Origin of the sequence: Bacillus salipaludis (assembly GCF_030938565.1) — a bacterium.
Taxonomy (GTDB): Bacteria; Bacillota; Bacilli; order Bacillales; family Cytobacillaceae; genus Neobacillus; species Neobacillus salipaludis_A.
Genome location: NZ_JAVGVR010000001.1, coordinates 3,916,869 through 3,974,539, shown reverse-complemented (window position 1 = coordinate 3,974,539; position 57,671 = coordinate 3,916,869). Strand labels below are relative to the sequence as shown.

Annotated in this window: 59 protein-coding genes (2 of these 59 cut by a window edge); 49 read left to right on the top strand and 10 right to left on the bottom strand. The window is 39.9% G+C overall.

From position 1 onward, the window contains the following. From RCG21_RS19755 to RCG21_RS19685, 15 genes are all read left to right on the top strand, one after another. On the top strand, positions 1-300 hold the 3' portion of the coding sequence (locus RCG21_RS19755) for an MFS transporter (protein WP_133335163.1). 1,035 nt of this gene lie to the left of the window's left edge; 300 of the gene's 1,335 nt are visible here — the last part of the coding sequence; its start codon lies off the left edge, out of view; the stop codon is at positions 298-300. A 44-nt stretch (positions 301-344) separates the two neighbouring features. Next, positions 345-1,478, top strand: coding sequence for a 2-aminoethylphosphonate--pyruvate transaminase (gene phnW, locus RCG21_RS19750; protein ID WP_133335165.1), 1,134 nt, complete (start codon positions 345-347; stop codon positions 1,476-1,478). A gap of 125 nt (positions 1,479-1,603) precedes the next feature. Further along, a complete protein-coding gene (locus RCG21_RS19745) occupies positions 1,604-2,395 on the top strand; it encodes a DeoR/GlpR family DNA-binding transcription regulator (RefSeq protein ID WP_133335167.1) in 792 nt (263 codons plus the stop codon). 58 nt (positions 2,396-2,453) lie between these two features. After that, complete coding sequence (locus RCG21_RS19740) at positions 2,454-2,972, top strand: MgtC/SapB family protein (protein WP_133335169.1); 519 nt, start codon at positions 2,454-2,456, stop codon at positions 2,970-2,972. 204 nt (positions 2,973-3,176) lie between these two features. Continuing rightward, positions 3,177-4,373, top strand: coding sequence for a saccharopine dehydrogenase family protein (locus RCG21_RS19735; protein ID WP_133335171.1), 1,197 nt, complete (start codon positions 3,177-3,179; stop codon positions 4,371-4,373). Between the two features lie 326 nt (positions 4,374-4,699). After that, complete coding sequence (phnX, locus tag RCG21_RS19730; RefSeq protein WP_308914286.1) at positions 4,700-5,491, top strand: phosphonoacetaldehyde hydrolase; 792 nt, start codon at positions 4,700-4,702, stop codon at positions 5,489-5,491. Positions 5,492-5,563: 72 nt separating this feature from the next. Then, a complete protein-coding gene (locus tag RCG21_RS19725) occupies positions 5,564-6,073 on the top strand; it encodes a BMC domain-containing protein (RefSeq protein ID WP_308913671.1) in 510 nt (169 codons plus the stop codon). After that, complete coding sequence (locus tag RCG21_RS19720; RefSeq protein WP_133335175.1) at positions 6,073-7,548, top strand: acetaldehyde dehydrogenase (acetylating); 1,476 nt, start codon at positions 6,073-6,075, stop codon at positions 7,546-7,548. The genes RCG21_RS19725 and RCG21_RS19720 overlap by 1 nt, the downstream gene beginning before the upstream one ends. A 13-nt stretch (positions 7,549-7,561) precedes the next feature. Continuing rightward, complete coding sequence (locus RCG21_RS19715; RefSeq protein WP_026576311.1) at positions 7,562-7,843, top strand: BMC domain-containing protein; 282 nt, start codon at positions 7,562-7,564, stop codon at positions 7,841-7,843. 3 nt (positions 7,844-7,846) lie between these two features. After that, positions 7,847-8,629 (top strand): phosphate propanoyltransferase, encoded by a 783-nt coding sequence (gene pduL, locus RCG21_RS19710; protein WP_308913670.1) that lies wholly within the window; start codon positions 7,847-7,849, stop codon positions 8,627-8,629. Between the two features lie 20 nt (positions 8,630-8,649). Then, the gene (locus RCG21_RS19705) at positions 8,650-9,453 is read left to right on the top strand and encodes a hypothetical protein (protein ID WP_308914285.1); all 804 of its coding nucleotides are present in this window, start codon (positions 8,650-8,652) and stop codon (positions 9,451-9,453) included. A 6-nt stretch (positions 9,454-9,459) separates the two neighbouring features. Beyond that, positions 9,460-9,735 carry a EutN/CcmL family microcompartment protein gene (locus RCG21_RS19700; protein WP_308913669.1) on the top strand — a complete coding sequence of 92 codons (276 nt, stop codon included), beginning with the start codon at positions 9,460-9,462 and terminating at the stop codon, positions 9,733-9,735. 459 nt (positions 9,736-10,194) lie between these two features. Continuing rightward, a complete protein-coding gene (gene pbfA, locus RCG21_RS19695; protein WP_133335181.1) occupies positions 10,195-11,541 on the top strand; it encodes a (R)-1-hydroxy-2-aminoethylphosphonate ammonia-lyase in 1,347 nt (448 codons plus the stop codon). A gap of 175 nt (positions 11,542-11,716) precedes the next feature. Further along, complete coding sequence (locus RCG21_RS19690; RefSeq protein WP_308913668.1) at positions 11,717-13,342, top strand: ATP-binding protein; 1,626 nt, start codon at positions 11,717-11,719, stop codon at positions 13,340-13,342. A gap of 133 nt (positions 13,343-13,475) precedes the next feature. Further along, complete coding sequence (locus tag RCG21_RS19685) at positions 13,476-13,958, top strand: PaaI family thioesterase (protein WP_308913667.1); 483 nt, start codon at positions 13,476-13,478, stop codon at positions 13,956-13,958. A 125-nt stretch (positions 13,959-14,083) separates the two neighbouring features. On the opposite strand, the gene RCG21_RS19680 is transcribed toward RCG21_RS19685, so the two are convergent. Continuing rightward, positions 14,084-14,974 (bottom strand): TetR/AcrR family transcriptional regulator, encoded by an 891-nt coding sequence (locus RCG21_RS19680; RefSeq protein ID WP_308913666.1) that lies wholly within the window; start codon positions 14,972-14,974, stop codon positions 14,084-14,086. 336 nt (positions 14,975-15,310) lie between these two features. On the opposite strand from RCG21_RS19680, the gene RCG21_RS19675 reads away from it, so the two are divergent. The 3 genes from RCG21_RS19675 (at position 15,311) to RCG21_RS19665 (ending at position 18,233) form a co-directional block, all read left to right on the top strand. Further along, positions 15,311-16,837, top strand: a complete 1,527-nt coding sequence (locus RCG21_RS19675) for a DHA2 family efflux MFS transporter permease subunit (protein ID WP_308913665.1) — start codon at positions 15,311-15,313, stop codon at positions 16,835-16,837. Positions 16,838-16,961: 124 nt separating this feature from the next. Further along, positions 16,962-17,417, top strand: coding sequence for a branched-chain amino acid aminotransferase (locus RCG21_RS19670; protein ID WP_308913664.1), 456 nt, complete (start codon positions 16,962-16,964; stop codon positions 17,415-17,417). 48 nt (positions 17,418-17,465) lie between these two features. After that, on the top strand, positions 17,466-18,233 hold the full coding sequence (locus RCG21_RS19665; RefSeq protein ID WP_133335193.1) for a cobalamin-binding protein: 768 nt from the start codon (positions 17,466-17,468) through the stop codon (positions 18,231-18,233). A 41-nt stretch (positions 18,234-18,274) separates the two neighbouring features. Here RCG21_RS19665 and RCG21_RS19660 read toward each other — a convergent pair whose 3' ends face one another. Then, positions 18,275-18,574, bottom strand: coding sequence for a hypothetical protein (locus RCG21_RS19660; RefSeq protein WP_133335195.1), 300 nt, complete (start codon positions 18,572-18,574; stop codon positions 18,275-18,277). A gap of 267 nt (positions 18,575-18,841) precedes the next feature. Between RCG21_RS19660 and RCG21_RS19655 the strand changes: the two genes are divergently transcribed. The 28 genes from RCG21_RS19655 to RCG21_RS19520 all read left to right on the top strand — a co-directional run bounded on the left by RCG21_RS19655 (position 18,842) and on the right by RCG21_RS19520 (position 47,679). Beyond that, the gene (locus RCG21_RS19655) at positions 18,842-19,354 is read left to right on the top strand and encodes a YbaK/EbsC family protein (protein WP_133335197.1); all 513 of its coding nucleotides are present in this window, start codon (positions 18,842-18,844) and stop codon (positions 19,352-19,354) included. Positions 19,355-19,498: 144 nt separating this feature from the next. Continuing rightward, complete coding sequence (locus RCG21_RS19650; protein WP_308913663.1) at positions 19,499-20,107, top strand: chromate transporter; 609 nt, start codon at positions 19,499-19,501, stop codon at positions 20,105-20,107. 11 nt (positions 20,108-20,118) lie between these two features. After that, on the top strand, positions 20,119-20,658 hold the full coding sequence (locus RCG21_RS19645) for a chromate transporter (protein WP_308913662.1): 540 nt from the start codon (positions 20,119-20,121) through the stop codon (positions 20,656-20,658). A gap of 21 nt (positions 20,659-20,679) precedes the next feature. Beyond that, the gene (locus RCG21_RS19640) at positions 20,680-22,923 is read left to right on the top strand and encodes an AAA domain-containing protein (RefSeq protein ID WP_308913661.1); all 2,244 of its coding nucleotides are present in this window, start codon (positions 20,680-20,682) and stop codon (positions 22,921-22,923) included. A gap of 758 nt (positions 22,924-23,681) precedes the next feature. Further along, on the top strand, positions 23,682-25,031 hold the full coding sequence (locus RCG21_RS19635) for an NAD(P)-dependent oxidoreductase (protein ID WP_133335581.1): 1,350 nt from the start codon (positions 23,682-23,684) through the stop codon (positions 25,029-25,031). Between the two features lie 39 nt (positions 25,032-25,070). After that, the gene (gene preA, locus RCG21_RS19630) at positions 25,071-26,354 is read left to right on the top strand and encodes an NAD-dependent dihydropyrimidine dehydrogenase subunit PreA (RefSeq protein ID WP_133335205.1); all 1,284 of its coding nucleotides are present in this window, start codon (positions 25,071-25,073) and stop codon (positions 26,352-26,354) included. 13 nt (positions 26,355-26,367) lie between these two features. Next, on the top strand, positions 26,368-27,783 hold the full coding sequence (gene hydA, locus RCG21_RS19625) for a dihydropyrimidinase (RefSeq protein WP_133335207.1): 1,416 nt from the start codon (positions 26,368-26,370) through the stop codon (positions 27,781-27,783). Between the two features lie 113 nt (positions 27,784-27,896). After that, positions 27,897-28,109 (top strand): hypothetical protein, encoded by a 213-nt coding sequence (locus RCG21_RS19620; RefSeq protein ID WP_133335209.1) that lies wholly within the window; start codon positions 27,897-27,899, stop codon positions 28,107-28,109. A 61-nt stretch (positions 28,110-28,170) separates the two neighbouring features. After that, the gene (locus RCG21_RS19615; RefSeq protein WP_308913660.1) at positions 28,171-29,784 is read left to right on the top strand and encodes a PucR family transcriptional regulator; all 1,614 of its coding nucleotides are present in this window, start codon (positions 28,171-28,173) and stop codon (positions 29,782-29,784) included. A 166-nt stretch (positions 29,785-29,950) separates the two neighbouring features. Then, complete coding sequence (locus RCG21_RS19610; RefSeq protein ID WP_308913659.1) at positions 29,951-31,411, top strand: CoA-acylating methylmalonate-semialdehyde dehydrogenase; 1,461 nt, start codon at positions 29,951-29,953, stop codon at positions 31,409-31,411. A gap of 104 nt (positions 31,412-31,515) precedes the next feature. Then, entirely contained in the window at positions 31,516-32,871 is a 1,356-nt protein-coding gene (locus tag RCG21_RS19605; protein ID WP_308913658.1) for an aspartate aminotransferase family protein, read from the top strand. A gap of 280 nt (positions 32,872-33,151) precedes the next feature. Then, positions 33,152-34,102 (top strand): DNA-binding transcriptional repressor DeoR, encoded by a 951-nt coding sequence (gene deoR, locus RCG21_RS19600; protein WP_133335217.1) that lies wholly within the window; start codon positions 33,152-33,154, stop codon positions 34,100-34,102. A 6-nt stretch (positions 34,103-34,108) separates the two neighbouring features. Beyond that, complete coding sequence (gene pduL / locus RCG21_RS19595) at positions 34,109-34,786, top strand: phosphate propanoyltransferase (RefSeq protein WP_133335219.1); 678 nt, start codon at positions 34,109-34,111, stop codon at positions 34,784-34,786. Then, positions 34,764-35,486 carry a hypothetical protein gene (locus tag RCG21_RS19590; RefSeq protein WP_308913657.1) on the top strand — a complete coding sequence of 241 codons (723 nt, stop codon included), beginning with the start codon at positions 34,764-34,766 and terminating at the stop codon, positions 35,484-35,486. Before pduL (RCG21_RS19595) ends, RCG21_RS19590 begins: the two co-directional genes overlap by 23 nt. A 5-nt stretch (positions 35,487-35,491) precedes the next feature. Further along, a complete protein-coding gene (locus tag RCG21_RS19585) occupies positions 35,492-35,791 on the top strand; it encodes a EutN/CcmL family microcompartment protein (protein WP_133335223.1) in 300 nt (99 codons plus the stop codon). A 2-nt stretch (positions 35,792-35,793) separates the two neighbouring features. Continuing rightward, positions 35,794-37,212, top strand: coding sequence for an aldehyde dehydrogenase family protein (locus tag RCG21_RS19580; RefSeq protein WP_372512718.1), 1,419 nt, complete (start codon positions 35,794-35,796; stop codon positions 37,210-37,212). Positions 37,213-37,310: 98 nt separating this feature from the next. Beyond that, complete coding sequence (locus RCG21_RS19575; protein WP_026576337.1) at positions 37,311-37,589, top strand: BMC domain-containing protein; 279 nt, start codon at positions 37,311-37,313, stop codon at positions 37,587-37,589. 11 nt (positions 37,590-37,600) lie between these two features. After that, positions 37,601-38,428, top strand: a complete 828-nt coding sequence (tpiA, locus tag RCG21_RS19570; RefSeq protein WP_308913656.1) for a triose-phosphate isomerase — start codon at positions 37,601-37,603, stop codon at positions 38,426-38,428. Beyond that, on the top strand, positions 38,425-38,880 hold the full coding sequence (rpiB, locus tag RCG21_RS19565) for a ribose 5-phosphate isomerase B (protein WP_133335229.1): 456 nt from the start codon (positions 38,425-38,427) through the stop codon (positions 38,878-38,880). The genes tpiA and rpiB overlap by 4 nt, the downstream gene beginning before the upstream one ends. A gap of 15 nt (positions 38,881-38,895) precedes the next feature. Further along, on the top strand, positions 38,896-39,180 hold the full coding sequence (locus RCG21_RS19560) for a EutN/CcmL family microcompartment protein (RefSeq protein WP_133335231.1): 285 nt from the start codon (positions 38,896-38,898) through the stop codon (positions 39,178-39,180). A gap of 3 nt (positions 39,181-39,183) precedes the next feature. Continuing rightward, positions 39,184-39,459: a BMC domain-containing protein gene (locus tag RCG21_RS19555; RefSeq protein WP_026576341.1), complete on the top strand. Its 276-nt coding sequence runs from the start codon at positions 39,184-39,186 to the stop codon at positions 39,457-39,459. Continuing rightward, positions 39,459-39,722 (top strand): EutN/CcmL family microcompartment protein, encoded by a 264-nt coding sequence (locus RCG21_RS19550; protein WP_308913655.1) that lies wholly within the window; start codon positions 39,459-39,461, stop codon positions 39,720-39,722. Before RCG21_RS19555 ends, RCG21_RS19550 begins: the two co-directional genes overlap by 1 nt. Positions 39,723-39,896: 174 nt before the next feature. After that, positions 39,897-40,544, top strand: coding sequence for a deoxyribose-phosphate aldolase (deoC, locus tag RCG21_RS19545; RefSeq protein ID WP_133335583.1), 648 nt, complete (start codon positions 39,897-39,899; stop codon positions 40,542-40,544). A gap of 96 nt (positions 40,545-40,640) precedes the next feature. Next, on the top strand, positions 40,641-40,841 hold the full coding sequence (locus tag RCG21_RS19540) for a helix-turn-helix domain-containing protein (protein WP_133335237.1): 201 nt from the start codon (positions 40,641-40,643) through the stop codon (positions 40,839-40,841). Between the two features lie 150 nt (positions 40,842-40,991). Continuing rightward, positions 40,992-42,302 (top strand): FAD-dependent oxidoreductase, encoded by a 1,311-nt coding sequence (locus tag RCG21_RS19535; RefSeq protein WP_133335239.1) that lies wholly within the window; start codon positions 40,992-40,994, stop codon positions 42,300-42,302. A 516-nt stretch (positions 42,303-42,818) separates the two neighbouring features. Then, positions 42,819-43,943, top strand: a complete 1,125-nt coding sequence (proB, locus tag RCG21_RS19530) for a glutamate 5-kinase (RefSeq protein WP_133335241.1) — start codon at positions 42,819-42,821, stop codon at positions 43,941-43,943. Beyond that, on the top strand, positions 43,940-45,181 hold the full coding sequence (locus tag RCG21_RS19525; protein WP_308913654.1) for a glutamate-5-semialdehyde dehydrogenase: 1,242 nt from the start codon (positions 43,940-43,942) through the stop codon (positions 45,179-45,181). Before proB ends, RCG21_RS19525 begins: the two co-directional genes overlap by 4 nt. A 218-nt stretch (positions 45,182-45,399) precedes the next feature. After that, the gene (locus RCG21_RS19520) at positions 45,400-47,679 is read left to right on the top strand and encodes a helicase C-terminal domain-containing protein (protein WP_308913653.1); all 2,280 of its coding nucleotides are present in this window, start codon (positions 45,400-45,402) and stop codon (positions 47,677-47,679) included. A 36-nt stretch (positions 47,680-47,715) separates the two neighbouring features. Here the strand turns inward: RCG21_RS19520 and RCG21_RS19515 are convergent, their stop codons facing one another. The 3 genes from RCG21_RS19515 to RCG21_RS19505 form a co-directional block, all read right to left on the bottom strand. After that, positions 47,716-48,942 (bottom strand): MFS transporter, encoded by a 1,227-nt coding sequence (locus RCG21_RS19515; RefSeq protein ID WP_133335247.1) that lies wholly within the window; start codon positions 48,940-48,942, stop codon positions 47,716-47,718. Between the two features lie 17 nt (positions 48,943-48,959). Beyond that, positions 48,960-49,841, bottom strand: coding sequence for a LysR family transcriptional regulator (locus tag RCG21_RS19510; RefSeq protein WP_133335249.1), 882 nt, complete (start codon positions 49,839-49,841; stop codon positions 48,960-48,962). Between the two features lie 226 nt (positions 49,842-50,067). Continuing rightward, positions 50,068-50,913 carry a class I SAM-dependent methyltransferase gene (locus RCG21_RS19505; protein WP_308913652.1) on the bottom strand — a complete coding sequence of 282 codons (846 nt, stop codon included), beginning with the start codon at positions 50,911-50,913 and terminating at the stop codon, positions 50,068-50,070. A gap of 200 nt (positions 50,914-51,113) precedes the next feature. On the opposite strand from RCG21_RS19505, the gene RCG21_RS19500 reads away from it, so the two are divergent. Further along, positions 51,114-51,383 (top strand): DUF1292 domain-containing protein, encoded by a 270-nt coding sequence (locus RCG21_RS19500; RefSeq protein WP_133335253.1) that lies wholly within the window; start codon positions 51,114-51,116, stop codon positions 51,381-51,383. 51 nt (positions 51,384-51,434) lie between these two features. Here RCG21_RS19500 and RCG21_RS19495 read toward each other — a convergent pair whose 3' ends face one another. The 4 genes from RCG21_RS19495 to RCG21_RS19480 all read right to left on the bottom strand — a co-directional run bounded on the left by RCG21_RS19495 (position 51,435) and on the right by RCG21_RS19480 (position 56,545). Next, positions 51,435-52,514: a Ger(x)C family spore germination protein gene (locus RCG21_RS19495; protein ID WP_308913651.1), complete on the bottom strand. Its 1,080-nt coding sequence runs from the start codon at positions 52,512-52,514 to the stop codon at positions 51,435-51,437. After that, positions 52,507-53,586 carry a GerAB/ArcD/ProY family transporter gene (locus tag RCG21_RS19490; RefSeq protein ID WP_308914283.1) on the bottom strand — a complete coding sequence of 360 codons (1,080 nt, stop codon included), beginning with the start codon at positions 53,584-53,586 and terminating at the stop codon, positions 52,507-52,509. The genes RCG21_RS19495 and RCG21_RS19490 overlap by 8 nt, the downstream gene beginning before the upstream one ends. 26 nt (positions 53,587-53,612) lie before the next feature. Then, positions 53,613-55,088 carry a spore germination protein gene (locus tag RCG21_RS19485; protein ID WP_308913650.1) on the bottom strand — a complete coding sequence of 492 codons (1,476 nt, stop codon included), beginning with the start codon at positions 55,086-55,088 and terminating at the stop codon, positions 53,613-53,615. A 167-nt stretch (positions 55,089-55,255) separates the two neighbouring features. After that, positions 55,256-56,545, bottom strand: a complete 1,290-nt coding sequence (locus RCG21_RS19480; RefSeq protein ID WP_133335261.1) for an NCS2 family permease — start codon at positions 56,543-56,545, stop codon at positions 55,256-55,258. Between the two features lie 252 nt (positions 56,546-56,797). Between RCG21_RS19480 and RCG21_RS19475 the strand changes: the two genes are divergently transcribed. Together RCG21_RS19475 and RCG21_RS19470 are read left to right on the top strand one after the other, a co-directional pair. Next, positions 56,798-57,046 carry a hypothetical protein gene (locus RCG21_RS19475; RefSeq protein ID WP_133335264.1) on the top strand — a complete coding sequence of 83 codons (249 nt, stop codon included), beginning with the start codon at positions 56,798-56,800 and terminating at the stop codon, positions 57,044-57,046. Between the two features lie 63 nt (positions 57,047-57,109). Next, positions 57,110-57,406 (top strand): 4a-hydroxytetrahydrobiopterin dehydratase, encoded by a 297-nt coding sequence (locus tag RCG21_RS19470; RefSeq protein WP_308913649.1) that lies wholly within the window; start codon positions 57,110-57,112, stop codon positions 57,404-57,406. Between the two features lie 20 nt (positions 57,407-57,426). On the opposite strand, the gene RCG21_RS19465 is transcribed toward RCG21_RS19470, so the two are convergent. After that, positions 57,427-57,671, bottom strand: partial view of an aldehyde dehydrogenase gene (locus RCG21_RS19465; RefSeq protein WP_308913648.1) — the 3' end only. It continues 1,126 nt past the right edge of the window; 245 of the gene's 1,371 nt are visible here — the last part of the coding sequence; its start codon lies beyond the right edge, outside the window — the gene reads right to left on this strand; its stop codon occupies positions 57,427-57,429.

The window sequence follows — 57,671 nt, the reverse complement described above, 5'->3', positions numbered from 1 at the left end:
ATCATCACCTCAGTTTTAGGTACCATGTTTTCAGAAATGTTTCGTGCAGAAGTTCGCTATACCGGTATTTCAATGGGCTATCAGCTTGGAGCTGCCATCTTTGGCGGTACCGCCCCATTGATTGCTACATCATTGGTCACCGCTTTCCATGGTTCCTGGATTCCGGCTTCCATTTATTTGATGCTTCTCGGAGTCATGTCCCTTATTTGTGTGAGTCTTATGAAAACCATGAGTGATAAAGAAAAAAATAAGCCAAGAAAACAATCGAAACCATTGCTCACAAAGGCGGCTAATAAATAAAGAAACCTTGACCCTAAATAATATTTTTAAAGGAGAATATACGAATGAATAAAAATGATTTCACAAACAACCCATACTTATTGCTGACCCCGGGTCCCTTAACTACGACGGATACAGTAAAACTTGCGATGATGAAGGACTGGTGTACATGGGATGACGACTACAATAATATTGTCCAAGACATCCGAAAAAGGCTTGTTGGGCTTGCAACCGAATCAATTGATCAGTATTCAGCAGTATTAATGCAGGGAAGCGGGACCTTTAGTGTAGAATCCGTTATTGGTACGGTTTTACCTCGGGACGGAAAATTATTGGTCATTGCAAACGGAGTCTATGGAAGCCGAATCGTTAAAATCGCTAAAACGCTTGGGATAAATACTGTTGTTTTAGAAAGCGGTGAGGTGGAGGCTCTTGATTTAAATCGTTTAACAAATGAGCTGGAAAATGATTCGAAGATTTCCCATGTGGCGATCGTTCATTGCGAAACCACAACAGGCATGCTGAATCCAATTGAAAAAGTAAGTGAAATTGTTAAACGATACAACCGCGTGTTTATTGTCGATGCGATGAGCAGCTTCGGCGGTGTTGAAATGGATATCGCCTCGCTTAATATTGATTACCTCATCAGCAGTGCCAATAAATGTATTGAAGGTGTCCCTGGATTCGGGTTTGCGATTGTCAAAAAGGATGAATTTGAGAAGTGTAAAAATAATGCCAGGTCTGTTTCTTTAGATTTATATGATCAATGGAAAACGATGGAGGAACAAAATGGGAAGTGGCGCTTTACTTCGCCGACGCATGTTGTTCGTGCCTTTGCTCAAGCCTTAAAAGAGTTAGAGGTTGAAGGCGGAATCAAAATTAGAGCAAGCAGGTATAAGAATAATCAAATGGTTCTCTCCGAAGGAATGAAAAAGCTTCAATTTGAGCCAATCCTTCCTGGAGAATTGCAATCTCCAATCATTACTTCCTTTTATTATCCGGAGTCTGAAAAGTTCAACTTTAAAGTGTTCTATCAAAGGTTAAAAGAAAAAGGATTCGTGATTTATCCTGGAAAGGTTTCAGCCTTAGATACCTTCCGGATTGGGAATATCGGAAACGTTCATCAGAAGGATATTGAGGGTTTATTACAAGCAATCGAACAAAGCAGCTTTTGGCTCGACGCTGTTTCTAAGAATTAATCACCCAAAATCGATCTGTTTTTCACTATAATTTTGTTTTAGCAAATAAATAATCAAAATCATTCAATCTTTTTCCAATGTTATAGTAAAATTATAGTGGATATTTATATCGTGGGGTGAATGAGTTGTCATTAGCTGGGGAAGAAAGAAAAAGGAAAATACTTGAACTCCTTGAAATCAGCGGCAAAGTTAAAGTTAATGAATTGGCAGAAATATTGGAAGTTTCAACTGAAACCATTCGTAAATATTTAGATGAGTTACAGCAGGAAGAAAAATTAAAAAAGGTTTATGGCGGGGCAATCAATATATCCTTTTTTAATGAGGAGCCTCCAACTGTAGAAAGAGAGGTGACCCACTCTGAAGCCAAACAACGAATCGGAGAGTACGCAGCAAGCTTAATTACTGATAATGACGTCATTGCGATTGATGACGGAAGCACACCGCTGCAGCTCGTTAAAAACTTGCGTAAAAAGAGGAATTTAACGATTTTTACTACCTCAATTTCGGCTCTATCGGTGTTAATCGACTTGCACCAGCAAAATATTTTCACAGGTAAGATTATCATGCTTGGCGGGGAGATAAACACCACTCATCATCGTGTAACGGGGAGCTTTACGATCGAAATGCTGGAAAATCTATATGTAGATAAATATTTTATCTCAGCCGACGGTTTAACAAAAGAAACCGGAATTACCAGCTTTGATTCTTCTAAAGGAATGGTAACGAGAAAGTTAATTGATCATTCCAGCAAATCAATTGTCCTGATTGACCATTCCAAAGTGGGCAAACGGACTCATTATAAGATGGCTGATTTGCAGGATATTGATATCATCATTTCTGATAAAGAACACCCACAGGAATGGGAATATCTATTAAAAGAAAATCATGTAAAATGGCTAGTTGCCGACAAGAAATAAATGATCAATAGACTCTCTAAACCATTGGCAAACGAGCTCCCTGAAAAGGAGGATTAGAATGGAGCATTTGGGAGTCTTTTACGAAGAGCATCTTTTTAAAAATATTGAGATTTATCTTCGTTTAGTGATTAGCGCCCTCCTTGGGATGTTTATTGGCTGGGACCGCAGTGCCAAAAATAAGCCAGCGGGTTTAAAAACTTTTACCTATGTTTCCGTTTCATGTACACTCATTACACTCGTTTCCATTTATAGTGTGGAGGTTTTTGGCAGCTCTAACCCCAATAATCGTATGGATCCGATGAGGCTGACAGCGCAAATTGTTTCCGGGCTTGGCTTTTTGGGGGCTGGCTTGATTTTAAAGGATGGATTGCAGGTTAAAGGTTTAACATCTGCGGCGATGATTTTTTTTGCAGGTGGTGTTGGGATTGGTATAGGGGCTGGTTTTTATGGCTTGGTTTTTGCTTCGGTCCTAATTACTTTTATCCTAGCAAAAATAAGCCAGGTAATTGAACATCGTCATCTAATGACTATGGAAAAAGAAGAGGAAAAACACGGCTACCATCGAAGTTCAGGATAAAAGAAACGGCAGATTCTAGAATACTAGAATCTGCCGTTTTTCAATTTAAAAAACTCAACTGAAACAACAAATCAAAACCAAGTAAAATCGAATGAAAAAAAATTAAAAATAACAATTAAAACCAAGACAATCCAAATATTTTATGATACAATCAAATCAACTCAATAATTGAGTGAATATTTTAAATCTTCAGGGGGCGAAAAAATGAAAGTCTTTTGTTTGGGTGGAGCAGGGAGAATTTGCCGGGAAGCCGTTTTGGATCTTGTCGAGCATTCTGATTTTGATGTCATTACCATTGGTGACTTTAATGAGGAACTAGGCCTTGATTTAGTAAAGGAACTGAATGACCCCCGAGTGAATTTTGTAAAGGTAAATGTATTTAACCATGAGGAAACAGTTAAACAATTGAAAGGCTACGATATTGTCATGGATGGAACTACGATCACATTAAACGGCCTTTCTACTGCCTCTATTGCAGAAGCCGGCTGCCATGGAATCAATTTAAACGGCTTTGGAGCAGAGGATGAATTTTCCGAAATCTTTAAGAAACATAATCGAACCGCAGTTCCCGGTTTTGGAATGACCCCGGGTGTTACACAAATGATGGCGATGCACGCTGCCAACCAATTAGATGAGGTAGAAACAGTGCGAGTAAGCCATGGCTCTTTCCGTCCAATTGCATTTTCAAAATCGATTACCGAAACCACCACCTACGAATACGACCCAGACCTTCCTGGACGAATCGTTTTTGAAAAAGGCGAATTCGTTCAAGTCCCTCCTTTCGCAAGACCAAGAAAAATTCAGCTTCCAGAGCCTTATGGCGAAACCATTCAATATATTATTCCGCATTCAGAAACTCGTACCCTAGCAAAAGCGCTTGCGAATAAAGGTGTAGAGCTGATTGAAGTGCGGGGAACCTGGCCAAAACAGAACATGCAATTAGTTCGTGCCCTCTATGATTACGGAATTATGCGCAACCCAAAGGTTGAAATCAACGGTCAAGAGGTTGGTGTCATGGATGTAATAGGTGAGTATCTCCTTCAATCAAAAGAAGGCCAAGAAACAGAGCTGTACGGATATTCGCTGCATATTGAAGCCGTTGGGAAAAAGGATGGAATACGGAAACGCCATATTTTATACCATACGCATCCTGCTAGTGACGGTTCTGTTAAAGGATGGGAAAAATTACGTGCGTATACCCGCAATGTCGGAATTCCAATGGCAATTGCGACCGAGTTAATTGCTAAAGGATTGGTTGAAAAAACAGGTGTACTTATTCCGGAAGAAGCATTTGAACCAACCGTCATTTTTGAAGAACTGAAAAAACGCGGCATCTATATTCACGAAGAAATTGAAATCGTTACCGAAAGCGTTGAAGAAGAAACAACGATCCAAGCATAACAATCTATAACTAGTCACAAGGCAGGTATTACATAAAAATAATTTTAAATGCCTGCCTTTAATAAAGAACTACCAACCAATAATTTATTTTTCCTTTTGCACATCTACGTGACGAAGACGATCGTATTGGTTGTTGATCCCGAATTAACGGGCAGTAAGACCCCCCATTCAAATCTTTGAGGGAACTAATAAGCTAAGTGGGGGATCAACTGCCGTAAAATCACGATTGGTTCAACTAACAATCAGTAGGGGATGAAAGGTACCCCCCACTGATTGAGTTTCACCTTATAAAGGAGGTTCGTCTTTTGAGTAATCCATCTCCCCAAATTGAAGCAGTTATTTTTGATTGGGCAGGAACCACAGTGGACTATGGCTGTTTTGCGCCATTGAATGTATTTTTAGAGATTTTTAGAAAAAGAGGAATCGAAGTAACGGATGAGGAGGCACGGGCACCAATGGGGCTTTTAAAATGGGATCATATTCGCGCCATGTGCGATATGGACCGGATTGCCCAATTGTGGAACGTAAAATTCGGCAAAGTACCAACGGATAAGGATGTCGATGATTTATATGCCGATTTTGAACCAATGCTGTTCGCAAGCCTCCGCAATTATTGCACACCAATCCCAGGGGCACTGGATTTAGTCGGAAGACTAAGACAGAAGGGAATAAAAATTGGGTCGACAACCGGTTATACATCGGAAATGATGGCGGTTGTTGCCCCTGAAGCAAAGAAAAAAGGCTATGCTCCAGATTACCTGTTTACACCTGATGATGCACAGGCAGGACGCCCGTATCCATGGATGTGTTACTTAAATGCTATGAATTTAGGGGTATTCCCAATGAAACATATTATCAAGGTTGGAGATACGGTTAGTGATATTAAAGAAGGCGTCAATGCTGGGGCTTGGAGCGTTGGTGTGATTAAAGGCGGAAGTGAACTAGGTTTAAAGGAAGAAGAAGTCAATTCAATGGATCCGGATTTATTGGCAGATAAGATGGAGGGTGTGGCGAAGCGTTTTAAAGACGCAGGTGCTCATTATGTGCTTGATAGTATTGGTGAATTAGATAAACTCATTCCGAAAATTAATCTGCGCCTGGCAAATGGTGATGATTAAGTGAAGTTTTTAAACTATAGGCCTTTGGTGGAATGATTCTATAAAAAGCCAAAAGGTGAAGAGGTGAATGGATTGCAAAAACATGCCTATGCACTGGGGATGATCGAAACAATAGGCTTTCCGGCACTGATTGCTGCGGCAGATGCTGCTTCAAAGGCAGCGGATGTAAGGGTTGTCACCTACCAGGGAGCAGATTCGGGTATAGTGACTATTTACATCATCGGCGATGTCGCAAGCGTAAAATCAGCTGTCGAGGTTGGGACAGAAGCTGCCAAAAGGGTTGGTCAACTACGTCATTCTCATGTCATTGCCAGACCAGATGACCATATCATTCAAATGCTTTTTCCGTCGCTATTAAAGAAAGCCGAGGAAAAATCGGAACCGTCAGAGCCTAAAGTAGTAAAAAATATAGACCAAGAAAAACCAAAGGAATGGACTAAAACTAGTCTTCAAGAGCTAAGAGAATTTGCTAATTCATACGAAGGTTTTCCTTTATCACTCCAAGAAATTTCTTCGGCTAAAAAAGAGGATTTAGTAAAACAGATTAGCAGGTTCCTAGCTGAGAAAGGTGGCGACAATTGATGTACTTGGATCAGGATCTGGAATCGATGCAAGAGGGGAGACGAAATCTCGAGCAAGCGAAACAAGCACAGAAAACGCTTGGCACTTTGACACAGGACCAAGTGGATCAAATTGTTCACAGAATGGCCCAAGCGGCCATCAGGGAAGCAGGCAGGCTTGCGGCATTAGCGGTGGAAGAAACAGGGTATGGAAAGGTTGAGGATAAGAGGGTCAAAAACCTTTTTGCAGCGAATGAAGTGTATGAATCGATAAAAGATAAGAAAACAGTGGGAATCATTGCCCGTAACGAGGAGAAGCAGGTTTGGGAAGTGGCTGAACCAGTGGGCACGATTGCAGCGGTTATTCCTTCGACAAACCCAACTTCAACTGTGATATTTAAAGCTTTGATTGCAATGAAATCAAGAAATGCCATCGTTTTTAGCCCGCATCCTTCTGCAGCAAAATGTACGAATGAAGCGGTAAAGGTGATGAAGGAAGCAGCAGTGGCAGCAGGTGCACCCGATGGAGCCATTTCCTGTATTTCAAACCCGACGCTATCTTCGGTCCAGGAAGTCATGAATCATACACTGACTGATTTGATTTTAGCGACGGGTGGTCCGGGTATGGTAAAGGCAGCCTATAGCTCAGGGAAACCTGCCTATGGAGTTGGACCCGGGAATGTACCAGTGTATATCCACTCAAGTGCAAATATTGGGAAAGCAGTCAGTCAAATTGTTCAGAGTAAAACCTTTGATTATGGAATCATCTGCGCCTCAGAACAGGCACTAGTGGTGGACGGGTCCGTTAAACGAAAGGTTAAAGCGGTTCTAGAAAAACAAGGAGCGTATTTCCTTGATGACTATGAAAAGAAAAAGCTAGAAGAGCTTATTTTGAAGAATGGAAGTTTGAATCCGGCGATTGTTGGAAAATCCCCGCAAGAATTAGCACAATTGGCGGGAATACTCATTTCAGAGGATACAAGATTGCTAGTGGCAGAGGAGGCCAAGGTTGGTAAAGCATACCCGTTTTCTCTTGAAAAGCTTTCTCCAATTCTTGCTTTTTATACGGTTGAAGGCTGTTCCGAGGCAGGTAAAGTGTGTAATGAATTATTAGAACTCGGTGGTTTAGGGCATACGATGGGGATTCATTGTGAAGATAAACAAATTGTTGAAAGCTTTAGTCTTTCACAAAACGTCTCGCGTGTTGTCGTAAATTCAGGGACGACATTTGGTGGAATCGGTGCGACAACCGGTATTTCACCATCGATGACACTTGGCTGTGGGACCTACGGAAACAATATTTCGTCTGACAATATTGGTCCTGAGCATTTATTGAATATAAAACGGATTGCCTTTGGTATTAGGGAGATGAAAAATGAAGCCCCAGCAGTGACTTCAGGTTCACAGCAAACAGTTACAAACAATGAGACGCTTATTTCTAAAGCTGAGGTTATGGAAATCGTAAAGAGTATTTTAAAAGAATTAAATTTTAAATGAGGAGGAATAAACAATGAGTGGAGAAGCATTAGGAATGATTGAAACAAAGGGTTTGGTTGGGGCTGTTGAGGCAGCTGATGCGATGGCAAAGGCAGCAAATGTAAGATTAATTGGAAAGGTTCATGCCGGAGGCGGGCTTGTGACCGTTATGGTTCGCGGAGATGTTGGAGCGGTAAAAGCTTCCGTAGATGCTGGAGCTGCTGCAGCAGAAAGTGTCGGCGAATTGGTTTCAGTCCATGTAATTCCACGCCCGCATTCGGATATTGAGTTGATTCTTCCGAAATTGGAAGGATAGACGATGACGATTATTACGGAATCCAAACTTAGAGCCATGCTGAAAAATGGGATTCCTAATCCTTTCACCCTTGGCGAGGGGGAAAAACTTACCCCTTCTGCCAGGGATTTTCTTCGCGAAAGACGGATTGTTGTAAAGCAACAGCACAGGATTAAAAAGGCAGCGTCTGTGGATGAAATGGCTGAAAGCCCTTTAATTCCTGTAGGCGTATCTAACCGGCATGTCCATTTATCATTGGCAGATCTGGAGGCCTTATTTGGAAACGGTTATTTGTTAACACCGTTTCGGGAGTTATCACAGCCGGGTCAATTTGCTGCCAAGGAGCAGGTTACCTTACTGGGTCCAAAGGGGATTATCCAAAATGTAAGAATTCTTGGACCTGCTAGGGGAGAAACACAGGTGGAAATTTCCATAACCGATGGATTTCAATTAGGAGTCCATCCCCCTGTCCGCTTATCCGGTTCGATTGAAGGCACACCCGGACTGACCCTTGTTGGTCCAAAAGGATGTGTGGTGATGGAAAAAGGGGTAATTGTTGCGAAACGCCATGTTCATCTTTCGCCTGATGATGCAAAAGAATTCAATGTGGAGCAGGGGGATCGACTATTGCTCGAAACCGTCGGAGACCGGCGGATTATTTTTTCGGATGTGGTTGTTCGTGTGAATCCTTCTTATCGTAGGGATTTCCATGTAGATCTCGACGAGGGGAATGCGGCGGGTTTAAAAACGGGTGACCTTGTTAAAATCATTGGAAAAAATGATCAGTTTAATTGGCAAGGGAGGTGAGGAGCATCGATATTCGAGTGATGATTGAGTCGGTTGTGAAGGAAGTTGTCCAATCGATGAAAGTCGAAAAGGAAAAAGAGCAGATCGGGAAAGTGTTATTCGTTTTTTGTGATAGTTCGGCACATGAGCCGTTTGCTGATCAGTTTATTAAATTAAAGAACCATAAAATCGGGTATGACTTGTTATTTTTAGATGGTGAAACTTCTTCCTGGCTGGGGATGCAGCGAATTGAGTCAAGCGGTTCTGATCGAATTATCGCGGCTGATGAATATTCTCCTGCTGCGATCGAACTGCCGCAGGAATACGATGGAATCGTTATTCCGGAAATTGATTTGGATAATGCAGCGAGAATCGTAACCGGCTTAAAAGGTACAATTAAAGCTGAATTGATTTTTTCGGCGATTATCTTGGAAAAGTTTCTTATTGTTGGGGATGATACCCCTGGAATTAAGAGAGCCGACCGCCGTTGTTTAAAAGCACTTTCTTTACCAGGACCTTACCGGAAACGGTTTGAATCCTATGTGGAAGGGTTGAAGGAGCTAGGTATAGAGTTTTTGCCGCAAATGGAGTTAGCAGATGCGGTAATTGATAAATTCGGTGATCGCCTGGCAAAGTCGCCAGCTGCTAAAACGGAAGAAATAAATCATGCAGATGATGGAGGTTTGACCTTCACGAAAAAACTTCTCACCCCCGAATGGATTAAGGCCCAGCAGGAATTCCCAAATCATATCCTTACCCTTCCAAAAGGCGTTATTATTTCCCCTTTGGCAAAGGATTTGTTAAAGGAGAAAAAATTGACCATCAAGTATATCGGTAAAGGATGATGTAGAGTGCGGCTAGCGAGGGTTGAAGGGAGTATCTGGGCGATTCAAAAGGAAAAGGGAATGGAAAACATCAAACTTCTCATTGTTCAGCCCATAAATGTGGAAAAACAACCTGAGGGAAATGTCATCATTGCGATGGACCGAATTGGTGCCGGAATTGGTGAATTTGTCATTATTACGCAGGGGACACCCGCACAAAAATTGATGGGCGAAAAGGGCACCCCCATTGATGCAGCGATTGTGGGAATTGTCGATTCTTTAGAGGTACCTATTGATCAATAAAGTAGGCTTTTGAAGGACAAAACCAGTAGTGAAATCAAAGAAAGTGTCCTTCTATCGGGTCTGGAAGGACAAAACCAGTTGTGAAACCAAGGAAAGTGTCGTTCTATCGGGTCTGGAAGGACAAAACCAGTATTGAAATCAAAGAAGGAGTCCTACTACAAGGTCTGGAAGGACAAAACCAGTTGTGAAACCAAGGAAAGTGTCGTTCTATCGGGTCTGGAAGGACAAAACCAGTATTGAAATCAAAGAAGGAGTCCTTCTACAAGGTCTGGAAGGACAAAACAAGTAGTGAAACCAAGGGAAGTGTCCTTCTATTGAAGCTGGAAGGACCAATCTAGTCGCCAAATCAAGAGAAGTTTTCTTAAAAGGAATCTGAAAGGACAAAACAAGCAGTGAATTCAAAGAAGTGTCCTTAAAAAAGCTTTGTTACAAAGGTGGTGTTATCAAGGAGTGGCAAATATGAGAAACCTTGATTCAGAGCTATTAAGAACAGAAGGAGATATTAATTTATCTCAAAATCGTAAAGAATGGCAGGAGCGCCATCTAAGTGAGCAAGCCTTTCAACTTTTAGAAGAGGATTCCGAATTTTATCTGCACCAGTCGCTTTCCACCCCTTGCTTAAATGTGATTGAAAAAAGCTACGGGATTTACCTTGAAGATATTGATGGAAGAAAATATATGGATTTTCATGGGAACAGCGTTCACCAGGTTGGGTATGGAAATCAGTACGTGATCAAGGCGGTCAAGGATCAGTTGGATGTTCTACCTTTTTCCCCGCGCCGATACACGAACAACACAGCCATTCAACTGGCAAGAAAACTGGTGGAACTTGCTCCGGGACATTTAAATAAAGTACTTTTAGCGCCAGGCGGGGCATCTGCTGTAAGTATGGCTTTGAAGCTCGTCCGTAAGGCAACCGGAAAGTTTAAGACCATTTCAATGTGGGATTCCTTTCATGGAGCTAGTTTGGATGCGATATCTGTCGGCGGCGAAGCTATTTTTCGCAATGGAATGGGTCCGCTTATGCCAGGAACTCTACAGGTGATGCCGTATAATTCCTATAGATGTTTTTTCGGGGATCGTAATGCCAGCAATGAGAAGGGGCTGGATTATCTTGAGTATGTTATGGAGCGCGAAGGGGATATAGGTGCAATTATCCTTGAACCGATCAGGTGCACAGATGTACAAATACCACCAAAGGAATATCATCAACGATTAAGACAAATATGTGATACCCATGGAGTATTGTTGATTTATGACGAAATACCAACGGCACTGGGCCGAACAGGGGAAATGTTTGCCTTTGAAAATTATGGGGTCCTTCCAGATATTGTCCTGCTTGGCAAAGGACTTGGTGGAGGGGTATTTCCAATGGCAGCGATGCTTGCCCGCGAGGATTTAGATGTTGCCGGGGATATTGCTTTGGGACACTTTACACATGAAAAAAGCTCCCTTGGCTGTGCGGCCGCACTCGCCACCCTCCAGTATATCGAGGACTTCCGTTTGCTAGAGCGAGCAAACTCCTTAGGGGAATATATGAAAACTCGTTTGTTGGCCATGCAAAACCGATTTGAACTGATTGGGGATGTCCGCGGAATCGGTTTGCTATATGGGGTGGAGCTGGTTCTTAACCGTAAGACAAAAGCGAAGGCCGTTTCCGAAGCCGAACGAATCATGTATAAATGCATGGAAAAGGGATTAAGCTTTAAGGTATCACAGGGGAATGTACTAACCCTTGCCCCGCCATTAACTATTACTGAAAAAGAATTGGAACTGGCAATGGATATACTTGAGAAATCTTTTTAATGGTGGTACCGCCCGAATTTTACCGAAAAAAGTTGCTGCATTCCCAATCTGGCGGGCAGCAACTTTTTTAATTGAAAAGGGTGGGGGCATGCATAAAAGTATTTTTTTAGTATGGAAATGGTATTGGCTCTAGTTTATGATTAAAGAAGAATATATTAAGTTTGGGTGAATACATTTGATTCTATTAGACTACATTGTAAATCTCTCTATTTTTTCACTCATGGTCAGTACACCTTTGGTCATTCGTTCATTTAGTAGTCATCGGTCCCTAAAACAGTTAAGAATTTGGGTGGGGGTCTATGCAGGGGTCGTTTCCATTCTATTAGTAGCATTATCTATCCATCAGCAAGGTTATTCCTATGATATTCGGTATGCCCCGGTTATTTTGGTATTTGCCTATCTTGGACCAATAGCTGGCACCATCACTGGGGGATTCGCCCTGTTCGCTAGATTGTTTTCGAGTGGGCACTGGACACCGGCCATTATTGGCTGGATCTTAATTATGATAAGCTTTATCATCATTCATATTTTGACAAAGCGTCACCTGCCTGTAAAAAAATGCCTCTATCTATATGTTTCCTATGTGGTCATTTATATCGTCACTGTGCCGATTATCTTTAATGTTTTAAGACATGAACCTCTTTTTCACTTCCAATACATGCTTTTTGTCTTATTGGGGGTCATTCTTGGGGCATTATTGATTGAGTCATATGAGCGGCTCCATCGGATTATTATCGAAAAAAAGCAAATGGAGAAATCTTTAGCAGAGAGTGAATCTAATTATCGTTTAATTGCAGAAAATACTTCTGATCTCATTATGGTGATGAAACGCGACCATTCTGTTCAATATTTTTCACCTTCCCATGAACTTGTTTTGGGATATAGAGGAGTCAAGTTGGAAAAATTTGAATTATGTAAGTTCATTCACCCTGATGATGTTCGAATGTTTAGAGATACGATTGAGTGGATGTTTGAAAATAAAGCGTCCGTTTCGATGGAGTTCCGCTTTCATCATAAAGACGGTTATTGGATTGAGTTTGAATCTCGATGTATGCCGGTTGAATGTGAAAACAATTCTGTTGAACATATTGTGATTATCAGCAGGGATATATCTGAACGTAAAAAAGCCGAAGAAATTCTTCTTCAATCTGAAAAACTTTCCATTGTAGGGGAGTTAGCGGCCGGAGTGGCACACGAAATCCGAAATCCTTTAACAACAATTAAAGGCTTTATACAGTTATATAAAAAGGAAAAGGGTCCAATTGAATTTAATGAACTGCTTCTCAGTGAATTAGAGCGGATTGAAACGATAACAAGCGAACTGCTTTCATTGGGGAAACCGCAGGCCATCCAGCTTAAGAAAACGGATTTACGGGACTTGGTTGAAAGTATTCTTGAGCTTTTGGCACCGCAGGCGTTAATGAATAATATTCAATTTAAATTAACGTTCGAAAATCCAGATTTTCTGATTATTTGTGAGCGAAATCAATTAAAACAGGTATTTTTAAATCTCTTAAAAAATGCCTTTGAAGCGATGCCGGAAGGCGGGGAAATCCATGTCCACTTAAGAAATGGCATCGACGGAACGGTGATTATTTCCGTTCGCGACGAGGGCTGTGGGATTCCTGAAGAACTGCTGCCGCGCTTAGGTGAGCCTTTTTACACATTAAAGGAAAAAGGGACTGGACTTGGATTAATGATCTGTCACAAACTCATTAAGCAGCATCATGGCAGAATACATTATCAAAGTGAAATTGGAGAAGGTACACTGGTCGAAATCACTCTACCTGTAGCTAGCTAATGAAACAAAACAAGGAAGTATATCTCATAAATTGTAAGTACAACCAAAATAGTTTGTATAAAAGCCAGGAATCCTCCTGGCTCTATTTTTGCCCAAAATATGGTATAATTTTCTGAAAAAAGGAGGAGAGAGTGTGGTAGAAAAGGTGATCAAAGCGATTCAAGATGAATATCCGGATGATTTTGCCTGGTGTTATGGGTGTGGCCGTTTAAATGAGGAGGGTCACCATTTTCGCACCGGCTGGCAGGGAGACCAGACGGTAACGATTTATACACCTGAAGCAGCCCATTTGGCACTGCCAGGATTTGTTTATGGAGGGATTACTGCCTCTTTGATTGATTGCCATGGAACAGGTTCGGCGGCACTAGCACTACATCGAAAAAATGGTCATGAGGCTGGAGACGGGGTAGAACCGCCTCGATTTGTAACCGCTTCCTTAAAGGTGGATTTCATACAACCAACTCCGCATGGTGTCCCGTTAAAAGCAGTCGGAACAATTACTGAAATTCATCCGAAAAAGTGGAAAGTGGATGTAGAGGTCTTTGCAAATGATGAACTTTGTGCCCGCAGTGAAGTTGTTGCAGTTGTTATGCCAAGAACGTTTATAACTAAATAGTTTCATTAAAAAAGCAGTGAACTTCAATTAAGCTGAAATTCACTGCTTTCTTATCGGCTGAAAAGTCCACCCCATATGGACATAAGAAGCGAAAAGTCCACGGGCGGTGCCTGTCACTTATACCGTCACCCAAAATGGGCAATAAGCTTCTCCAGTTGCTGAAGTTCTTTTTCAGCAAAGGGTGATATTTCTGTTTTTAGAGTTGAGAGGGTACTCTCAATTAAATGTTTGCGTGGTGCTCTTATTTGCATGAGTTCATCTAGAATAAAGTCTAATAATTCAAGATATCTTTCTTGGTCCCCTTCATTTGGGCAGTTTTTCGTAATCATTTTCTTTAAAGAAGAACTTAATTGAAGCAGTTGGCCTTTTAATTCCTGTCCATTATTTTTACATTCCGGAATCCATTTTGCCAAAAGCTCCGGACTAATTAAGTAATCTCCAGCTTCCACGACCTCACCAACTATGCCTACCATCCGCTCAACACTATATCGGACAACCCGGCTGATATTGGTATTCGCACCATTAGCAAGGTGGTCGAAGTGGATATTTTGCTGCAGAATCCCCATAAACATGATGGCACAATCCATTAAATAAGCTTTTTTATCCTCACCAAATAAGTCAATAAATCGGTTATAGAGCCAGCGGAGCATGAAAAATTGTCCTCTTTTGAGAAATTCCTTCATTTCCGCATCATTCGAGAATAATACTTCCTCAAAAAGAGTGAAAAGTCGATTCTTTTTATTCGACCGCATTTGTATTTCCATTTGTTTAATAAAAATTTCAATATCAGCTGGGTCTTGTCCGATTAGTAACTCATTCCGCTCCCTGTCCATGTTATTAAAGATGGATTTAAAAATGGCTATTAATAATTCGTTTTTCGAAGAAAAATAATTATAGAAGGTTCCTTTCGAAATTCCGCTAAAATCCAAAATATCCTGAATAGATGTTGCTTGGAATCCCTTCTCAATAAATAATTCATGTGCTTTTTCAATCACGTGCTGCTTTCGATCTTTCATCTATATCACCTTAAATTCGATTTATCCCGCTTTAACGGGCAGTAGGACCATTCTTCGATAATTTAAAAATTGAAGATGCTTAGGTGAAGGTAACTGCCCGTAAAAGGCCAATTGGTTCAACTAACAATCAGTAGGGGATGGAAAACTCCCCCACTGATTGTTAGTTGAACCTTGTACCCCTTGTATAATTCTATAGTACATGATTTCCTTTATTAAAACAAACCTTATAAAAAGTTCAATTTTCTTGTTGCAAAAATTGAACTGCTGGTATATGATATTGTCTATGTGAAATAGCAGTACAAAAAAATGAACTGTTAGTTTATAGGGGGTAATACAATGGAGAATTCTGTTAAACCGATAGATCGTCCACCATGGGGGATTCTGGCAATCCTGATGATTGGCGCTTTTATTTCCATGCTAAACGAAACATTATTAAATGTAGCTTTACCATCCATAATGAAAGACCTTGAGGTTACTGCATCAACTGTTCAATGGCTTTCAACTGGATATATGCTTGTAAATGGAGTCATGATTCCCGCTACAGCCTTTTTAATCCAAAAGTATACAGCAAGACGTTTATTTTTAACAGCCATGAGTTTATTTTTAATTGGTACCATTCTTGCTGGTTTTGCAACTTCCTTTCCTGTTTTACTCGTGGCAAGGATGATTCAAGCCTCTGGATCTGCGATCATGATGCCTTTATTAATGAATGTCATGCTAACAAGCTTTCCTCCTGAAAAAAGAGGGGCTGCGATGGGGCTTTTCGGCTTAGTCTTTATTTTCGCTCCTGCAGTTGGCCCTACCTTATCAGGCTGGTTAATTGAACACTTTGACTGGAGAATGCTCTTCCATTTTGTTACACCGATTGCAGCAATTGTTCTTGTGATTGCAATCTTTTTACTAAAAGATAAAAAGAAAGATGTGGAAATCCGTCTTGATTTTCTATCCTTTTTATTATCAAGTATTGGTTTTGGCGGTTTATTGTATGGTCTTAGTTCCGCAGGGAATAAAGGCTGGGACAGTCAGCAAGTTTATATTACGATTATCGTAGGGGCAATAGCATTAGTCTTATTCATTTGGCGTCAATTAAAGCTTGAAGTACCGATGCTTAATTTCCGAATTTACAAGTATCCAATGTTCACATTATCATCGGCGATATCGATTGTCATTACGATGGCAATGTTTTCTGCGATGTTGCTTTTACCAATCTATGTTCAATCGATCCGCGGTATTTCGCCAATCAAGTCTGGATTACTCATGCTGCCTGGTTCAATTTTAATGGGGATTATGTCACCGATTACCGGTAAATTATTTGATAAATATGGCGGCCGTTTATTAGCTATTATTGGTTTATCGATTACGATTATCACAAGTTACTTCTTAAGCACCTTAACACTTCATACTACTTACACTGAGTTAATCCTAATTTACTCAGCAAGGATGTTTGGAATGTCGATGGTGATGATGCCGGTTATGACAAATGGATTAAACCAATTGCCTGCCCATCAATATCCGCATGGAACAGCAATGAACAGTACTCTGCAGCAAGTTTCAGGTGCAATTGGCTCGGCATTATTGGTTACCATCATGTCTAATCGTACAAAAACGCATGCAACTGACTTAGCAGCTTCAGCGATGAAGCATTTGACTGGTAAACCAACTCCTGAGGCAATGGCTGAAATGAAACAGCAAATTGCTATGAAAGCGATGCTTGAAGGAATTAATGATTCTTTCTTAGTGTCGGTTGGAATTGCTAGTATTGCGCTAATTCTTGCTTTCTTTATTAAAAGGGTTAAACCAGCAGGTAACCCGCATGGGGGAACAGCAGATAAAAAGGTTGTTACGAAATTAGCTGAAAATTAATGAGAAGGAAAACAGGGGATAGCGAGATTAAATCGTTGTTCCCTGTTTTGTTATTTTAAAAGTTGCTATCAAACGATGATTATTGGGATAATATAGTACAGTTAATAGAATTAGGAGGAATACGATGGCAAATCAACAACTTTTAGAAGATGCTTATATTGAACGCTGTGATAAGGAAACAGAAGAACTGATTGCTAAAGAAACATTTTCGTTTCTAACCCAGCCCCTTGATTACTTAAAAAAACATAAGAAGGAATTTTTATTCTTAGAGTCTAAACAATTTGATGCTATTCATGTCGATGCTGTTTCTTTAGAAGTAGATGATGTTTTTGGTACATATGATGTAATGTTAGGCCTTAGGTTTCAAAAGAAATTCGGTAATGTGTTAAAAGAGGAACTAAATCAAAATTTAAAAGGCAGTGAGGCTAAATTTGATTTATTGTTCAGCAATGAGGACGGGCTGTGGGATTTAAATTTTGCTTTGAATTATGTAGAGGGATATAGAGAAGATTTATCCATTGGAGAAGCTTTTGAGCTTATTCATCAATTTTTAGTAAAATTGGTTGAAAAAATCAAGTAAGCGTCTGATTTTGATCTTAAATTTATAGAAACATTGAGAGGTGAGACCGTGCGAGTTATATCTATATGCCCCAGTAACACAGAATTGATGGAATTTCTAGGATTAACACATCTTCTGGTGGGAGTTGATGATTTTTCTGATTGGCCGGCTCAGGTTGCAAATCTTCCAAGATTAGGTCCGGATTTATCGATTAACATGGATTTGGTCGAAGAGTTGAAACCAGATATGGTTTTAGCTTCTTTAAGTGTGCCTGGGATGGAAAAAAACGTGGAGGCACTTGTTGAAAGAGGAATCCCCCATCTTGTGTTAAATCCGCAGTCCCTATCTGACATTGAAGAAGATTTGATCAAAACGGCAGAGGTTCTGCAAAATCGAGAACGCGGAATCGAGGCAGCTAAGGAATTTCGGTCCAGAATAGAAAAGGTAAAAGAAAGAGGGAAGACGATTCAAGATCGGCCAGCGCTTTATTGGGAATGGTGGCCGAAACCGATTTTTACCCCGGGAAAAATCAATTGGCTGACCGAGATTTCAGAAATAGCGGGAGGAAGAAACATTTTTGCAGATGTTGAACTTGCTAGCATTCAGACTGATTGGGAGGATGTTTTATCTCGAAAGCCTGATTTTATTTGTCTAGCTTGGGTCGGCGTTCAAAAAGCGAAGGTTCAAAAAAATGTGGTTACGAAGCGTCCAAGCTTTGAAAAGCTAGATTATAAGAATGAAAGCCAAATTCTGATTTTGGAAGAAGAATTGTACTGCCGACCATCACCTCGATTAGTGGAGGGCCTTGAAAAACTTTATAAAATCATTCATCCATAATAAAAAGTCTTTGCGAAAATAAAATCGCAAAGACTTTTTTCTTAACTTAGGTCTTCATCCTGTATAGCAAAAGGAGACCCCGAAGAGGTATGTTGGTTTACCCAGCCAAGAGACATCTCGGAAACAGCCGCCCAATTTGGGATTTCATTACTATGCTGTTCAACCCAGCTCATGCAGAACTGTGGATCGATATTGTATTCTAGGCATTGGGATAAAAACGATTGAATGGTTGTTTCGGTACAGTTTTGCCATGAACCGCATGTATTAAGCCAAACATTTTCCATTTTCGTTTGTAAAGAAAGCTCATTTATAAAATTACTGAATTGATTTTCGTAAGTCATGTTAGACCTCCTTGTCATAAATTTCGTATTTTCTCACAAAGATACTTCATAAGTATGTCCAAGGAAAATTGAAAAAATTACTGTCCACTCTTATTTATATTCAAAAGGAAAATGGATGGCGATTCAAAATTGTAAGTAAAAAGTAATGACATTGATTAATAACGAAAAAGCACATGGGTTTAAATCACCTATGTGCCTCTTTTTATGTTTATTTTTTAAATTGTGATATTATTCTACATAAAAGTGATAGGGAAAGGATGAAATAAATTGTCATTAGAAAGTGTGAAGACTCATTTTAAACAATGGAATCGCGAGCAAGATATTATGGAATTCGAAACCTCTAGCGCAACAGTAGAATTGGCCGCAGAAGCCATTGGTGTAATTCCCGCTCGAATTGCGAAGTCATTATCCTTTAGGGGTGAAGAGGGAAAAGCTATTTTAATCGTCGCCGCAGGAGACGCAAAAATTGATAATAAAAAATTTCGCCAAACATTTGGCTTCAAAGCACGGATGTTAAATCCCGACGAAGTGCTTGAACAAACGGGACATGCGATTGGCGGGGTATGCCCTTTTGGATTAGCAAAGGATTTGGATGTGTTCCTGGATGTTTCTATGAAACGGTTTGATACCTTGTTTCCGGCTTGCGGCAGTACCAACTCTGCAATCGAATTGACCCTCGAAGAATTATCCCAATATTCCTTTGCGAAGGACTGGGTAGACGTTTGTAAAGGATGGCAGGGAGCAGAACTCGAAGAAAAAGTTATTCAACATCATAAATAAGCAGTGAAAATAAGCAGTCGTTTTTCAAACGACTGCTTATTTTTATGCGGATTTTGTAAATCTTCTGATAACAAAGGGAATCTATTATTTTTGTACTATAATAGAAAGGTAATCTCAATGCTTATTCGAGAAAGTTGGCTTGTGATGAAATCAAAGTTAAAATTATTAATTGTATTATTTTGGATCTTTTTTAAAATCGCCCCTGTAACGTTTGGCGGTGGTTATGCGATGATCCCATTAATTGAACGGCAATTTGTTCATAAAAAACAATGGCTGAACATGAAAGATGTTTCCGATATATTTGCCTTATCCGGGACAGCGCCGGGGGCGATTGCTGTGAATTGTGCCACTTTTATTGGTTATCGGTTTGGAGGTGTTTTGGGCGCCATTGCAGCTTTGGCAGGTGTTCTATTTCCAACCGTTATAATTGTATGTTTTCTCAGCATATTTTTTATTCTATTTAAGGATAATTCATATTTTGAGTCAGCTTTCCTTGGGATTCGTGCTGCTGTGGTTGCTTTAATCCTTTATGCGGCTATCGAAATATCAAAAACAGCTTTATTGGATAAATCAACCTTTATCCTCTGTGCAGGCATGGTTGTGATGATGCTTGTTTTTCATTTACACCCCATTATCGCGATTTTTTTAGGAGCATTATTCGGAATTATGATCGTCAAAGTGAAAAAGCGGTTAGGAATCGCTGTTCGATTAGAAAAAATACAGGAACCTCAAAAGGGTAAAAGAGCAGGGTAGGAGGGAAAGATGTGTTACTGCAATTATTTTTATTATTTTTCTTGATCGGTGCCGTTTCTTTTGGGGGCGGATATGCGATGATCCCCGTTATCGAACGGGAAGTGACACAGCGTAACTGGCTGACTACCTCTGAATTTACCGATTTTGTTGGTTTATCCGGTGTGGCTCCCGGTTCCATTGCCTCAAATAGTGCGACTACCGTAGGGTATCATATAGGAGGGATTTACGGTGCGCTGATTTCTTCTCTGGCGATTACCCTACCTTCGCTGATTTTCATTCTCGTGATGGCTAAAAATTATGAAAAAGTGAAAGATCATCAACTTATTACTTCAGCCTTTTATGGACTGCGTCCGATTGTTACTAGTTTGATTATCTATGCAGCCATCAATTTTGCGCTGTCAAATGGGGTTATTGCCTTTGATTTTTCAACAAAGATGGTGGGGATGTTCATCATTTTTGCGGTATCCTTTTGTTCTCTCCTATTTTTAAAACTCCATCCGACGATCGTGATTATCATGTCAGGTATCCTCGGAGTGTTCGTATTTAGATAATATTTTATAAGGAAGGATTTAATGAATTCAATCATTACATTAATAAAAGAATGGCAGCACGCACTGCAGAATGAAATCAATTATTTAAAAAAATTTGGCAGTAATAAGCATATTGTTTCAAATGGTCGTTTTTTAACAAATGACCATTCGTTTACCTATTATTTTGATACCGCAGCCCCTTTAAAAATTCCGGTCGGGTCTACGATAAGACTCGAGTGGGGCGGTCTAAAACAAAACGGGCGGATTTTATCATCAGAGGGCAGAGGAATCATCATCGCCTTAGAGCAATCATGGGGAGATTTGATTCCGGAGGCTTTTTTATTTCATGATCCGTGGGAATTATTGGAACATCTTATTCAACGCTTAGATGAGATAAAAAAAAGCAAGCAAAAACGACTTAGAGTAAGGAGGTTAATGGACCCTTCCATGCCTGCCAAGCATCCTCTCGATAAAATTAAAAGCAATATCCACGAATTGGTATTACGGTCAAAATACAATCCTGTCACATTTGTCTGGGGACCGCCTGGAACAGGGAAAACCTACACGCTTGCTAGGGTGGCAGCAAATAAATATTTTCAGAAAAAAAGAGTCCTGATCCTTTCTCATAGCAATCAAGCTGTAAATGTATTAATTAGTGAAATTTCTCATTTTATCAACAAAAAGCAGCGTTTTCAGGAGGGAGAGGTCCTTCGTTACGGATTTCATTCCGGTGAAGGTCTGCCTAGTGGAGACGCACTGACCACCAGCCAGTTAATTGAAAAGCAGGATCCGGGACTTGCCGAAAATAAAAACATCTTATTGGAAGAACGAAGGATGTTGAAACAAGATTTAGCTCGATCCTTTAGCAAAAGGGATTCCAATCAGCTTTTAGAGCTTGAAACCAAGATTGCCAAGGTTTTAGAGAAGATTCGCCAAAAAGAATTGCAGTTTGTCAAGGATGCACTGATTGTCGGCACAACACTTGCGAAAGCCGCTAGTGATGCTTCAATTTATGAAAAGGATTTTGATGTGGTCATTTTGGACGAGGCAAGTATGGCATATGTTCCACAAGCTGCTTTTGCTGCAACCCTCGGTAAACGAGTCATAATTTGCGGGGATTTTAAACAATTGCCGCCGATTGCTTCAAGCCGTGATGCGTTAGTGGCAAAATGGCTGAGGGAGGATGTGTTTCACCGCGCCGGTGTTGTGGATTGGGTGAATAAAGGGGAACTCCACCCTCATTTATTTTTATTAAAGGAACAAAGAAGAATGCATCCGGAAATTTCTGCGTTCACAAATTGCTATATTTATCAGTCGCTGGTTGGGGACCATATGAGCGTTCAGGACAGCCGTAACCAAATCGTTGAAAAAGCACCGTTCCCGAAAAAAGCATCTATCCTGTTAGACACAAGTTATACGGGAGCCTATTGTATGACGGAGCGGACCTCCAATTCGCGCATGAATGTTTGGCAGCTTTTGCTCTCCTTCCAATTGATTCACGAATCCTATTTAGCTGGGACAAAATCAATTGGTTATGTGACTCCTTATCGTGCTCAGGCAAATTTAATGGAACTTTTACTGAATGATTTGTTTCAAAATGAACGGATGGCTGCTGATATAATCGCTGCTACCGTCCATCGGTTTCAAGGAAGCGAGCGGGATGTAATGGTGTTTGACACTGTTGACGGCTGGCCTCTGGAGCGGGCTGGAATGCTGTTAACTGGCAAGGATAGTGAACGCCTCATCAATGTTGCGATTACAAGGACAAAAGGGAAATTCATCCATGTCAGTAATCAGACCTTTATCTGCCAACATGTTTATCAGGGAAAAACCTTAAGGCAGCTTGTCGACTATCAGAGGAAACAAAATCAAACGGTGACGCAAAAAGAAATTGGGAATTGGATTCAACATCAGCTTCCCCGATTGCAGTGGGTACATGCATTAAAACTGGAGAAGATTTTCCGGGATCTTGATAGAACAAAAAGCTCGATTGTATTATCGCTACCGGATCATACCGTTCTTCCTGAACATTGGCAGAAAAAATTAATGAACCGCAATAAACATGTGCAATTGACGATTCTTTCTTCCAGGCAATGGACAAACCTTCAGCCAAATGAATGGATTTCGAACCGTCCAACCTTCCCGTTTGTGATTTTGGACGAACGTATTTTATGGCTAGGAGTACCATTTGAAGGAGCAATTGAGGCTCGACCGCCTTTTGTTGCTGCAAGAGTTGATTCCGACAAATTAGTAAATTATTTACTAGATCAATTTCAAATACATTAGTAGAAATAAAAAAGTTTTTTAAGAAAGTGCTCTTAAGTGAAAGCTGTGTTAAAGGACAATGTTGATTTTTGAACAACGTTGATTGGAGCGGAAGGCGTGAAGACTCCTCGAAAATGCTAACGCATTTTCTTCGTGCGTGGGCGGATTCGAGGATGCAATTCAATGTCCTGTGGGAGTACGGGGCAGGGGAAGACCCCGCAGAAGCGTAGCGACGAGGAGGCTCCCCGGACCGCCCACGAACCGCACGCGCCTGGAGCGGAAATCAACAACTAGGTTTAACCCAAGCCTAAATGAAAAGAGCGCTTTTTATATATTTTAGATAGTGTCGAAAGATTTATTGCCCAAAAGTAGACATTTATAAAAGTATTCGTGGTATTTTTACAAATTTTTTAATTTCATTATGATAAATTGATAAAGTATCCATAAAAGGTACAAGATTGATACCCTCACAAATTCTGTTTTTCAATTCTAACCCTACACATTTAACATCATTTACTATTTTTTCATTCAATTGAGTCAGAAAATTCATTTTACATATTGGCTAATAAAAGGCTTACATTATTTTACAGATTGTGTAATGAAATGCCTTTCTAGTGTCTGTAAAATAGAATGAGATGCAGAATTTTCTGTAATATTTTTTAAAAAAGGAGGCTAAACTTTTCAAATCTAGTAAACCAATCATTATTTTGTAAAGCGCTTACATTTTTACTAGAATCCTATTCATATATAAGGAGGGTTTCTCATTGGCAAGTGAAAACATGCAGCGTATTTCCTTAACTAATCTTGAAAAGAACTTTCAAGAGGTTGAACCAGCCCTAACGAACCGTGAGGCGATTGAAGAGGCAAATCGATGTCTCTATTGTTATGATGCCCCTTGTATTAAGGCCTGTCCAACCGGAATTGATATCCCAACCTTTATAAAAAAAATTGCCTCTGGAAATTTGCTTGGATCAGCGAAAACGATTATGTCTTCCAACCCTGTCGGCGCCAGCTGTGCAAGAGTATGTCCTACAGAGGAGCTTTGTGAGGGTGCTTGTGTCTTAAATCATTCTACAAAGCCGATTATGATTGGAAACCTGCAAAGATATGCAACGGATTGGGCGATTCAAAATGAACAAACTCTCTTTCAGCCTGGTGAGTCTAACGGAAAGTCAGTTGCCATTATCGGCGGCGGTCCTGCGGGATTATCAGCTGCGAGGGAACTTGCCCGGTTTGGGTATGATGTAACGATTTTCGAAGCTGCAGAAAAAGCGGGCGGATTGAATACCTTTGGGATTGTCTCCTTCCGTTTACCACAATCGATTTCCTTCTGGGAAGTCCATCAAGTTGAAAAATTAAATGTGAAAATCAAGACGAATACGATGGTGGGCAGAGATGTATCACCTGAATATTTAAAGGAAAACTTTGATCTGATTGTTTTAGCAGCAGGGATGGCACATGTTCCGAACCTTGGTATTGAAGGAGAGGAACTAGATGGTGTGCATGATGCAATCGAATTTGTAAAGGCAACAAAGGGCGGACGGCTTGTAAATGACTTGATCGGAAAGCGTGTAGTTGTGATTGGGGCGGGGAATACGGCAATTGACGGTGCAACCTGTTCTGTTCGTTTAGGTGCCGAAAACGTCAAAATTCTTTACCGGAGAACGGAAGAGGAAATGAGCGCTTATGACTTTGAATATGAATTTGCAAAACAAGATGGTGTTGAGTTCCGCTGGTTAACGGCACCAAAGAGGATCCTTGGTGAAAATGGCAAGGTAACTGGTATTGAGTGCATAAAAATGAAGCTTGGTGAACCAGAAAAAGACGGTCGACGCAGCCCTGTTCCAATCGAGGGCTCAGAATTTGTCCTTCCGGTTGATGCGGTGGTAAAAGCAATTGGACAAACAAGGCATTTATCCTTAATCGAGGCACTCGGACTGGAACATAAAGGCGGGGTCGTTCAAGTGAATCAGGAAACTTTCCAAACATCCGAACCGAATATTTTTGCCTGTGGTGATATTGTGTTCGGTAAAGGAAAAGGGGATGCGATGGTCGTTACTGCGGCTAAGCAGGGCAAACAGGTTGCTCACGCCATTCACAAACAATTAAATGTAGTAGGAACCGTTTAATAGATTGATATTATTTTGAAATAGAAGGGAGTAAAAAGGATGGCAGATTTACGAATTAATCTTGCGGGGATCAAGTCTCCAAATCCGTTCTGGCTTGCTTCGGCACCTCCTACGAATTCAGGCTACCAGGTACAGCGCGCATTTGAAGCCGGATGGGGAGGAGCTGTTTGGAAAACCTTAGGTGACCCGATTTTGAACGTTTCCTCACGGTTTGCTGCTGTCAGCTTTAACGGGCAAAGAGTAGCAGGCTTTAATAATATTGAATTGATTACCGACCGCCCATTGGAGGTCAATTTAAAAGAAATCTATGAAACGAAAAAACGCTTCCCGAACCATGCGATTATTGCATCCTTAATGGTGGAGCCAAAACAGGAAAAATGGCATGAAATCGTCAAGCGTGTTGAGGATGTCGGGGTGGACGGTCTCGAGCTCAACTTCGGCTGTCCGCATGGTATGGCGGAGCGGGGGATGGGAGCTGCTTCCGGGCAGGTACCGGCCCTAGTTGAACGTCAAACCTTTTGGGTCAAAGAGGTAGCGAAAACACCTGTCATTGTAAAATTAACGCCGAATATTACCGATATTACGGCGACGGCTGAAGCGGCTGTGCAAGGTGGTGCAGATGCCATCAGTATGATCAATACGATCAACAGTTTAGCTGGCGTTGATCTTGACACGTGGAATACGATTCCACATGTTGCTGGCAAGGGTGCCCACGGCGGCTATTGCGGTCCGGCTGTTAAACCAATTGCCCTCAACATGGTGGCAGAATGTGCCCGCCATCCACGGATCAATGTGCCAATCTCCGGAATTGGCGGAATTTCAAATTGGCAGGATGCTGTTGAATTTTTACTAATGGGTGCAACTGGCGTTCAGGTATGTACAGCTGCCATGCATCACGGCTTCCGAATTGTTGAGGACATGATTGAAGGGTTAAGCAATTATCTTGACCAAAAAGGAATTTCTGCGGTTTCTGAAATTGTTGGGAAATCTGTTCCTAAATATTCCGATTGGGGAAATTTAGACCTTAATTATAATATTGTGGCAAAAATTAATACCGATGTCTGTATCAATTGTAATAAATGCCATATTGCATGTGAGGATACGTCTCACCAATGTATCGATATGCTGACAGATGCAAACGGAAAGGGCTATCTCAAAGTGCGTGAAGAGGACTGTGTCGGCTGTAATTTATGTTCGATTGTCTGCCCAGTCGACGGGGCCATTGATATGATTGAGATCCCAAGCGAGCTGCCTCCGATGACATGGAATGAACGCCAAGCAGCACTCAATGCGGCAACGGAATGTAAAGTAGATATAAAATAGGAGGGGTATTCCCATGAAGAAAATAATAAAAAATGGAACAGTTGTTACTGCTTCCGATATCTATCAAGCGGAAATTTTAATTGAAGATGGAAAGGTAGCTCAAATTGGGACGAACCTCGAAGCACTTGGTGCGGAGGTCATTGATGCAAAGGGCTGCTATGTCTTCCCAGGCGGTGTGGATCCGCATACCCATTTTGATATGCCTTTTGGCGGTACCGTTACAAAGGACGATTTTGAAACAGGGACGATTGGTGCAGCTTTTGGCGGCACAACAACCGTCATTGATTTCTGCTTAACAGACAAAGGGATACCATTAAAAAATGCCATTCAAACCTGGCACGAAAAGTCAGGAGAAAAAGCAGTCATCGATTATGGATTCCACCTAATGATTGGTGAAATTAATGACGATGTGCTTGCCCAGCTTCCGCAAGTCATAAATGAAGAAGGGATTACATCCTTTAAGGTTTTCATGGCTTATAAAAATGTCCTGCAGGCAGATGATGAAACCTTATACCGGACGCTTGCTTTCGCAAAAGAACATGGAGCGCTCGTTATGGTCCACGCTGAGAACGGGGATGTCATTGATTATTTAACCAAAAAGGCATTGGCAGATGGAAATACCGATCCGATTTACCATGCGTTAACGAGACCACAGGAATTAGAAGGAGAAGCAACTGGCCGGGCAGCAAAGCTTACCGGACTGGCAAATTCGCAATTATATGTGGTCCATGTCACCTGTGCGGATGCAGTAGAGCAGATTGCTGAAGCCCGCAAAAAAGGTTTTAACGTATGGGGAGAGACTTGCCCGCAATATTTGGTTCTCGACCAAAGCTATTTGGAAAAACCTAATTTTGAGGGAGCAAAATATGTATGGTCACCGCCTCTTAGAGAAAAGTGGAATCAGGATGTGTTGTGGAACGCTTTAAAGAATGGCGAGCTGCAGACACTTGGCTCTGATCAATGTTCTTTTGACTTCAAGGGGCAAAAGGAATTAGGCCGAGGTGATTTCTCAAAAATTCCAAACGGCGGGCCAATTGTTGAAGATCGTCTTTCCATCCTGTTCTCTGAAGGAGTAAAGAAAGGCAGAATCAGTCTGAATCAATTTGTTGAACTTACTTCAACAAGGGCTGCTAAACTATTTGGTTTATTCCCGAAAAAAGGAACCATCGCAGTAGGGGCAGATGCTGATATCGTCATCTTTGATCCAAATGTTGAACGTGTGATTTCAGCTGAATCCCATCATTTGGCTGTTGATTATAATGCTTTTGAGGGCATGAAGGTAATAGGTGAACCAGTTTCAGTTATGGTACGTGGTGAATTTGTTGTCCGGGATAAGCAGTTAGTTGCAAAACCAGGAACTGGTCAATTTTTAAAGAGAGCAAAATACAATACTCCAGTCATTCAAAGTGAATCATTACCAATTAACTAAAATAACTCTACGAATCTGTAATTTGTTATATATAGAGATTTTTAGATTCGACCATTTAGGAAGGAAACAGAGGCCTTTTTGTAGAAAGGATAGTATTGAATCGGAGGGATACCATGTCAGAGCATCAGCAGTTTCTAGCTGAACGGGATAAAATAGATTTTCTTATTCAAAATGGTTTTCGTATTCAGCGGGTCAATGAACATTTAAATGGTGCATCTGTAGATTTTGTTCATCCTGAAGAAAAAAAGACAGAAACACTTCTGATTGGAACTGCAAATGCCAGAAAGTATTTTTCTAGTTTGCTTATTCAACAGAGTCAAAGCTGATAGATTGAAAGAGGATTGGTGCCCGCACCAATCCTTTAATACATAAAAAGGGGCCAGATACATGAAAGAAAATTTCCAGCTTAAGGTCTCCGATATTTTACAGCGCAAGCACTTTGAAAATGCGATGGTGGTTGCTGGTGCTGAGGGGCTGCATCACATTGTCAAATGGGTTCATGTCGTTGAAGTAAAAAATATCCGAAATTTATTAAGCGGTCAGGAGCTTATTTTATCAACAGGTGTTGCCTGGCAAGAGGACCATCTATTTTTTACAATGGTTGAACAATTAATTGAAAATCAGGCGGCGGGCTTATGCATTGAGCTTGGAACCTATTTAACTGAAATTCCATCTGAAGTGATTGAAATTGCCAACCAGCATCATTTTCCTATCATCGCTTTTCAACAAGAAGTTCCCTTCGTTGAAATTACACAGGATATTCATTCCTTGATGATCAATCAACAATATCGAATGATTTCTGATTTAGAGAACTATTCACAAAGTCTGAATAAACGGCTGTTATCTATTGAAACGTATGAGGATATCCTCCAATTTATTTTTTCGTCCTTAGATGTTCAAATTATTTTCCGTCTAAGAAATCAGGAATACGAGTTTGTTCCTGAAATCAATGGCAATGATCAAAAAGCTTTAATTAAAGAACTGGAAGGTGCAAAAGCTGGGATCAATCGTCAATTTGCCTATGCACCAATTTATTTGTTTGGCCAGGAATATGCAGAGTTATATCTGTTCTCACCTGAGCTTCCAATCAGTGAGTTTGATTTACTGATTTTAGATCGCACCGCAACAGCCTTGGCACAGCATTTGTTAAGGGATTTGTATGTGGAGGAGAAAAAACGGGTTGAAGAATTTGAATGGCTTCAAGGGTGGTTGGACGGCGAACATTCAGAGGAAGGGATAAACGAGTATTTACTTGAGCAAGGGTTCAAGCCGAAAACAAGTGATGCCGTTGTTTTAATTGCAAAGGTTTCTGCGTTAAAGGAAAAATCCAGTCAAGATGTAACCTACTTAAAACTATTATTCCGATCTGTTTTTGAACAAAATGGCTTTGCTGTATTTTCCGTCGAGAAACGCAATTCCTTGGTGTTTATTTTGTTAAACAATCGAACGAAAAAGAATTTAAAGGAACGAATCAAAAAGGCTATTGAGTCCATCCATGAATCTGAGTTCATGAAAAAACAAAACACAGCCAAAATGTTTATTGGAACCGGCAGGTTTGTCGAATCTCTTTGTAAACTCCATAAAAGCTATTTTACCGCAAAGGAAACAGTAAGAATTCATCAGGAAATGACAAAAAAAGAACTTTATACCTTTTATGAAGATTTACATCTCTATCGACTCATTTCGCAAATAAATAAACATATAGATTTACAGGAGTTAGTCTTAGAATACTTACAGCCCGTTATACAATATGACCAAAAATACAATGGTAAGCTGCTTGAAACCTTAAAGGCGTATTTGGAATGTAATGGGTCAAAACAAGAAACTTCAAATAGGCTTTTTATCGTGAGACAGACCCTTTATCATCGTTTGCAAAAGCTCGAAAACCTATTGGGTCCGGACTTTATGGAGCATGAAAAACGTGTAGCTATTGAATTTATGATTCTTGTTAATGATTATTTAGCTCCATCTGGGCAAAAAAAAGAATTTAAGGCAAGGTAGTCTTGAATATTCGAATAATATTTTAGAAGAGTGTTCATAGTGTAGAAAAAATAATGCTCGCCTTTTTACACTTTGTCTAATGAAAGCCTGTTGATTATGAGCGATAATTAACACATAGGGATTTTTAATATTCATAAAATTATGATTAAAAATAGGAGGTCAAAATATGAGCGCAATTAAAAATGATACTTTAGTTTTAAAAAACTATATTAACGGTGAGTGGGTAAGCTCGAACAGCGAGCAAACATTAGATGTGCTGAATCCGGCAACGAATGAGGTAATTGCAAAGGTTCCTGTTTCAACAAAGGAAGATCTCGAAAAAGCTGTCGCAGCGGCAAAGACAGCCTTTAAAGAATGGAAAAACGTACCGGTTCCAAAAAGAGCACGAATTCTATTTAAATTCCATACTCTCTTATCTGACAATCATGAAGAGCTTGCTAGATTAATTGTTCGGGAAAATGGTAAGGCTTACAAGGAAGCCCACGGAGAGGTGCAGCGCGGGATTGAATGTGTTGAATTTGCTGCAGGTGCTCCAACCTTAATGATGGGTGAAACGCTATCGGGGATTGCGGAAAATATTGATTCTGAAATGTTCCGTTATCCACTTGGAGTTGTGGGAGGAATTACGCCATTTAACTTCCCAATGATGGTTGCCCTTTGGATGTTCCCAATGGCCGTTGCTTGTGGAAATGCCTTTGTTTTAAAACCATCTGAGCGCACACCGCTTTTGGCTAACCGTTTAGCTGAACTATTTACAGAAGCCGGGGCTCCAAAAGGAATTTTAAATGTTGTACATGGTGCACACGATGTTGTAAATGGATTACTTGATCATAAAGATGTTGCTGCTATCTCCTTTGTAGGATCTCAGCCAGTTGCCAAATATGTATATGAGCGTGCAGCTGCAGAAGGCAAAAGAGTTCAGGCATTGTCCGGTGCGAAAAACCATCATATCGTAATGCCGGATGCTGATTTAGACAAGGCTGTTCAAAATATTATCAGTTCTACATTTGGAAGTGCCGGCCAGCGTTGTATGGCATGTAGTGCCGTGGTCGTTGTTGGGGATAATGCTCCATTTATCGAGGCATTAAAAAAGGAAGCAGATGAATTAACCATTGGAAACGGTATGGAAGACGAGGTGTTATTGACTCCTGTTATTCGGAAAGAACAACGGGAACGAGCACTTGGATATATCGAAAAAGCGCTTCAAGAGGGTGCTGATTTAATCCGGGACGGCCGCAGAGAAATGAATGATCTTCCGGAAGGGAATTTCTTAGGACCTACTATCTTTGACCATGTGACACCGGATATGACGATTGCGAAAGAAGAAATTTTCGGTCCTGTTTTAAGTCTTCTGCGTGCAAAAGACTTAGATGAAGGTTTGGAATATATCCGTAAATCAAGATTTGGGAACGGAGCAACCATTTATACAAATGATGCCAAAGCAGTCCGTCAATTCCGTGAAGAGGCAGAAGCCGGCATGCTCGGAATTAACGTAGGTGTCCCTGCAACAATGGCCTTCTTTCCATTCTCCGGCTGGAAGGATTCCTTCTACGGTGATCTCCATGTTAACGGAAAAGATGGCTTAAACTTCTATACTCGTAAAAAAATGATAACTTCACGTTTTTAATAAGCCTTCTTGCTAATTTGGGGCTTTTCACCAAAGCCCCCTCAGCGCATCAGAAATAGTGAAGAATATACTATTACAAGAGCATGAAATGGAGTGTGGAGAAAATGGTTCAAACAAGTGGATCACAGGAAACATTACTTGAACAGGATGATCGTTATCTTTGGCATGCGATGAAGCCGTATAATCCGAAAGCAACGATCGTGGCCCAGAAGGCCGAGGGTTCATGGATTACCGATACTGACGGAAATCGTTATTTAGATGCTATGGCTGGTCTATGGTGCGTCAATGTTGGTTATGGAAGACAGGAGCTCGCAGAAGCTGCCTATGAGCAATTAAAAGAAATGGCCTATTTCCCGCTTTCCCAAAGCCATGTTCCAGCTATTAAACTGGCAGAAAAACTAAATGAAATGCTTGGGGAAGAATATGTCATCTTTTTCTCCAATAGTGGTTCCGAAGCAAATGAAACTGCGTTCAAAATTGTACGCCAGTACCATCAGCAAAAAGGCGATCACAATCGCTATAAAATTGTTTCCCGCTACCGAGCATACCATGGGAACTCAGGTGCCGCTTTAGCAGCAACTGGCCAGGCACAAAGAAAATACAAATACGAGCCTCTTTCTGCTGGTTTTGTTCATATCGCTCCTCCAGATTCGTATCGTGATGATACAAATGTATCCGATCCGCATCAATTGCAATCTGTTAAGGATATTGACCGTGTTATGACGTGGGAACTTAGCGAAACAATTGCCGCGATGATTATGGAACCAATTATCACGGGTGGAGGAATTCTTGTTCCACCGGAAGGGTATATGAAGGCAGCAAAAGAAATCTGTGAGAAGCATGGTGCCCTTTTAATTGTGGATGAAGTCATCTGCGGATTTGGCCGCACCGGGAAACCATTCGGATTTATGAACTACGGGGTGAAGCCTGATATCATAACAATGGCAAAAGGTATTACCAGTGCTTATCTTCCATTATCCGCAACAGCTGTTCGAAAGGAAATTTATGAAGCGTTTAAGGGTACGGAAGAATATGATTATTTCCGCCACGTCAACACCTTTGGCGGGAACCCGGCAGCTTGTGCCTTGGCACTGAAAAATCTTGAAATCATGGAAAATGAAAAATTATTTGACCGATCCCGTGACCTTGGGGCAAGGGTATTGAATGACTTAAAGAACTTGCTGCAAAACCATCCATATGTTGGGGATGTTCGCGGTAAAGGCCTTTTAATCGGACTTGAATTAGTAAAGGATAAGGCGACAAAGGAACCACTAGATGTTGCTCTAGTCAACCAGGTCATTGCAAGCTGTAAGGAAAAAGGTTTATTAATTGGTAAAAACGGGGCAACAGTTGCCGGATATAATAATGTTTTAACCCTTTCACCTCCATTAAATATAGAAGTGGAAGATTTAGAATTTATTGTAAAAACGTTAACGGAAGCATTAAATAAATTGGTATAAAATAAAGAATCACTCGCAATCCTAGGATTGCGGGTATTTTTTATGTAAATGTCAATGGTTCATTTTATAGACAGTTTCTTGGGAATCGAAAGAATTTTGTCTAATATATTTTAAAAAAATGTCGGAATTTTTCGAGAGAGACAATTGACAGTAAAAAATGGTAAGTTATAATAAAATTAACAAAAGTTCAAAAAAATTTTTACATAATTTCAACCTTTTAAAATTTTAAATGTTAATGAAAACGGTTTCTTTTAAAAACATAATCTTAGGAGAATTTACGATGGCGGATGAAAAACTTTTGCGGTTGGTGGAGGCAGCTAAAATGTACTACCAACTAGATTACGGTCAGCAGGAAATTGCCAAAAGACTAGGTATTTCCCGTCCAACCGTATCCAGGCTCCTTGTCCAGGCAAAACAAGAGGGTATTGTTCAAATTAAAATTTTTAATCCAACCGAAGATGTTGAGCAAATTGCAAGGCAAGTGAAGGAAAAGTTTCAGCTTAAACACTGCGTTGTTACACCTGTAGCAAGCTTTGAAGATCCACTAATAAAAGAAAAATTGGGTGGGGCCGCGGCCGATTATCTGTATAAGATTGTGGAAAGCGGCGATACAATCGGGATTACATGGGGAACCACAATATATCAACTCGTGAAAAAAATGCAGCCGAAGAATGTAAAGGACGTTACCATTGTCCAGTTGAACGGTGGGGTAAGTTATTCAGAGTCCAACACATATGCTGCAGAGATTGTTAATGGATTGGCAAACGCTTTTAATACAACTCCTCATTTTTTACCAGTACCGGCTATTGTGGATTCGAATGTTGTCAAAGAGGCGATTGTGGCTGACCGACATGTGAAAAAAACACTAGAGCTTGGGAAAAAAGCCAATATTGCCATTTATACAGTAGGGGAACCGGATGTGCAATCGACTCTAATGCAAGCAGGCTATTTTTTCGATAAAGATATTGAAATTTTAAGGAAAAACAAGACAGTTGGGGATATTTGTTCGCGGTTTATAAATCAGGAAGGGCTAATATGCAATGAAACCTTAAATGATCGTACCATAGGGATTCAACTGTCAGATTTAGCTGAGAAAGAATATGGGATTTTGCTGGCAGGAGGAGCATCGAAAATTGATGGTATTTACGGTGCGCTAACCGGCCGGTATGCAAATATTCTGATTACCGATCAGTATACAGCGAGGTCATTACTGGAGATGGAGAGTGATTGACCAGGAATGAATAAAGAAAAAATTCAAGCGATTGTCGAGGAAGTTGTAAAAGCATCGCTACAAGAATTAAAATTTGTGCCGATCGCAGCTTCAAATCGGCACATCCACTTGTCAGGAGAACATGTAGACCGATTGTTCGGCAGGGGTTACAAATTAACAAAACTTAAGGAGTTATCACAGCCGAACCAGTTTGCTGCTAAGGAGACCGTTACACTGATTGGCCCTAATGGAAAAATCCAAAATGTCCGCGTCCTTGGCCCTTCCAGAGGAAAGACCCAAGTGGAGATATCCTTATTTGATGGCTTTACACTTGGGGTAAATCCCCCAATCCGTCAATCAGGTGATCTTAAAGGTTCAGCAGGGATTACGATTCAAGGACCGAGGGGGCAAATCCAAATTCAAGAAGGGCTTATTTGTGCCGCACGGCATGTTCATATGCATCCAAGTGATGCTGAAAACTTTGGCGTTTCCGATGGCGATTATGTTCAAGTGAAAACACGGGGAGAGCGGGGAATTATTTTTTCCAATGTTCTTATTCGAGTTTCTCCCAAGTACAGGCTTGAGATGCACCTTGATCTAGATGAGGCCAACGCTGCCAATCTTAAAAATGGACAATTGGGAGAAATTGTTTCCATTGAAAGGAAAGGTGGTGGCCAATTAAATGGATTTGAACGAAACGGTTAAACAAATTGTTCAGAAAGTAGTCGAAGATTACGTAAAGCAGCTATCACAACATCAGGGCAGGAAGCCGATTACCATTCTATTAGGTTATCAAACTATAAATCAAACAGAAATTTTGGAAGCGGTTTCTACATTGCAACAGTCCTATGATGTTAAAGTACTTTTAACAAAGGAGTGGGAGCTGTCTGAACTGAACGAAACCAAGTACATTCTTATGGAAGATTCCACTCAACAGGCATTGATGGAGATCATTAACCAAACATCAATTTTGGTTATTCCGGCTGCGTCCTATCAGCTTTTAACAAAGCTTGCATTATCCATTGATGATGAAGCTGCCGTCTGGTTCACGATTCAAACCCAATTACTTGGGAAGCAGATTGTGATTGCCAGTGATCAGGTTGAACCCAATGTTTATCAACAAATACTTGCACCATCATCCGTCCTGGAGCGTTTACAAGGCTATATTCGTCAAATCCAGACAGATCAAGTGAAATGGGTACCATTACGGAAATTAGTCCAGACCGTTGAACAGCAAATGATAGATAACGAGGATAAGCAGCCTCTTATTTTAGGTAAACATATTGAAAAAGCATATCAAGAAGGGTTAAAGGAAATTGCCACACCTTTTAAAAGCAGGATAACGCCTGTTGCCAAGGACCTTGCAAAAGAATTCAACATTAAAATTAGTCCTCTAAGGGGGTGAAGCTTGTGATCATTGGAAAAGTGGTTGGATCGATTGTATCCACCACAAAAGCAGAGAAATTAGTCGGGAAAAAGCTTCTGATTGTTACACCGCTGGATATGAAAACGATGAAAGAGGACGGTAAAGCGCTTGTTGCGATTGATACAGTCGGTTCTGGAGAAGGTGAGGTTGTGTTAGTTGTCAGCGGCAGCTCCGCTAGGCAGACAGAAATCACCAATGGAGTCCCTGTTGATGCGGCAATTGTTGGGATTGTCGATCAAATTGAAATCGAAGGGGCGTTAACTTTCCTTAAAGGAGGTTCATAGGTTTGCAGATTACCGAATCCGATATTAAAAAAATGGTAGAGCAGGTACTGCAGCAGTTAGGTACGCAAACAGTTCCACCAGAATCCGTAGATGAAGTCAGTCTCAGACATGGTGTGTTCACAACCGTTGATGAAGCGGCAGCTGCTGCAAAAACGGCATGGGAAAAGCTGAGGAAGCTCCCTATTGCTACAAGAAGAAGGATGATTGAAAAAATGCGCGAGGTCAGCCGTGAACATGCGGAAGACTTAGCAAAACTTGCAGTTGAAGAAACAGGCTTAGGAAGAGTAGAAGATAAAATTGCTAAAATCCTACTGGCCACGAATAAAACACCCGGGGTTGAGGATTTAGTCAGTACATCTTTTTCCGGAGATAATGGCCTGACCGTTGTGGAATATGCACCAATTGGTGTCTTTGGCTCGATTACACCGTCAACAAATCCAGCTGCAACAGTCATCAACAATTCAATTTCATTGCTCGCAGCGGGCAATACAGTGGCTTACAATCCACACCCAAGTGCAAAACGTGTTTCGATTAAAACCATACAGTTGCTAAATCAGGCGATTGTGGCTGCTGGTGGACCGGAAAATACCTTGACGTCTGTAGCAAGCCCTAATCTTGAAACGTCAACACAAGTAATGAACCATCCACTTGTGAATGCACTAGTGGTGACAGGCGGCGGTCCTGTCGTCAAAGCGGCGATGGCCGTCGGGAAAAAGGTCATTGCTGCCGGTCCCGGAAATCCTCCTGTTGTTGTTGATGAAACTGCAGTTATATCAAAGGCTGCTGCCGACATTGTGAAGGGTGCAAGCTTTGATAACAATATTTTATGTACGGCAGAAAAAGAGGTATTTGTTGTAGATAAGGCCGCCAATACCCTCAAAGCGGAAATGGTGAAGAATGGTGCAGTTGAAATTAAGGGTTATCAGCTTGAAAAAGTTTTGGAAAAAGTCTTGGTTAAGAAAAATGATAAGTTCTATCCAAACAGAGATTTTATTGGAAAGGATGCCACTGTCATCTTACAAGCTGCAGGTATCCAAGCAAATCCAAATGTAAGATTAATTATTGCTGAAACCACAAAGGACCACCCGCTTGTAATGACTGAGATGCTGATGCCGATTCTGCCGATTGTTCGGGTTCCTGATGTTGATAAAGCGATTGAGCTTGCTGTTATAGCGGAAAAGGGAAATCGCCACACGGCGATTATGCATTCACAAAACATTACAAATCTAACAAAAATGGCGCAGGAAATCCAGGCGACAATTTTCGTGAAAAACGGTCCATCTGTAGCAGGGTTAGGTTTTGAAAGTGAAGGCTTTACAACCTTAACTATTGCCGGACCAACAGGTGAGGGATTAACCTCTGCTCGAACTTTTACCCGTCAGCGCCGCTGCGTTTTAGTAGATGGATTAAGAATTATATAAAGTGGTGAAGTAGATTGCCAGAATTACAAGAAGTAGGTCAGAAGGAAACAAATAAAAAGAAAAATACACTATCAAAGGTCCAAATAGGAGGAATAAACATGAGTCAAGAAGCATTGGGAATGATTGAAACAAAAGGATTAATCGGTGCAATTGAAGCAGCAGATGCGATGGTGAAGGCCGCAAACGTTACGTTAGTTGGCAGAGAGTTTGTCGGTGCTGGTCTTGTGACGGTTATGGTTCGCGGGGATGTGGGTGCTGTAAAGGCGGCAACTGAGGCTGGTGCTGAAGCTGCGCAGCGTGTTGGAACATTACTTTCTGTACACGTGATTCCACGTCCAAACAGCGAGGTTGACGGAATTTTACCGAAAGCAGAATAAGGTGAATTCAAATGGAACCGTCCATTGAAAACTATATTAAAAATCTTGTCAGAGATGCGATTTTACATCTGCAGTTTCGAAACGAACGGCAAACCTATGTGGTTGCCAATTGGAAAATGAACAAAACGATCGCAGAAGCAACTGAATTTTTTCAAAAATTGAAAGGCAGGCAGGATGTAAAGGTTGTCGTTTGTCCACCGGCACCGATGTTATATCCCGTACAGCTCATGATCAAGCAGATTAAGAAGCCGATTGGTTTAGGTGGACAAAATGTCCATTGGGAAGAAAAAGGTGCTTATACGGGTGAGATTTCTACAGGAATGTTGAAGGATGTTGGCTGCGAATATGCTATCATCGGTCATTCTGAAAGAAGACAGTACTTTTTAGAAGATGATGCAACAATTAACCGAAAAGTGAAAAAAGCCATAAAGGCTGGTATCATACCCATTCTTTGTGTGGGTGAAACATTGGAGGAAAAAAATCTTCTCCAAACGGAACAGGTGTTGTCCAGACAGCTTTTCGGAGCATTAAAGGGTATTGATATGAGTCAGTTAATTATTGCATACGAGCCAGTTTGGGCGATTGGTACAGGACAATCGGCAACAGCGGACCTGGCTGAGCAAACACACGCCTACATCCGTTCCGTGTTAAAGCAGTTGGTCGGGCATCGTGCCGAAACTATTTCGATTCTGTATGGAGGGTCTGTAAATGGTGAAAATGCAGCTGACTTCAGGAGCATGCCCAATATTGATGGCGTACTTGTTGGCGGTGCCAGCTTGAATGCATCATCTTTTGATGAAATCATTGATGTATTTGCCAAAGGAGTACCTAACATATGAAAAAAGTTGCAATTGGCTGTGATCATGGTGGATACGAACTTAAGGAATCCTTAAAAAAATATTTAACCGAATTAGGCTATGAATATCTCGATTTTGGCTGCCATGCAAAGGAATCAGTTGATTATCCGGATATTGCCTTTTTAGTCGGAGAAACCGTTGCCACAAACACTGATTATGTCGGTATCATGATTGATGGTGTCGGGATTGGCAGCGGTATGGTGTTAAACAAAATTCCAGGTATCCGCGCAGGAGTTTGCTGGGACCTATCCTCTGTGATAAACAGCCGCGAGCATAATAATGCAAATGTCCTTTCGATTGGGGGGCAGTTTATCGGTGAGGGCTTGGCTAAGCAATTAGTGAAGGCATGGCTGGAAACAGATTTTGTCGGCGGCCGCCACGATCGCCGTGTAACGAAAATTATGGAGATTGAGAGTCGTTTCTTACATCGCTAGAAAGCGGGTTTTAATATGTTTGTAGCCAAAGTGATCGGGAATATGATCTGCACACATAAAAATGATAATTTAAGAGGTTTAAAGCTGATGGTAGTTCAACCAGTTGACGACCAATTAGAGGATAAAGGAAAACCACTTGTGGCTATTGATACGATTGGACAGTCCGGTGTGGGGGACCTTGTTTACCTAGCTAAAAGTAAAGAGTCATCCATTCCGCTTGGCAAAGATTTAGTCCCTTCTGATGCAGGAATTATGGGAAATATTGAGTATTACAATGTGGAAAAGAGAACGGAGGAATAATAGATGAGCAATGCTTTAGGAATGATTGAAACAAAAGGTTTAGTAGGTGCAATTGAAGCTGCAGACGCGATGATGAAAGCGGCAAATGTTTCTTTATTAGGAAAAGTTCAAGTTGGCGGCGGTTTGGTAACGGTTATGGTTCGCGGTGATGTTGGTGCGGTTAAAGCAGCAACCGAAGCGGGTGCAGAAGCAGCACAGCGCGTAGGCGAATTTTTATCCGTGCACGTGATCCCACGACCACATTCTGATATTGAAAAAATCCTTCCAGCAGCTAAATAATGAAGCTGGCAAAAGTCGTTGGAAATGTCGTATCAACGATTAAAACGTCTAGTCATCAAAACAAGAAGCTCATGGTTGTCATTCCTGTGGATGCGACTGGAAAAGAGTGCGGTGATGCAATGATTGCCATTGATCATTTTCATGCCGGGGTTGGCGATTATGTTCTTGTTATTGAAGAAGGCGGTTCGGCACGGGAGATTTTAGGTGATCCAGAGGGAGCATTTGATGCCGTGATTGCCGGAATCGTTGACCGATTACATTAATGTGGGGTGAACACGATGCAAATTGAAGCATTGGTTGAACAAATTACCAATCAAATTTTACAACAACTAACCAATAAACAAGAATTAAATGAGGCGAAACCGACTCTTTCTGGAAATGTGAGTTATAAGGAAGGCCCTTCTTCAAATATTATCACAGGTCCAGCTGTTGCCCGTATGATCGACCACACTTTATTAAAGCCTGAAAGCACTAAGGAGCAGATTATTAAGCTCTGTGAAGAAGCAAAAGAGCATCATTTTGCTACGGTATGTGTCAATCCCTATTGGGTTTCAACTGCTGCTGCTGAATTGAAAGGATCTGGTGTGGGAGTCACAACAGTTGTCGGTTTCCCACTCGGCGCGACAAGTACGTTTGTTAAAATTGCCGAAACCCGTGATGCAATAGCAAATGGAGCAACGGAAATCGACATGGTCATCAATATTGGTGCACTTAAATCAGGTGATTTTGATGCGGTGAAAAAGGATATTGAAGGTGTTGTTCAAGCCGCTAAAGGCCATGCTCCTGTAAAAGTAATTATTGAAACTGGCCTTCTTGAAACAGAAGAGAAGAAAAAAGCTTGTCTTCTTGCAAAAATGGCGGGGGCAGACTTTGTTAAAACTTCTACAGGCTTCGGGCCTGGTTGTGCAACAGCTGAAGATATTAAGCTGATGCGCGAAACAGTGGGCCCGGAAATGGGTGTGAAGGCTTCCGCATGTGTAAGGGATTTAGATACGGCGAGAAAGCTGATCCAGGCTGGCGCAACAAGAATTGGTGCTAGCTCTAGTATTGCAATTATTACGGGTGGTAAAGGTACTGGGTATTAATATTGAATGAGTTTCTCCTAAACTGGGTTTAGGAGGAGCTCTAATCCTATTTTTGTAGAATTGTAATCGCTTACATATCTTAAGGAGATGAAGTGAATGAACCCTATTGGCCAGCAGCTACGGAAAATAAGAGTAAATCGTGAGATGGAAAGGGAAAAGCTTGCTTTACTGGCAGGAATTAGCGTTGAAACAATTGCTGCGATTGAAGAAGGGGAAATGGATGTTCAAGTTTCAGCCTTATATAAGCTATCGGACGCGTTAAATTGTACATTTGCGATCGGGGATGTGTCGATTTAATCGGTTGATGTGGGCTCTTGGTTTAGACCAAGGGCTTTTTTTATATTGGCAAATAAATAGGTTAAAGTGGAAAATAAATTTATATTTTACAACTTTTTCAGACCACTAGTTTAAAATAAACAAGTATAATATCCTCATCGGAGGTTCTATATGAATAAAAACAATTTTACAAAAACAGCCATTATTATCGGTGGAGGAATGGCGGGTAAACTCATTGCCGCAGCCATTTCCCCTTATTTTAGCAAGGTACATATATTTGAAAAGGATAATAAACCACTCCAGGAAAAAGAGATTCGTCCTGGTGTCTCTCAAGCGAATCACATCCATGCATTGCTCCATGCAGGTGACCAAGCACTAGAGACATTGTTTCCAGGATTCAAAGAGGATATGGTGGCACTGGGCTCGGTTAAAATTGATTCCATCAATGACCTAGCATGGTTTCATCATGGTGTTTGGAAGCAGCGCTATAGCACTGAATTAACGACACTTCTTCAGACAAGACCATTGTTAGAGACATATGTAGAAAAAAGAGTAAAACAACTTAAAAATATTACCTATACATACGGTGTTAAAGTAGAAAACTATTTGATACAAAACCAACGGGTTTGCGGAGTTTGTATAAAACAAGAACCGTTCACTGCCGACCTTGTCATTGATACAAGTGGTGCAAGTTCGTTATCAAAATTATGCATAGAAAAACAGGGTAAGAACGTACCAGAGGAAAAGGTAGAAATCGGTCTCTGCTATGCCACGAGATTATATGAATTGCCGCAACGCGATCGAGATTTCAAAATAAAACTCATTTATCCCAATCCTCCTGAACAAATGTTGGGGGGGACACTTTCTATGATTGAGAATCAAAAATATATTGTTACCCTAATAGGATATTTGAATTCTATTGATCCCGCAGAAATAAGAACTGAAGAAGGCTTTTCGCAATATGCAAAAAAATTACCTTTACCAGATTTTGCACAAGAATTAGAAGGCGGGAAATCCTTAACTGAAACAAAAATCTATCAAATTCCTCACATTGTCTGGAGACGCTTTGACCAAATACAACTACCGGAAGGACTGCTAGTTGCCGGTGATTCATTTTGCCGGGTTGACCCGGTATTTGGCCAGGGGATGAGTGTCGCTGCATTGGAAGCACTTGCAATCAGGGAGTTTTTCGCTTCAACTCCACCACATATGAACCTAAATAAATTGCAGAAGAAATTAGCAAAAATTGTTGCCCCAGTCTGGTCCATGGTTCTTTGCGAAGATTTCCGATACGAAGCAGTCAAAGGAAAAAGACCTTTTGGATTGAAGTTTCAGCAGTGGTATGTAAAACAAATCTTTCTACTTTCCGCAAAAAACAGAAAAATTTACGATGAATTTATTAAGGTAATGAACTTAGTTAGTCCACCAACCATCCTTTTTAAGCCCTACATCCTCAAGGAAGTTTTTAAAAGAAAAGGATAAATTGAAATTTCCGAAAAATATCTTGACAAAATACGGTTTCATTTGGATAATATCTAGTAAATCTTGAAATCGGAAAAGTATGGGACTAGTAAATCTTTGGAACGTGTTAGAGAGTGAAACCCGCTGGCTGAAAGGTTTCTCACGGAAAGAGGATCGAACCTGCCCTAGTAGGCTGCTTATGCAAACATAAGCCGTTTCCCTCGTTACGGGGTTAAAGTTGGGTGCATGGCACCAATAAAGGTGGTACCGCGGAAACGATTCTTCCGTCCTTTTCTAAGGGCAGAAGAATCGTTTTTTTATTTTAGGCTGTGTTAAAGGACAATGTTGATTTTGAACAGCGTTGATTGGAGCGGAAGGCACGAAGACTCCAGTGGGAGTACGGGACAGGGGAGACCCCGCAGGAGCGTAGCGACGAGGAGGCTCCCCGAACCGCCCACGGAAAGCGAAGTGCCTGTAGCGGAGATCAACAACTAAGTTTAACAGAGCCTTATTTTAAAAAGGAAAGGTCGAACAGATATGAAAAAACAACTCGTTGTTGTGAAAATTGGGAGCAGTTCGCTTACAGATGCGTCCGGAGCCATTTCTAAAGAAAAAATGTCCGATCATGTCCAAGCACTGGCCTTTTTAAAAAAACAAGGCCATGACGTGATTCTGATTTCATCCGGTGCAGTTGCAGCAGGATTTTCATCGCTCGGATATCCCGTCCGCCCGAAAAATACAGCTGGAAAACAGGCTTCTGCCGCTGTCGGTCAAGGGTTATTAATGCAGCATTATCATTTACTGTTTCAAGAGTTTCAGATAACACCCGCACAAATTCTTATTACCCGTGAAGATTTTTACAGCCAAGAACGTTTCCATAATCTTTTTTCAACCATACATGAATTACTGCAAAGAGGAGCAGTTCCAATTATCAATGAGAACGATTCAGTTTCCATTGAGGAATTAACCTTTGGAGACAATGACATGTTGTCAGCACTGGTCAGTGGATTTTTACATGCAAATGCTTTAATGATCTTAACCGATGTGGATGGGCTTTACGATGGCAATCCGAAACAATCTAAGGATGCAAAAAAATACCATTTCATTGCCGAAGTCTCCGCTGAACTGCTTGGGGTAGCAGGAGACTCTGGATCATCGGTTGGAACCGGCGGAATGAAATCTAAGCTGCTCGCTGCGAAAAAAGCTTTATCGCTCGGGGTCAGTGTCTTTGTCGGCACTGGCAAAGGCAAAGAGAAACTTGTAGATATTTTAGCAGGTAAAGGCGATGGAACCTATATTGGAGGCCGGTTCCATACACAAATGCAAATGCGAAAACAATGGATTGCCTATCATTCTCAAGTCAAAGGTACTATTGAAATCGATGAAGGAGCGGAAAAAGCAATTCTATTGCATGGGAAAAGCCTTCTGCCGGTAGGAGTAACAAAGGTCGTCGGGGAATTTAACCCCTTTGACGTTGTCATTGTTCGAAACCCTAAAGGTCAAATCGTTGGCAAAGGACAAATCTATTATTCTTCAGAAGTTTTACAAAAAGTAAAAGGCTTATCAGGAGATTATTCCAAAAGTTTTTCCATTAATAAGCGGGCAGAAGTCATCCATCGCGATAATTGGGTGGCGATTATAAAGGAGGAAATAGAACGATGAATGAACTAATCGAAAAAGCAATCAAACTTAAAAACGCTGCGAAAACCTTAGGAGGATTGTCGACTGAAGATAAAAACGATGCCTTGGCAAGAATGGCTGACTTTTTAACAAACGAAAAAGAGTTCATTTTGGCAGAAAACTCGAAGGATATAGAGAACGGTCGTAAAAATGGATTAACTGAATCCTTATTAGATCGTTTGCTTTTAACTGAAGAACGAATCGATGGAATTGTTGGAGGAATTCATCAGTTGCTAGACTTAGAGGATCCGATTGGGGAAACGATTGAATCATGGGATCGTCCGAACGGCTTACAGATTCAAACCGTTCGGGTACCCCTAGGTGTCGTGGGAATGGTATATGAAGCAAGACCGAATGTTACGGTAGATGCTGGAAGTCTTTGTTTAAAGGCTGGAAATGCTGTTTTATTAAGGGGAAGCTCTTCGGCACTTTATTCTAATAAGGCTTTGGTTAATATCATGCAAAAGGCCCTTGACGGTTCAAAAATTCCGGCAGATGCGGTTCAATTATTAGAGGATACTAGCCGGGAAACGGCTGCGCAAATGTTTAAGTTAAATCAATACTTGGATGTTCTTATACCACGAGGTGGAGCTGGGTTAATTCAATCGGTCATTCAAAATGCTACTGTGCCAGTGCTTGAAACGGGAGTAGGCAATTGTCATGTGTTTGTGGATGAAACTGCCCAGAAAAACATGGCGATTGAGATTGCAGTAAATGCGAAACTGCACCGCCCTTCTGTTTGTAATGCGGCGGAGTCGTTGGTAATTCACGAAAAATGGCCTTATATTTCTGAACTTTTGAACGTACTACATGAAAAGGGTGTTGAGTTAAGAGGCGAGGGGCGGTTATCTGGGGAATATCCGTTTGTTATGGGTGCTTCCGAAGAGGACTGGGGCACAGAATTTTTAGCACCTGTATTATCTGTAAAATTGGTCAAAGATGTGCAGGAAGCTATTGACCATATTGATCAATATGGAACGAAGCACTCGGAAGCGATCATCAGTGAAAACACTGAAAATGTTGGATTATTTTTCAAGCAAGTGGATGCAGCTGTTTTGTACCATAATGCTTCGACTCGTTTTACAGACGGGGAACAGTTTGGCTATGGCGCGGAAATTGGGATTAGCACACAAAAACTGCATGCACGCGGACCGATGGGATTGAAGGCGATTACGACAACCAAAGCATTGGTGCTTGGAACGGGACAGATTCGGGTGTGAATTTTTCGATTCGCAAATAAACTTGAGTGATTCGCAAATAAATAGCCCAGTTTCGCAAATAAAGTAGTTTGATTCGCAAATAATCCGCTCCAATTCGATAATAGAGTGTAATTTCACCCAAAATCCAATTCCCAGCATACCTGCAACTAGTTGAAACTAACAAAATTTGCTATAATCAATACAAACATACATTCCCTAATCAGTAAGCTGGTGATTTTTTGTCGTATGAAGTTCAAATTTCAGTGCGTTCCTTAGTCGAATACGTTTTTAGCAGCGGCAGTATCGATAACCGTTTCCGTTCCCAATCCACGCTTCTGGATGGAACACGAGCTCATCAAAAAATCCAGAAAACCTATCAAGAGGGAGATCAAAAGGAAGTATACCTGAGTGTGGAAATTCCTTTTGATCACCATATTTTTAAAATTGATGGCAGATGTGATGGACTATTGATCCGCGATGATGAAGTCATTATTGATGAAATCAAGTCTTCCAAACAGCCTTTACAACAAATCGAGGGAGACGGCTATCCTGTCCACTGGGCGCAGGCGAAAATGTATGCCTATATCTATGCAAAAGATCATGGCTTAGGGGAAATATCCGTCCAATTAACCTACGTTCATGTTGAAACAGAAGAGAAAAGATATTTTCAAAAGAAGTATACCCTCTCTGATCTCGAAACATTTGTTCGGGAAGTTATAAAAGGCTATGCTCCTTATGCAAAATTCGAGCATGACCATGTAAACAAACGGAATCAAACCAGCAAAGAGATGCCCTTCCCATATGAGACCTATCGGGAAGGGCAGCGAAAATTGGCCGGGGCAGTTTATAAAACGATATCAGAGGGAAAAACGATATTCGTGAATGCCCCCACAGGGATTGGCAAAACCATATCCACTCTTTTCCCAGCCGTAAAGGCAATGGGCGAAGGTCATCTATCAAAAGTCTTTTATCTTACTGCTAAAACAACAACCAAAACAACCGCAGAAGAAGCTCTAGAGCGCATGCGAACGTGCGGAGCTTGTCTCAATTCAGTCACCATTACCGCAAAAGACAAAGTGTGTTTTAAGGATGAAACCAATTGTCAGAAGGAGTATTGCGAATTCGCTAATGGTTATTATGACCGGATCAATGATGCTGTCCTCGATATCCTTACAAATGAACAAGGTCTGAACCGAGAAGTCATTGAATCCTATGCTCGAAAGCATACTGTTTGTCCCTTCGAATTTTCAATTGACCTTTCCTATGCCGTCGATGTGGTGATATGCGATTATAATTACATTTTTGATCCAAGAGTCTCACTTAAACGGCTATATGAAGATCAAAAAAAATCAACAGCACTTTTAATTGATGAGGCACATAATCTAGTGGACCGAGGCCGAGAAATGTTCTCTGCCGCAATCAATAAAGAGGCTTTTCTACTGCTCAAAAAAGAATTCAAAGGATTCGATCAATCCATCTATGAAGCAGCTTCAAAAATAAATTCCGCATTTATTTCGATAAAAAAAGAACATACAGATCAAAACGAGTTTGTTTTGAAGGAACTGGATCCACATCTTTTTGAACAGCTTTCTATTTTTGAAAAAGCTGCTGAGCAGGCTCTTTTACGTTCTGTAGCCAGCCAAACTCTTTTGGAAGCTTATTTTAAGGTTCTGAATTTCTTAAAAATCGTAGACCTCATCGATGAACATTATGTGATTTATGGCGAAAAAAATAGAAATGATCTGACCGTAAAATTATTTTGTATTGATCCATCTAAGCTTCTAAACCAAATGGGAAAAGGATTCCGCTCCAAAATATTCTTTTCTGCAACACTTTCACCGATGGCCTATTACCAAGATATTCTCAGCGGCGCGGAGGGGGATTATAGTCTATTACTTCCATCTCCATTTTCAGCGGAACAGGTCGATGTCTTCATTAAACCGTTGTCGACAAGGTATCGTGACCGTGATCGAACGAATGAGGCGATTGTTTCGATGCTACAATCCTTAATCAAAAAACGCCCAGGGAACTATCTGATTTTTTTTCCATCCTATCAATATATGCTTGCTGTATATGAACGGTTTAAAGATATCAATGAGGAGACAAAAACTCTGCTACAAGAAACAGGGATGTCAGAAGTGGAAAGAGAAGCATTTTTAAAGTCATTCCAACCCCATCAACTGGAAACTTTGATTGGCTTTGCTGTTCTTGGAGGAGTTTTTTCTGAAGGTGTCGATTTAATAGGGGACCGTTTAAATGGTGTAGTGGTTGTTGGTGTAGGGCTGCCGCAGCTTTGTTTCGAGCGAAACCTGATGAAGGAGCACTTTTCTAAGAATGAGAAAAACGGTTATGAATATGCTTATGTATTTCCCGGTATGAATAAGGTCCTGCAGGCTGGCGGGAGGTTGATTCGCTCTGAAGAAGACCATGGAACAATTGTTCTTGTCGATGACCGATTTTTACATCGTCAGTATCAAATGCTTTTACCTAAGGAATGGAGACAATTTACGGTTATTTAATTTAAAAAAGCGGGCAAACCAAATTGGTTTTGCCCGTTAAATGCTTTTTATCAATTGTTTATGAGTAGAAACCGGTGATTTCTTTTTTGAAATATTTCCTAAACGAACCGATACCAGAATGGAAATAATTGCAAGACTGCCAATCATCAAGACAACCCCCATCCAGCCGAAATCACTGTAGAAGATCCCGCTTACGGTTCCACCAATACTTGATCCTGCATAGTAGAAAAATAAATATAAGGAAGCAGCCTGTGCTTTATCGTGAGTTGCCGTCTTGCCAAGCCAGCCGCTTGCTATCGAATGAGCAGCAAAAAAGCCGTAAGTAAAAATAGCGATACCTAAAATTTTCACCCATAAATTGGAGTTTAATGTGATGAAAACCCCAACTAATAAAATCAACAAGGATAACTGTAAAATTTTCCTTTTTCCATGCTGGTCCGCAAGCATTCCCATCCATGTTGAACTAAAGGTTCCGACAATATACACGATAAAAATAAATCCAACCAAGGTTTGACTTAAAGAATACGGCGGTTTGATTAACTGAAATCCGATATAGTTGTATAATGAAACAAAACTTCCCATCAATAAAAAGCCAATTAGAAATAAGTAAAGCAGTCCAGGTTCCTTAAATTGGCTAAACAAGGAGCGAACAAGTGGTTTCATCGCAAACCTTTGTGGCTGAAAATGGGTTGATTGCGGTAAGGTAAATATAAATACAACACTTGCTAATAAACTAATGATTCCAATCCCAATTAACGCCACATGCCAGTTAAAATAATCAGTTAAAATCCCGCTGATGATCCGGCCGGACATGCCGCCAATTGAGTTCCCGCTGATGTATAACCCCATCGCCATGCCTAAGCTTTTCGGTTCGATTTCCTCTCCTAAATAAGCCATCGCCACAGCAGGCAAACCAGCAAGTGAAATTCCTTGAAGGATTCTGCCCAAGAGTAATAGATGAAAATTTGGCGTAAAGGCCGTTAAAAGCGCAAGAATCGATGATAAAACTAAAGAAATTGTCATAACCGATTTGCGCCCAAAAACTTCCGATAATGAACCGGCAATTAAAAGACTAATCGACAACGCAATGGTTGTAGATGAAAGACTTAAACTAGACATGGCCGGTGAAACATGGAATTCCTTTGAGATATCCGGCAGCAGAGGCTGTGTACCCCAAAGGATAGCAAACGTACTAAAACCACCGGCAAATAAAGCTAAATTAACCATTTTAAATGTTCGTGTCCCACGCTGAATATAGCTCATTTTTAATGGATACTCCTTTATTTGGTTTTAAATAAACGTTGTACAAACGGAATAAAACGTTCGACAACAGGGGATTTGTAACAATCTTTTAAATATGCAATTCCTATTTCCCTCTTGCATATAGGGTTATTTACGCGGATAAGTCTGATTTTGCTTTTATCCAATACCTGTAAATCAGGCACTAGAGAAACACCTAATTTTGCACCAACCAATCCGGAAACCGTGCCCACATCCTCTCCTTCAAACACTACATTGGGTGTAAACCCTGCTTTGTGGCATAAATGATGAATAATGGCTTGTAATTCATAGCCATCTTTAAAGGAGATGATCGGTTCGTTTTCAATTATTTTTAAATCTACTTCCTTATGGTCAGCCAACCAGTGATCATTTGAAACAATCAGGAACAAATCCTCGGTTAAAAGCGGCTCGTAAATGAGTTCTTTATCATCGTGTAACTGCATAATGAGCGCGAGGTCCACTTTTCTCGATTTTACTTGATTAATAATTTGCTGATTGGATGCTTGATGTAATTGAAATTTAACATGAGCAAATTCACTTTGATAAGAACTTAATATTTTCGGTATCACACTCGTGCCAAGTGAAGGTAAGAAGGACAATGCAATCGATCCGTAGTCAGGGTGGATTTCATCCCAAATTTCTTGTTTGCCTATTTCAATTTGCTTAATGGATTGCTCCACGCGATTTAAGAACATGTCTCCATAACGATTTAAATATATATTCCTTCCTTTCCGATCAAAAAGCTGAACACCTAATTCTTCTTCAAGATTAGCAATGGATCGACTAAGTGCCGGTTGGGATATGGATAGTAGTTTTGCCGCCTTTGTAAAATGCTGGACCTTTGCTACGGTTTGAAAATAATTGATTTGATCCCATTCCATTTGAAATCCACATCCGTTTTTTTTATTTACTCCTTTATCATACTCCTATTTTTAGATAACTTCTAATTGTTAATATGCATAATACTTATGCATATAAGTTATGATGAATCATGTTTTATGTTTTGGATTATTTGGGTAATGGTTTGATGAGAGGAACAACGAGGGGATGTGCTGGAAAACAAAAATGGCCTGGAAACCAAGCCAATGTGGAGCTAGTATGAGTGATTTATTCTGCTATGAAGGCATAGACAGACAAAGGCTTAATTATTTTTGACTTAATGGTTTCTTCCAACATCTTTACTTCAGATTGAATAAGATTCCTAATTTTTATCGGCATATGATGGAGCTCATGAAGTTCATCATTTAGATCAGTTAATACTTTATTTACCTCCCATGTCCCATCTTGCAAATCCGGCGAATGGATCGTGGTCTCTTTTAAAATTTTCCAACCCGCGCTTTTGACAATCTCCCTAAAATCTTTAGAAGTAAAGAGTGTTCGAACATTCGAATCACTTTCCATTTTATAAGCTTCATATTGCACCTGGATGAGAATAGAAAGGAGGTGAGGGTACTGTTCCATCTCGGTGATTTGTGTATCCCATTCTGCAAACAAAAGACGTTTTCCCCATTTTTTCACTTTTTTTAGGACTGCAGTTAATTCATCGTGAGATTTTAAGTACCAAGAACAATGTGACAATACAATGTAATCAAAGGAATTCTCAGGAAAATCTACATGAGGAGATAGTAAATCGGTATCAAAATCGATTTTAATTTGTTTTCCTAGTTTTGATTTTTTCAAAAACTCAGCGGAATCTCCTAGGGAAATAGGGCTTCCGTAACTGGGCGAGCCGATATCAATTCCATGCACCATTCCCTTTTCTCCGACAAAATGGGCTAATACAGCTGTTGTGTCTCCTTGCCCACAGCCTACCTCAAGTATCTTTTTCCCTTCTTCAATCTTCCAGTACTTAGCTAATTGAATACGATGTTTCGTCTGGATTCTTTGAATATCTGACATTTCATTATTTGATGCCATGCATCCGACAATTTTCTCTATTACTTCAGTATTCATAAAACACCTCCATGTTCAACTATTCGACAGAGGTATTTTTCTTTCCTTTAAAAAATTTCCCGAGTATTTTCCTGGAAAGCGCAAGAAATGACAATTCAGGTGAAATAAAATACAAAATAGGACAATTTCAGCATGGAATTTGTCCTGTTTTGGGATACTGTTTTTAAGACCAAATTGGAAAAAGAGAGGAGAATAACAAAATGGAAAAGGTTGAAGTAGGCGAAGTTTTTACGATTGGTGATACAGATGATGAGGAGCAAGAAGTTGAGGTATTGGGCGTTTTAACCATTGAAGGAACGGACTATGTAGCCGTCGGTTTTGTTGAAGACGTGAGGCAGGAAACCGAGGAAGATATCGATATTTTCTTCTTAAAAGTGGATGAGGACGGAGATTTATCAGCCATTGAAAGTGATGAAGAATTTACAAAGGTTTCTTATGCGTTTGAGAAATCTATGGATAAAGAGGATTAAAAAACAAAAAGAGGGGATAAAACCTCTCTTTTTGTTTTTTAAAGTTATGACTTAATCAACAGTACCGGTTTGTTTTATGTTAACCATGACATTTACCTGAACATTTGTGGAAGGATAGAGTGAATTCCATTTTTTTTCGTGAAATCCTCGATTGTGTTCTTTATATTTTGCACCAAAACCTATAGGATCAACACCATAATGTTGAAATTGGCGGATGATTTTTATTGCATTATTTTCTAATTGTCTCTCAATTTCTTTTTGAATTTCCTTTTTATTAATTTTGACCCATTCTTTCCTCGGTGAAGAGAACTCTTGAAGTCTGGTTTTCAATTTCAGATTAATTGTGAATTCTGGTTTACCTTTTCTTGTTATTACTTTGTATTTAGCTTTAGAAGCAAGATTATCAAGAAGCACCCTATCACCGTTTTTTAATATGAATTGGTGCATCCCATGTCTATATTTGTCAACCAAACATTTAAAAATGAATAAATCTTTCCAAAATAAAGGGAAAATATATCGATCATCTTTAAGAATAGCCATTCCAATTATTTTAATATTATCATCATCTTTTTTGATTAAAGGTAAATAGGGATCCTGTCCTTTTTGATAATATTGAAATAAAAAAGTTTGTAAATCAGTTTGAGGTATATTTCCAAATTGCATATTCTGATTTAGCATTTCTTGAATATAGATTGAAATATTTTCATTTTTGAAATTCTTCATTTGCAGCATTTCATGTGGATCGCCATCGACTATTCCAAGCTGGACTAGACTTCCTATAGAAGGATCCCGATTAAAAGTGTCAACGAGATCATTAATTCCTTTTTTTGCTAACGACTTACCGAAAAGTTGTATTCGCATCTGTCCACTTACGATTGGAAAACGTGTTTCGTTACTTATTTTGGTTCTAATTTCTTTACTAGATAACCCAAAGTTGGTTTTAGCTTCCGTGTAGGATTTATCTTTTTTAAAGGTGGAAAATACAAACGTTCCCTTTATTTCATTTTTTTTGGACAGATCATACCCAACACCTTGTGCCATATTGATTTCATTAACAATATAAGTTGGGAGAAAGGAACACCCTGCTAATAAAAAAATCAAAATTACCCATAGTACTAATCGATTAACCATTTTGCTTACCCCTTTTTAAGAAAGAAAAGATAATGAGGAGTATTGGGATATACCCATAAAATAACCAAAGATTCATTTGGATTACATATTTATCCAGTAATTCGATAAATAAGTCGTTTGAAAAATGACTAATAATGATAATTAAAAGGCTTATGTAAAGTAAGGTATACTTTTGCTTTATATTAAATATCCTTTTCAACCCTCTGCTTGCACACCATAATAAAAGTGAAAGTAATGCTGTGACAATGAGTAAATATAGTGAGATATATAGGTACTCAAATCTTTCTAAATAAGATAACTTTATTATTTTTGTTAATGATAACTCTGGCCAAATGGTTGTTTTAATCTGATCTTCACTATAAAAGGTAAAGGAAACAATTGAAGAAAGTGTATAAAGCAAAGTAGTAAAAAATACACCTAAATGAGCAAATTTTTTTGAATTTATTGGTTCTCGGATAAATGGATAATACATTAATAACGTCTCAGTCCCTGCTAATGTATACATTGAACTTTTGATTGAATCGGCCAAATCCCTGAAGGAGTGGTCCAGCACAGGCAGCAAATTTGAAAAATGAGCAATTTTTAATGGGAAAATATATAAAACGATTAATATAATTTGTGGAAAAATAAATGACATAAAAGAGACACCTACAACGACCCGAAAACCTCCAGATACACAATAATACACTAAAATTAAGATTAAAGTAGAAAGTATCCAAGAAGGCATAGTAGGAAACATCCATACTTGAATAATCCTTATAAATGCAAGAATAACGGATAAACTTGCGAGCCAATAATAGAACATAATAATAAAACTAAAAAAATTCCCCGAGAGTTTTCCAAATATACAATGATGTACATCAACAATATCTCCATTTGCCTTTTCCAATAATTTAAACGTCATCCATATAAATAGTTGTACTATGCACCCTGAAACTAATACACCAATCCAAGCATCATAGCCTGCCTTCTCGGCAATGGTCCTTTGGAAACTTAAAATGCCTACACCCACCTGTGAATTATAGACAATAAAAAAGACTAAATAAGGAGATACTTGATGCCTAATACTCACCTGCAATTGGAATACTCCTTTACGATTTATTCATAAAAATCATTCACCGGTTCTGGGTTCTTTTTAGTACCTGTCGATTTTATCTTTTTTTGCGGTCTCAAGTTTATAGGATATCTTTTTTGCATGGAAAAAGGCAGTCTAACCCATAAATCTTGAAACGCAGTAATCCGTATTGGATATTGGCTTAAATAGGGACGTCCTAGTGATGTTAACCTTAATAAATGCAATATTGTAAACTGGAAACCAAAAAACACCCCAAATAAACCGAACCATTGGGCAAGAAAAATAACTGGAAACTTAATAAATCGCACAGTGTTGCTAAATGTATAGACAGGAGATGTATAGGATGATAATGTCCCCAGTCCAACCAATATAAGCAATACATTACTAGTTAGTCCCGCTTCAACCACTGCTTGCCCGATAACGATACCACCGACAACACCAAGGGATTGGCCTATTTTCATTGGTAACCGAATACCTGCCTCTTTTACCATTTCAATCATTATTTCTAAAATAAATGCCTCTAAAAAAGGTGGGAAGGGGACGGAGGCTCTTGATCCAACAAGTGTTTCAAGTAAGCGTGCAGGGATTAATTCATAATGGTAGGTCATGATCGCAACATACATTGGACTTGCGAGCATGGATATGAAAATAGCAACCAGACGTAATAAGCGGAAGAAGTTTCCAATAATCCAAGGGTAACTGTAATCTTCCATGGCAATAAACGATTCCATAAACGTAACTGGAATAATAACCAGATTTGGTGAACCGTCCACTGCAATAATAATTTTTCCTTCTGATAGGCCTGCAGCAACTCTATCTGCTCTTTCAGTGGAAATCGATTGCGGAAACAAGGAATTTGAATTATCTTCAATCATCGAAGAGATATAGGAGCTGTCTTGAATATGATCATACTGAACATCATTTATTCTTTGAATTACCGTGTTTACATTTTCTTGGTCAGCAATTCCATCTATATATAGAACCGCTACTTTTGTTTTGGACAGTTCTCCAACCGTTATTTCCTTGACAAGCAAATTGGGTATCGGTAGTTTTTTTCGAATCAGATTAATATTGGAGTCTAATTCTTCGATAAAAGCCACTTGGGGACCAATAGCAGAAGCTTCCATAATTGGCAAACTAAAATCTCGGAATTTACTGTTGGCAATGTTGATTAATAAACATGCTTTATCATTTTTATTCTTATGAATAGCTATATAACCATTCATAAGGTTTTGAATGATTTCGTCAGAATCTTCTGTATAAATAATCTCTTGGACTGGAATCTTATTTTTTAATTCCTCTAATTCAAATCGATCCTCCAAAAAGGGTAATACATCTTTATGGAGGGTATCTGAAGAAATAAGTGTTCGATAGTATGAGAGCCAAAAAGGATTCGAAGCTTTTAACGAGGTGTGCCCGTGAACAAAGTCATTGGATTTGGATAAACATTCAATCCAGTTTTTAAACTCTTTTGGTGTGCCAAACGAATGATTGTTCATAGAAAAATTCCCTCAAAAAATTTTTTATCTTATTATGTGTAAATTGAGGACATTCATGCAAATATGTATAAAATTTTCCTGTGGGGCATAAAAAAGAGAATGAACCAGTAGAACTTAAAATCAAAATAAGATTAAGGGGACTTCCAAAAGAAAGTCCCCATTCTTAATTATCCAATTGAATGCAAAAGAAAATTTGTTAAAAATAAGAAAGAAATAATAAATATCGGTATTGATAATTGTTTGTGTTTATTTGTAAACAGCTTGACTAACGGATAAGCAATAAATCCGAAAGCAATTCCATCAACGATACTATAGGTTAACGGAATCATCAGGATGATTAAAAAAGCAGGAAATGCTTCTGTAAAATCCGTAAAGTCAATGTTGACAATATTTGTTAACATTAATCCGCCCAGAATAATCAATATTGGTGCGATCGCTGAATTTGGTACCAATTTGATCAAAGGCAGGAAGAAAAGGGACATTAAAATAAGGAAACCTGTTACAACAGAGGTTAAACCCGTTCTTCCACCAGCAGTAATTCCAGCAGCCGATTCAACCGTTGAAACCGGAGGGCTGGTACCTAAAAGTCCGCACAAAATTGCAGAAATGGAAACTGCACGCAATGCTTTACCATTTTTCTCAGGTGCCTTAAGCATCCCATCCACTTGGGAATGCAGGATTCCTATGTTCTCAAATACTAACACTAATGTAAGTGAGAAGGTTGCAGTCCAAAATGGGATCGTGGCAATTTTTCCAAAGTCAAAGCTCAAAAATACATTTCGATAATCGACTAATGAAATGAATCCTTTGTCCATATGTGAAAAATCAATCACACCTAAAAAATAGGATGTTAGTGTACCTAAAATGATACTAATTAAAAAATTCCCCGGAACCTTTTTTAAAAATAAAAACAAGGTAATCACTAGATTAATAATAGAAGCTAGCACTATCGGAGACGATAAGTCACCTAAAGCCACGAAATTATTCGGGTTCTCTACTATAAGGCCGCTTTTTTGCAGGCCGATAAAAGCGATAAACAAGCCAATTCCTACAGTGATAGCTTCCTTTAATGATGATGGAATCGATTTTGAAATAATCGAAGCTAATTTGGAAAAAGCGATAATCGCAAATAACACTCCGGAAACAACAACCGCTCCTAAAGCTTCCTGATAACTTAATCCCATCGATCCAACAAAGGTATACGTAAATAAGGCATTAATGCCCATTCCGGGAACAATCATTAATGGTGCATTTGGAACAAAGGCTGCGAGCAAGCATCCCACAAGCGAGGCAAATATGGTTGCAATGATTCCTGCTTCGAGCGGCATTCCTGAGTCATGCAAAATATGTCCATTTACTGCAATAATATAGACGATGGAAAAAAATGATGTAAACCCTGCCATAACCTCCTTTTTCAAATTTGTTTTGTGTTCTTTAAGCTTGAAAACTCCCTTCATTATTTATCACACTTTCGTATTCTCCCTCTCCCACCCGCATTTAGTATAATTCTATACTTATGCCGAAAAACATTATAACACATAAATGCAAAAGGAGAACTGGGAATTGAAAGGTTTTTAAAACATTTAACATAATAATCTGAAAAAGATAATTAAATATAAGGAGAGGGTTGTCTCCGAATATGGTAAAATTATGTATGTATAAATTTACCTGAGGCATACTATTAGTAAATGAGTAAAAGGAGTTCTCAAATGCTAATAGAAGAAGGAACAAAGTATCAAATTTCTCAAGGAATTCAAGGTAATTTCAATTCCGCCGAAACGATGACAATCACTAGTAATAATGGAGTTACAGTCCAATTTAGTCTCGGAGAAAACAAAGGTCGAGGTTCCATGCCTGTCGAACATTTATCCTACTTATTAAAAAAGGCAAACCTCACGCAAATTCCAAATAAACGGTTATTAATAAATTTAGAAAATAATGAAGAACAAATCAGCTAAAGAAATAAGACACTGCTTTCTTTTTATAAAGTAGTGTCTTTAATGTTTAAGGGGGAGAGGAAAATGGAAAAATTAAATGATCAGGAAATTCAAGAGAAATTAACGTCTGTTCCAAGTTGGAAGCTGACAGACACAAAATGGATTGAACGAAAGTATCGCTTCAATGAATATTTAAATGGTGTGGAGTTTGTTCAGCAAGTGGCCAACCTGTCAGAGAAGGTCAATCATCATCCGTTTATTTCCATTGATTATAAAATGGTTACGTTAAGGATTACTTCTTGGCATGCGAAAGGGTTAACGGCTTTAGATTTTGACTTAGCCAAAAAATATGATGAATTATTTATACAAATAAAAAGCTAAACCCAGCCATTTGGCTGGGTTTATTTTATAAACATTTTAATTTGTTTTAGAGCGTTTTTGCGGTTCGGATAGCGGAAGGGCAGATCAAAAGAGGTTGTTTGTTTTAGGACACTTTTTTCATGTGAAAAGACGTCAAAACTACCTTTCCCATGGTAGGCTCCAATCCCGCTTTCGCCAACGCCTCCAAAGGGCAGGTAGGGGGAACTGAGATGATAAACCGTATCGTTAATACAGCCGCCGCCGAATGAAATCTGATTTAAAATGA

Coding starts and splice junctions, on each gene's coding strand:
- RCG21_RS19515 (WP_133335247.1), bottom strand. CDS start 48,942: ATGAGCTATATTCAGCGTGGGACACGAACATTTAAAATGGTTAATTTA.
- proB (WP_133335241.1), top strand. CDS start 42,819: ATGAAAAAACAACTCGTTGTTGTGAAAATTGGGAGCAGTTCGCTTACA.
- RCG21_RS19550 (WP_308913655.1), top strand. CDS start 39,459: ATGAAGCTGGCAAAAGTCGTTGGAAATGTCGTATCAACGATTAAAACG.
- RCG21_RS19620 (WP_133335209.1), top strand. CDS start 27,897: ATGTCAGAGCATCAGCAGTTTCTAGCTGAACGGGATAAAATAGATTTT.
- RCG21_RS19705 (WP_308914285.1), top strand. CDS start 8,650: ATGATTGAGTCGGTTGTGAAGGAAGTTGTCCAATCGATGAAAGTCGAA.
- RCG21_RS19650 (WP_308913663.1), top strand. CDS start 19,499: ATGAAATCAAAGTTAAAATTATTAATTGTATTATTTTGGATCTTTTTT.
- RCG21_RS19505 (WP_308913652.1), bottom strand. CDS start 50,913: ATGAATACTGAAGTAATAGAGAAAATTGTCGGATGCATGGCATCAAAT.
- preA (WP_133335205.1), top strand. CDS start 25,071: ATGGCAGATTTACGAATTAATCTTGCGGGGATCAAGTCTCCAAATCCG.
- RCG21_RS19720 (WP_133335175.1), top strand. CDS start 6,073: ATGTACTTGGATCAGGATCTGGAATCGATGCAAGAGGGGAGACGAAAT.
- RCG21_RS19500 (WP_133335253.1), top strand. CDS start 51,114: ATGGAAAAGGTTGAAGTAGGCGAAGTTTTTACGATTGGTGATACAGAT.
- RCG21_RS19670 (WP_308913664.1), top strand. CDS start 16,962: ATGGCAAATCAACAACTTTTAGAAGATGCTTATATTGAACGCTGTGAT.
- RCG21_RS19495 (WP_308913651.1), bottom strand. CDS start 52,514: ATGGTTAATCGATTAGTACTATGGGTAATTTTGATTTTTTTATTAGCA.
- RCG21_RS19555 (WP_026576341.1), top strand. CDS start 39,184: ATGAGCAATGCTTTAGGAATGATTGAAACAAAAGGTTTAGTAGGTGCA.
- RCG21_RS19715 (WP_026576311.1), top strand. CDS start 7,562: ATGAGTGGAGAAGCATTAGGAATGATTGAAACAAAGGGTTTGGTTGGG.
- RCG21_RS19540 (WP_133335237.1), top strand. CDS start 40,641: ATGAACCCTATTGGCCAGCAGCTACGGAAAATAAGAGTAAATCGTGAG.
- RCG21_RS19610 (WP_308913659.1), top strand. CDS start 29,951: ATGAGCGCAATTAAAAATGATACTTTAGTTTTAAAAAACTATATTAAC.
- rpiB (WP_133335229.1), top strand. CDS start 38,425: ATGAAAAAAGTTGCAATTGGCTGTGATCATGGTGGATACGAACTTAAG.
- deoC (WP_133335583.1), top strand. CDS start 39,897: ATGATCGACCACACTTTATTAAAGCCTGAAAGCACTAAGGAGCAGATT.
- pduL (WP_133335219.1), top strand. CDS start 34,109: ATGAATAAAGAAAAAATTCAAGCGATTGTCGAGGAAGTTGTAAAAGCA.
- tpiA (WP_308913656.1), top strand. CDS start 37,601: ATGGAACCGTCCATTGAAAACTATATTAAAAATCTTGTCAGAGATGCG.
- RCG21_RS19470 (WP_308913649.1), top strand. CDS start 57,110: ATGGAAAAATTAAATGATCAGGAAATTCAAGAGAAATTAACGTCTGTT.
- RCG21_RS19485 (WP_308913650.1), bottom strand. CDS start 55,088: ATGAACAATCATTCGTTTGGCACACCAAAAGAGTTTAAAAACTGGATT.
- RCG21_RS19525 (WP_308913654.1), top strand. CDS start 43,940: ATGAATGAACTAATCGAAAAAGCAATCAAACTTAAAAACGCTGCGAAA.
- RCG21_RS19660 (WP_133335195.1), bottom strand. CDS start 18,574: ATGACTTACGAAAATCAATTCAGTAATTTTATAAATGAGCTTTCTTTA.
- RCG21_RS19475 (WP_133335264.1), top strand. CDS start 56,798: ATGCTAATAGAAGAAGGAACAAAGTATCAAATTTCTCAAGGAATTCAA.
- deoR (WP_133335217.1), top strand. CDS start 33,152: ATGGCGGATGAAAAACTTTTGCGGTTGGTGGAGGCAGCTAAAATGTAC.
- RCG21_RS19735 (WP_133335171.1), top strand. CDS start 3,177: ATGAAAGTCTTTTGTTTGGGTGGAGCAGGGAGAATTTGCCGGGAAGCC.
- pduL (WP_308913670.1), top strand. CDS start 7,847: ATGACGATTATTACGGAATCCAAACTTAGAGCCATGCTGAAAAATGGG.
- RCG21_RS19605 (WP_308913658.1), top strand. CDS start 31,516: ATGGTTCAAACAAGTGGATCACAGGAAACATTACTTGAACAGGATGAT.
- hydA (WP_133335207.1), top strand. CDS start 26,368: ATGAAGAAAATAATAAAAAATGGAACAGTTGTTACTGCTTCCGATATC.
- RCG21_RS19590 (WP_308913657.1), top strand. CDS start 34,764: ATGGATTTGAACGAAACGGTTAAACAAATTGTTCAGAAAGTAGTCGAA.
- RCG21_RS19560 (WP_133335231.1), top strand. CDS start 38,896: ATGTTTGTAGCCAAAGTGATCGGGAATATGATCTGCACACATAAAAAT.
- RCG21_RS19675 (WP_308913665.1), top strand. CDS start 15,311: ATGGAGAATTCTGTTAAACCGATAGATCGTCCACCATGGGGGATTCTG.
- pbfA (WP_133335181.1), top strand. CDS start 10,195: ATGAGAAACCTTGATTCAGAGCTATTAAGAACAGAAGGAGATATTAAT.
- RCG21_RS19480 (WP_133335261.1), bottom strand. CDS start 56,545: ATGAAGGGAGTTTTCAAGCTTAAAGAACACAAAACAAATTTGAAAAAG.
- RCG21_RS19535 (WP_133335239.1), top strand. CDS start 40,992: ATGAATAAAAACAATTTTACAAAAACAGCCATTATTATCGGTGGAGGA.
- RCG21_RS19740 (WP_133335169.1), top strand. CDS start 2,454: ATGGAGCATTTGGGAGTCTTTTACGAAGAGCATCTTTTTAAAAATATT.
- RCG21_RS19575 (WP_026576337.1), top strand. CDS start 37,311: ATGAGTCAAGAAGCATTGGGAATGATTGAAACAAAAGGATTAATCGGT.
- RCG21_RS19640 (WP_308913661.1), top strand. CDS start 20,680: ATGAATTCAATCATTACATTAATAAAAGAATGGCAGCACGCACTGCAG.
- RCG21_RS19680 (WP_308913666.1), bottom strand. CDS start 14,974: ATGAAAGATCGAAAGCAGCACGTGATTGAAAAAGCACATGAATTATTT.
- RCG21_RS19510 (WP_133335249.1), bottom strand. CDS start 49,841: ATGGAATGGGATCAAATCAATTATTTTCAAACCGTAGCAAAGGTCCAG.
- RCG21_RS19615 (WP_308913660.1), top strand. CDS start 28,171: ATGAAAGAAAATTTCCAGCTTAAGGTCTCCGATATTTTACAGCGCAAG.
- phnW (WP_133335165.1), top strand. CDS start 345: ATGAATAAAAATGATTTCACAAACAACCCATACTTATTGCTGACCCCG.
- RCG21_RS19635 (WP_133335581.1), top strand. CDS start 23,682: ATGCAGCGTATTTCCTTAACTAATCTTGAAAAGAACTTTCAAGAGGTT.